This is a genomic window from Caballeronia udeis (assembly GCF_001544555.2).
Classification (GTDB): domain Bacteria; phylum Pseudomonadota; class Gammaproteobacteria; order Burkholderiales; family Burkholderiaceae; genus Caballeronia; species Caballeronia udeis.
In genome coordinates, this window is the sequence record NZ_FCOK02000040.1 from 1 (window position 1) to 57,255 (window position 57,255).

Here is a 57,255-nt window from a genome sequence, read left to right on the forward strand (position 1 = left end):
AAGCTCATAACGTTTTATTCTGGCCTGCTGCGAAGCCGGTCTTTAACGCCTTGCACACAAAAATACTGACAGTTCCCCACCCCCCGATTAAACACTCCCGCATGAGTAACATTCATCCCATGCGACGCGCCTTCAATCGTCACTCTCCGCGCCCCTTCAATCCACCCTTCCAACGCCCCCACCGCATCCCGAAACATGCGCGGACTCTTCTCCCCATCGATTAGGAGCGTAGGGCATCGCACCCTCGCCGCCGCATGCGCATCGTAGGCCGGCAGCGGATCGCGAAACTGCAGCGCCAGCGTATTTGCGTTATCCATCGCCATAGCCTTGAACTCTTTCGGACTCCTCGCCCAGAACCCCGGTCGACTCACCGAATCGACAAAAAGCCCCAACCCCTCATCAATCTCCCCGCGGCCAATCAACTCCGCCGCCTTCGCCCGCAGCGCATTAACCGGCGCAGGCAACACCGTCCGCGCCCTCCCATCATCACCCGGCCTAGCCACCGCCCCACCCGGATCAGCGAGCACCAACGACTTCACCAACTCCGGATATCTAACTGCCAGATGAAACGCAACACACCCGCCCCGCGAGTGCCCGACAACATTCACAGCCCCAACGCTCAACCGCTCGATAAACCGCCCCAACTCATCAACATGCGCGTCCCAGCTAAACTGCCGTGATCCACCGGCCATCGCGCCAAACCCCAGCACCCCCGAGGGCCAATAATGCGAAAGGCTCGGCGCAACACATCGATACTGCTTGGCGAGCGGCCCTAACTGCGGCTTCCAGTATCGAAAGTCACAAAGCGACCCATGCACGAACAGCATCACCTCGTGATGCTCGTGCCCGGTCTGTACAAAGGGAACCTGCAGACCATCGTCAAGCGTGGCGATATCCGGCGCTGGCAGGCCAAAAAGTTGCGAGGGATCCACTCCATCCAACAGCTTCATCCGTTGCAACTCCGATAACGAAAAACCGCAAAAGCCTGCAAAGAAAAACTCACTCCGGCGCCGTAGCCCGAACGGTGACCATATCGCCCATGCTCCGATCATCGTCGTCATCGAGCGAAGAGGAAGAGGAAGAAGACGAAGAACCCAACGCCCCAGAACTCAAAGAATCAAACGGAACAGCCTCTACCGGAAACCCCTTCTTCTCCCACGCGTCCAGCCCGCCCTTCAGCGGCCGCACATTCCGAAATCCCTTCGCCCTCAACTGCCGCGCAATATGCTTGGCCGTCGCTTCATTCGGACACACGCAATACACCACAACCTCATGCTCCCGAAACATCGGATCGATTTTCCTCGACGACTCCAAATCCAACGGAATCGCGCCTTTGATCCGATGCGCCTCTTTCCTCCTCACCTCTGGCGGCCGGGCATCGAAAATAACGGGCGGCGCATCTGAGCGCATCATTTCATCGAGTTGTTCGGGCGTGATCCGATACTTCGCGAGCCATCGACGGAACTGAATACGCCGCGCCCATCGGTACGCCAAAAACGCGCCCGCGGCCATCGCAAGCACATCGAGTGCGGTGAGCCCATACGTCCTCACGAACACCAGCAGATGCGCCACCTCGGCATTCAGAATCGCGCCGCCAAGCATCCACGCCGACGCCCACAACCCCGCGCCCACCAGATCCCAGAACAAGAAAACCCGCACATCAATCTGCGTCGTCCCCAGCAACGGCGACGACACCAGCCCAAGCCCAGGCACGAACTTCGAAAGCGCCAACAAAGGCACGCCAAACCGCTCAAACCAATGCCGAGCCGTACGCAAAGTAGTATCGAGAGAAAGCGAGAACCGCACGAGCGAATTGAGAAACCGCCGGCCATATACCCGCCCGGCAGTAAACCAAAGCGCATCGGCGATAACCACCGCGATAACCGCGGCCGCCAACATATGCCAGAACGAAGCCAGCCCGGCCGCGACTAACGTGCCGGCGAGCACCAGCATGGGTGCAGCGGGAATGGGGACGCCGAGTTGGGTGGCGAGCACGCTGACGAACACGGCCCACGCGCCCCACGACGACACAACAGAAATCGGGACGTGCGGCAATTCGGGCTCCTTCCGGATGATGCGGAGCGCCGCCTGCCGGAGGGATCACCTAAAAATCTCGGCTAAAACCAATCCAAAACAGCGCTCGGACCCGCAACTTTATCTCGAAAATGAAAATATCGCCGAGTGCGCTGAACGTCGTTTATCTCCAGCCTACTCCTCTCTACCCCTCAATTCTCGCCCGCGTCACGCCGAGCAAACCACCCATCGCGTCACGCGCCGCCGCCGAATTCCGCACGACGATCGCATCGAAAACGGCCGTATGTTCCGCCATCGATGCGTTGAAAACCTCCGCCCGCCGCGCATTCAACCGCAACTGCGCCTCAAGCGTGCGCTCGATCAGCGTCCCGAGCGGCACCAGCAATTCATTGCTGCACGCATTCAACACGCTCAGATGAAACCGCAGATCGGCACGAACCCATTCATCGACATTGCGCGCTTCCAGCATCGCCCGGTGCGCATCGCCGAGCCGCTCCAACGAATCGTCATCATGATTCGCAGCGGCCAACGCAGCGGCATAAGGCTCGATCATCTCGCGCATTTCCTGCAGCTTGATCGCGAACTGCAACGGCTTCGCGACGCGCGAATACCACTCGAGAACGTCGGCATCGAGAAGATTCCAGGCGTGCCGAGGCCGCACACGCGTACCAATCTTCGGCCGCGATTCAATCAGTCCCTTCGATGTCAGCGTGCGCAACGCCTCGCGCAGCACGGTCCGGCTGACGCCAAAACGCTCCATCAGTTCGGCTTCGCGCGGCAACGTAGATGCCGGCGGGAAATCGCCGCGCAGAATCTCGGTGCCAAGCTCGTACGCCACGCGTCCGTGCAGATCGTGCTGGATAACCTTCCCCTTTTCCCAGAGTTGACGTCAGGCAATCAAAACGACGCAATTATACGGACCCTTTCCCCACAAGGCTCTTCGGCAAATAGTACTATTAATATACACATCAAACGGATTTTTGATAGCATAGAAACCCTCGTTCCCCACTCACCGGAAAAATCAGGAGACGCCAGCATGAAAATCACCAAACTCGAAACTTTTATCGTTCCGCCGCGCTGGTGTTTCCTGAAGATCACGACCGATGAAGGCATCGTCGGCTGGGGCGAACCGGTGGTGGAAGGCCGCGCGCATACGGTCGCGGCGGCAGTCGATGAGCTGTCGGACTACCTGATCGGCAAGGACCCGCTGTTGATCGAAGACCACTGGCAAGTCATGTATCGCGCGGGTTTTTACCGCGGCGGCCCGATCGGCATGAGCGCGATTGCGGGCGTGGACCAGGCGCTGTGGGACATCAAGGGCAAACATCACGGCGTGCCTATCCACGCGCTGCTTGGCGGCCAGGTCCGCGACCGGATCAAGGTGTATTCGTGGATCGGCGGCGACCGCCCAAGCGACGTCGCGAACAACGCGCGCGCCGTCGTGGACCGCGGTTTCAAGGCGGTGAAGATGAACGGTTCGGAAGAACTTCAGATCATCGATACCTTCGACAAGGTCCAGGCCGTCATCAACAACGTGGCGGCGGTGCGTGAGGCGGTGGGCCCGAATATTGGCATCGGCGTGGACTTCCACGGCCGCGTGCACAAGCCCATGGCGAAGGTGCTCGCGAAGGAACTCGACCCGTTCAAGCTGCTGTTTATCGAAGAGCCGGTGTTGTCGGAGAACGTGGAAGCCTTACGCGACATCGTGAACCAGACGAGCACGCCGATCGCGCTCGGCGAGCGTTTGTACTCGCGCTGGGACTTCAAGCACATCCTGGCCGGCGGTTACGTGGACATCATCCAGCCGGACGCGTCGCACGCGGGCGGGATTACGGAATGCCGCAAGATTGCATCGATGGCCGAAGCCTACGACGTCGCCCTCGCCCTCCACTGTCCGCTTGGGCCTATCGCGCTCGCAACCTGCCTGCAAATCGATGCGGTCAGCTACAACGCCTTCATCCAGGAGCAAAGCCTCGGGATTCACTACAACAAGGGCAACGATCTGCTCGATTACATCAAGAACCCCGAAGTCTTCAAATACGAAGACGGCATGGTAATGATTCCGCAAGGGCCGGGCTTGGGCATCGAGGTGAACGAGGAGAAAGTGCGCGAGATGGCCAAGGTGGGGCATCGCTGGCGCAATCCGGTGTGGCGCCACGCCGATGGCAGCGTTGCAGAGTGGTGATAGAAGAATTGCGTTGCACCGCACTATGCAGATAGCGCGGGCATCGTAGAATAGCGTTATTGAGACGGGAATTCCGTCTCGATGGCGTTACGTGACATGCTGGCCGGATTTAATCGGCCAATGGGTTACAGCACTGGAAACAGCGGCCTTGTGACACACGAAACCTATGTGCAGCAAGGCTTTGCATGCGGTGACAACGCCTGGCCCGCGTCTTGCATTATCTCGCGTACGTGTGTTTGTTTCGACCCAGCGCCCGGGAAGAGCGCGACGACAAAGCTAGAGAGTCCAGCATGTATTACTACACCCTTCCAGATGAATTCGTCCGCACGCAGATGGCCGTCGGCGCATTGGTGCTGTTTGGCGTGCTGCGGGTGATCTGCGCCGCCGTGGGCGCCCAGCGCAGCTGGCGCATGTCGACCGTGACGCGCTGCTTTATCGGCGCGGCGGTGCTGTTCTGCTTGCCTCAACTCCTCGATGTAGTCATGTCGTCACCCATGTGGCACCGCGCATTCGTCGAGCTTCAAGGCAAGGCGATCGGCTGCGCGCTGGCGCTGTTCTGCGCACCCATCGTGAGCCACAGGCTGGGCTACGAGTAACTATCGGCATCAATTAGCCGAACTCATGCAGCCCGTCTAACCCATCGCAGAAAAACCCGGCACGCTGTGCGACAGCACGGCGGCCGCGACAAATACCGCAACAATCAGCAACGCCTCCATCCGCATGATCCCGGTGAACGTGTGCGCATCGACTGTCGATGCGGTGCGTTGCAACCGCGGCATGACGGACCATCGGTTCATCGCACCGAGCAGCAACGCGGTCCCAATAAGCACACCCTTCACAACCAGCGCGTGGCCCCAGCCGCTTGTTTCGAGCGCTTGCGCCGACCCGCCCAACCCACGCCACGCGTTATAAATCCCGGTGAGAATGACTAAAGACACGGCGACCACCGCTGCCGTGGAGACCTTGCCGGCAATACGAATCAAAAAAGCCCGCGCAAGCGATGTCCCCAGCGCCGGCAACACCCGCCACGCGCTTGCGATGACCAGCCCGCCCCAAACGGCCGTTGCCAGCAGATGAACGGTCTGCACGCCTTCGGCGAGCGAAAACGCGCCGGCATCGGCGGCATGTCCCACCGACGCCTTGCCCGCCGCCGCCACGAGTGCGCCGACCGCGAACAGTCCGACTCGCGGACCACCCTTCGGTTTAGCCAATGCCGTCGCCAGGATCAGCAACACGCTGCCGGCGAACGCAATCGCCCAGCCCGTGCCGGCGTGCGTGCCCGTGATCACGGCAACCACGGCATCGAAGGCCTGAAAGAGAGGCGCACCGCTCATCGACGCCGCCTGCAGCCAGACCAGCACAAGATCTGCCACCGCGAGCACGACCGCGCCGCCTGTGCTCAGCCCCCGCGCCCTTACCCAGCCGAGACGCGCAGGCGAAACGGGCGCAGCCGCGTTTTCCTTCGATAACCACACGCTCAGGAACGCCCCGCCGAGCGTGCAGGCAAACGCAATGTCGGCGAGCGCGGCAACGAGGACTTGAGGGAGCCACAGTGGATCGTCACTCATGACCACGCCTTGACGGAGAGATTCGGGCTGAAAGCAAACAAGGAATGCATTGAAGGTTCGATGAAGGTCGAAGAAGAAACAAAACACACCGCATGGGCCGGGAACGCGAGTCTAGCGGAATGAGCATACGGAATGCACCAACGCTCAAGGACACCCGAGCCCAACAAAACCGTCCCCAAACCCGACAAAATCCGTCGATACTTTGTCATTCGCCGCCGACAACCAACTTCAACGCACGTTCAAAAACCCCTGTCGATCGGTCGCGCGGCAAATTGTCGCGTACACGTTGAAGGTGCAGTGCAACAGGGCGATGCTCAAATAGTCATCATCAGGCAACGATGATAGAATGCCGCGTCGCATCAGAGGCTCGCAGAGCCAATGTGGCAATGGTTCACCACATATTCGCACCGGGCCGAACGAAGCTCGGCAGGTCCTCGAAATTCATGGAGTGTCGCGTGTCTTCAAGACGCATATTTCGTCCGTTGCTCGCCCCGCTAATGGCTCTTGCGCTGATCGGCACAGCCAGCATTGCCAGCGCAGCAGAAGCCCCGGCGCCCGCTACAGCCGCCGCCCAGCCAATGGCGCCGGACACCATGGCGGCGCGTGTACAGGGTTGCACGGCATGTCACGGCGTCCACGGCGAAGGCACGGACAACGACTATTTCCCGCGTCTTGCCGGCAAGCCGGCTGACTACATCTACAACCAGTTGCAGAACTTCCGCGAAGGCCGCCGGAAGTATCCGCCAATGAACTACCTCGTCACGTATCTCTCCGACGACTACCTTCATGAGATCGCCACGTATTTCTCGGAACAACGTCCGCCGTATCCGCAGCCGGCCAAGCCGACTGTGTCGCCGTCAACGTTGTCGAAGGGCCAGCAGATCGTGCTGAACGGCGACGCAGGGCGCGGTATTCCCGCCTGCGCGGCATGCCACGGCACGAACCTGACGGGTATGCAACCGGCTATTCCGGGTCTTGTGGGATTGCACTCCGACTACATCAGCGCGCAGCTTGGCGCCTGGCGTGCGGGCTCGCGTCACGCGAAAGCACCTGACTGCATGCAACAGATCGCCACCCGCCTGACCGACGACGACGTGACCGCTGTCGCCGCCTGGCTCTCCACGCAAACCGCACCGGCGAATCCGGTACCCGCGCCCGCAGGCTCGCGCAAGACGCCGCTCGCCTGCGGCAGCGAACCGCAATAAGGCGCGAGGAGCGAGAAGAATATGAAACGCAAGTCCCTGTTCGCACTTTCGGCTGTTGTCGTGATTACGGCCGCTGCAGCCGCCGCCGCACTCTGGTCGGGTGGCGAGACTTTCCATTCGAGCGGCGCCGTCGCCGCAGTGCCCGCCGACCAGACCGAGTTGATCAAACGCGGCGAATACCTGGCCCGCGCCGGCGACTGTATTGCCTGCCACACGGTTCGCGGCGGCAAGACGTTTGCCGGCGGCCTGCCCATGCTCACGCCGTTCGGCACGCTCTACACACCGAACATCACGCCGGACGATCAATACGGCATCGGCAAGTGGACGTCGGACGACTTCTACCGGTCAATCCACGTCGGCCGCTCGAAAGACGGCAGCCTGCTGTACCCGGCCATGCCGTTCACGGCTTATACCAAGGTCACGCGCGCCGACTCGGACGCCATGTTCGCGTACATGCGCTCGGTGCCGCCGGTCAATGTACCCAGCCGTCCGCACGAACTGCGCTTCCCGTTCAACCAGCGCAACATGCTGATTGGCTGGCGCGTGCTGTTCTTCAGCGAAGGCGAATTCAAGCCGGATCCCACCAAGTCGGTTGAATGGAACCGCGGCGCTTACCTGATCGAAGGACTTGGCCATTGCAGCATGTGCCATACATCGATCAACCCGCTGGGCGGCCCGGTGAGCTCCGCTGCATTCGGCGGCGGCCTGATCCCGCTGCAGAACTGGTACGCACCGTCGTTGACGTCGAATAAGGAAGCTGGCCTGGGCGACTGGGACATCAAGGACATCAACGACCTGCTGAAGACCGGCGTGTCGCAACGCGGCGCGGTGTTTGGCCCGATGGCCGAAGTGGTCCACAACAGCTTGCAGTACATGACGGACGCGGACATCAGCGCCATGTCGACGTTCCTGAGGTCGATCCCGCAAAAGGGCGAAGCGCCGGAAACCATGCAGTTCGAAACGTCGGCGCAATTCGGTTCGGAATTGCTGCAACAGGGCAAGAAGATCTACACGGAAAACTGCGCGAAGTGCCACGCGGAAAATGGTCTGGGCAAACCGCCAGCCTACCCGCCGCTTGCCACGAACCAGTCCATCCAGATGCAGTCGGCCGTGAACCCGATCCGCATGGTGCTCAATGGCGGTTACCCGCCGAGCACGGGCGGCAACCCGCGTCCGTATGGCATGCCGCCGTTCGCGCAAGCGCTGTCGGATACGGAAGTGGCTGCGGTTGTGACGTACATTCGTATGTCATGGGGCAACCACGGTACGCCGGTGTCGCCGCAACAAGTCAGCAACCTGCGCTCAGCCCCGCTTGACTGATCGAAGAAGCGTTTTCCGCAGGTAGAGTAAAATGCGCTCAAGGGCGCAAGCAGGGCGCAGGCCTCGAAACCGGGGCTGCGCCCTTCGTCTTTTTTGAGCACGAATAAGCTGGAACGTAGGTACGCAGACGGGATAAACCACGGGCGCGGTAAAATACCCGGTTGGTTGGCCGGATTGCACCGCGGATTGCACCGGTTTGGCTCCGGTCTCAGCATTCGTTTCCTTAATGTAGAAAATTAGGCAGAAAAGCGCGGCGTTGCAGGCAGGACCGCAACGACGTGACGAGGATGGTCGATGCACTTTGGTGAGCGGTTCAACAGCGTTACCCACCTCGTCGGCACGGTGCTGTCGGTGGCAGGGCTCGCTACGCTCGTCACAATGGCCTCCATGGAACGCGACCCGTACAAGATTGTCAGCTTTGCCGTGTACGGCGCCATGTTGCTCGTGCTGTACGCTATTTCCACGCTGTATCACTCGGTCCGCAACCCGCGGCTCAAGGCGGTATTGCAAAAATGTGATCATTCGGCCATTTACTTGCTGATCGCGGGAAGCTACACCCCGTTCACGCTCGTCACGCTGCGCGGCCCGTGGGGCTGGTCGTTATTCGGGGTAAGCTGGGGGCTTGCCGCTCTTGGCATTGTTCAGGAACTCACGCTCGGGCGTCGAACCCGCAGCGTATCGATGGTGATTTACGTGATGATGGGCTGGCTCGCGCTCGTAGCCATCCATCCTCTCGTTACAGCGTTACCGCCCGCCGGCACGGCGTGGCTGCTGGCCGGCGGTTTGATCTACAGCGCCGGCATTTACTTTTTCATCAACGACGAGCGCATCCGGCATGGACATGGCATCTGGCACCTGTTCGTGTTGGGCGGCAGCTTGTGTCAATTCGTCAGCATTGCACGCTACGTTGCTTGAGCACTTTGCTCGAATACGTTGCGTGAGCTTGCCCTGATCGGCACCTAATGCCTGACGCGAAGCGTTTTACGGCGTTTCAAATGCAACTTAACGCCAGTCAGCGTGTCTTGATAGCGCGTTGATCTTCGCGGCAACTTTCCCGGCGCTCGTAGCTCGTACTTCGAGCAAGCGCCCCGAACGTCATGCCGCCCGATTTCCTCGATCGTCGTACGCACGCACCAAGTTGTGCGGGCCGCCTTTTTTGGGGCTTCAGGCCTTTTGGGGCTACAAGCGATAGCGCCGGTCGTCATACCGAATCTGTGAACACTTATGTCTTTTGATTCCCTCGGCTTGTCCGAATCCCTGCTTCGCGCTGTCAACGAACTCGGCTACACCGTCCCTACCCCCATCCAGTTGCAGGCCATCCCGGCCGTGCTGAACGGCGGCGACCTGCTGGCAGGCGCGCAAACCGGCACGGGTAAGACCGCCGGCTTCACGCTGCCTATCCTACAACGCCTGTCCGAAGCCCCCGCGCCCGCAGCTGGCGTCAAGCGCCCGGTCCGCGCGCTGATCCTCACGCCTACGCGCGAACTCGCCGCCCAGGTGGAAGAAAGCGTGCGCGCCTACGGCAAGTATCTGAAACTGAAATCGACCGTGATGTTCGGCGGCGTCGGCATCAATCCGCAAATCGATGCATTGCGACGCGGCGTGGATATCGTCGTGGCAACGCCGGGCCGGTTGCTCGATCACATGCAGCAGAAGACCATCGACTTGTCGAAGCTCGAGATTCTGGTCCTCGACGAAGCCGACCGCATGCTCGACATGGGCTTCATTCACGACATCAAGCGCGTGCTGGCCAAGTTGCCGCCGAAGCGCCAGAACCTGCTGTTCTCGGCCACGTTCTCCGAAGAAATCAAGACGCTTGCGGACAGCCTGCTCGACCGCCCGGCGCTGATCGAAGTGGCACGCCGGAATTCGACCGTTGAAGCCATCGCGCAGAAGATCCACCCCGTCGATCGCGATAAGAAACGCGAGCTGCTCACGCACCTGATCCGCCAGAACAACTGGTTCCAGGTGCTGGTGTTCACGCGCACGAAGCATGGCGCGAACCGGCTCGCCGAGCAGTTGACGAAGGACGGCATCAGCGCGCTCGCCATTCACGGCAACAAGAGCCAGTCGGCACGTACACGTGCTTTGGCCGAGTTCAAGGACAACACGCTGCAAGTGCTGGTGGCCACGGATATTGCGGCGCGCGGTATCGATATCGACCAGTTGCCGCACGTCGTCAACTTCGACCTGCCGAATGTGCCAGAGGATTATGTTCACCGGATCGGCCGCACCGGTCGTGCCGGGGCAACGGGTGAAGCGCTGTCGCTGGTTTGCGTCGATGAACACCAGTTGCTCAAGGACATCGAACGCCTGATCAAGCGGCCGATCCCGCAAGAAGTTATCGCGGGCTTCGAGCCGGATCTGACTCAAAAACCTGAGCCGATTCTCCGTCGCGGTCAAGGCGGCGGCGGTGCTCGTCAAGGTCAAGGTGCTCCGCGTCAGGGAGCGCCGAAGCAGTCGAACGGTGGCGGCCGGCCGTCGGCCAAGCCGACGAATGGTAACGGCGGCGGTGGCGGTGGTAATGGTGGCAACGGTGGGGGCTACGGCTCGCGCTCGCAGAAACCGGTCGCAGCGAAAACCGGTGGCAATGGCTCTGCGCCGCGCAAACCCGAAGGCTCACGGCCGGCCGGCGCTGCGCTGCTGGGCGGCAAGCCGCGCAGTGAAGGCGGCGGCGGTGCAGGTCGACGCGATACACCGCGCACGGGACAACGTGGGCGATAAATAGCGTGATGGTGTGGGCGGGGTGTTCTCGCCTATGCCTTCTTCTGCGCGCTGCGAGTGGGGTTGTTTTTAGCCTCGCTATGTTGGAGCGAGGTCAGATGGAGGTCCTCGCGGCGCCATCGCCCGACACTACACTCGATACAAAAAAGCGGAGCCCCTCGGCTCCGCTTTTTGCATTTCAGGCGGCGGCGCTCGCCGCACGCTTCAGCACATCGATCTGTTCTCGCCAACGCGTCAGCACCGCGTCTCCCTGCCCTTGCGCAAACTCGAATCCAATCCCCTGCACGAGCCGCGCATAAGGCACTTTCTGCCACTCCCCGCTGTCTATGGTCGCAATAAAGCAGGTGACTGACGCCCCCTTCAGCGGGGCGATTCGCGCCTGAAGCTGCACCTGGAAGAAGGCTTCATCGAAGACGAAGGTCAATGTGGCGCACCCCGTCTTCGACACCAACCGCGCCGCCCGCGACTGCGGCCACAACGAAAAACACAAGGTACCCGGGTCCGGCGCGAACAACTCGCCAACGCTCAGCAGCGAGGTCCGCACGCGGCCTTCATCGGCTGCAAGCAACGACGCCGTGAAGCCCGTTTTCGTCTCGATCGATGTGCCGTCGAACAACGTCCGCAATTCCGGAGGCCATTCGTCGAACGTGCCGTGCTCGAGACCATGAGCACCGGACGCAGTGGAATCAGTCATGCGGATCTCCGTGAAAAGACGATGGCCCGCGAAAGCGGGCCATCGATTAAAGCTTGCCGAGCCGTTCAATGCAAACGGCAACCGGGCCTACCGGAAGAACACGTGCTGCGTAATCTTCGCGAGCGGATAGTGCACGCTGAGCTGGATTCGAGCCGGCAAATCGAGTGGCTTGAGCAGCATTTTCACGCACATATCCGCCGACAAATTGCGCCGGACCAGCGCATTCACCCGCGCCGCCAGCTCCCGATTGTGCGCAGTGTCATGTGCGCGTTCCGGGTAACGAATGGCAAATACATGGCGCAGCGCTATCTCCGAATCCTCGCTCTTGATTTCTATTACACGACGCAACAATGCACCGAGTACGGCGAAGCGGCCATTGCCTTCGATCTTGTTGTACTTCTTGAAAAAGCGGAAGAAGTGCTTGTAATGGCGGACTTCGTCTGTGCGGATGTTGTCCGTGAGTTGCTTGAGCACCGGCTCGTCCGAGCACTCGTTAATCGCCCGATACAACGTGGCCGTACCGGTTTCAACGACACAACGCGCGACCATTTCCAGTGCACGCGTTTTTTCGAAGTCCTCGACTGAACACGTCAGCGAATACTCGGCGAAGAAGTTCTTGAATGCCGTATCCCAGTTGAACTCGGGCCACACATGATGGATATACGTTTTCAACGCGCGGCCGTGCTGCATCTCTTCCGGTTCCCACTCGTTGTTGAGCCAGTCGGAAACCTCGGGGTCGTCGTTGAAATAGGTGCTCAGGTTGCTCGTATAAAGATCGGTCCCGCTCTCAATGAACGAAGCCGCGCAAAGCAACAGGAGAAGGTGTTCATTGGATGCCGCTTTACGCCGGTCGATCCGGGACAGGTCGATATCTTCGATCCGCCAGGGCATCACGTGGGTACTATCAGTGTGCATAAAAATCGCGCTCCCAAAGCTGTACTGAACGCGCCGTCAGCCAAACCGGCCGAAAATCAGGCGACGCCGTGGACGTAAAGCCGCGGCGTCCTCATGTGGTTAAAGACTTGGAGCCTGCATCTTAGCCGGGTTGCAACGAAGCTGCAGGCCCGGAGAGAGACCGTCAAAACCACATGTCAGTTCCGGATACCGCACAAATCAGCATAAATCGTACCGCCCCCGAACGCGTTGCGATAACGCACGCCAGGCTTGATTCCCGCCCGCTTACAGACATATTTCGGCAAGCCGCTGGAAGACGATTTAACCATCCGACTTTCGCCGACCCGTTTCTGTGCAGAGCCCGCATGCCGGTCAATGGCTTGCCGGCCGCTCGCCCGCATTCAGACTCGATGCAATCAATTTTGCCATCCTGACGAGTTGCCGCGCAGAACACGCAGCATGCAATTCGTACAGTTGGTGCGGACATCGGGACATGCGGATATGTACACGTATCGATCACACAGGATCACGCCGGATCATGCAGGAGCGCCTTTGGCCCGACCCGGTCGCCGAGATCGGGCGGCGTAATGCGTCGGAACGAACTCGCCGCTCTCCATGTGCTGCCTGAGCCGTAAACTGCCCCGGCAACGCGCGTCGCGAAGCGCTTGCGTCCGCGGGCGAGCGGCAATTGCGGGTGATCGAGCATTGCCGGCCCGCCAGGCCTTTCCCTTACAATACGGGCCACCTCACGACAATAAAGCGCACTCTTCGACGCCATGACACGAGATCCCCGCATCACCTTGAACGCACGACAGCAAGAGCTGCTCGACTGGGTGCAACGCGACGGCTTCGTGACGGTAGAGGATCTGGCCACACATTTCGACGTCACGCCGCAAACCATTCGCCGCGACGTCAACTGGCTCTCCGACATGAACCTGCTGCGCCGCTATCACGGCGGCGCGAGCCTCCCGACCAGCTCGGAGAATGTCTCGTACACCGCGCGCCAGCGCATGTTCCACGACGAAAAGCGCCGCATTGGCGCACTGGTCGCACAGCACATTCCCGACCAAGCGTCGCTCTTCATCAACCTGGGCACCACGACCGAGGAAGTCGCCCGGGCGCTGAACCGGCATCGCGGCTTGCACGTGATCACGAACAACCTGAACGTGGCCAGCATGATGAGCGGGTATCCCGAATGCGAGGTGCTGATCACCGGCGGTATTGTCCGGCCCTGGGACAAGGGCATTGTGGGCGAGCTGGCTATCGACTTCATTCGCCAGTTCAAGGTCGACTTCGCGATCATTGGTGCGTCGAGCATTGAGTCCGACGGGACACTGCGCGATTTCGACACCCGCGAAGTCCGCGTGGCCGAGGCGATCATCAAACACGCCCGCACGGTGTTCCTCGCCGCCGACCACTCGAAATTCGGTCGTCCGGCGCTCGTCCGGCTCGGTCACCTGAACCAGATCGACGCGCTTTTCACTAATGCCCCCACGCCGCCCGACATGGCCCAAACGCTTGCCGAGGCAAACACGCAGGTATTCGTGGCGGACTAGCGCTTCGCCGCGGCCTGCTGAAAAACCCGGCATGGCTTATGTGCGCTGCGGCACAAACCTCAGGTAATTTCTACGATTCGGCTTGTCCGCCGAACCGCTTTCGCGCCCTCGAAAAGTCAAACCCATTATTTTCCGCAAGCGTTTGGCACACGCCCGCCGCTTGCCTACAATCAAATCCCGGCAATGCAGCGCCGCGTTTCGGCGCCGCCAACCGCGCTTGGCATCATGCGTCTGCCGGACAAGAAGTTCCAGACTCGCACAACGTTCCTGAGTACCAAGGCTGGTCGCCGACCAGTCAAAGTGCCATTCGATCGTCATGGAGAACACGATGCTCAGTCCGCATGAATTTGCCACGCTGCTCCTGTTGCAAGAAGCGCCCAACCAGATGGAAATGGTGCGCGACGAACTCGACGCCCTGCTCGAGCGCCAGCTTGTGCAGTTGGAAAATCTCGCATCCGGACGCCAGTTGTGGAGCCTCACGGCTTCCGGCGACTCCACGATCAAAGCCATCAAACGGTATTCGTAAATTCCGCAAGCGCGCGGCTCAAATTGGTCAAAGCCAGCGCTTTGACCAATTTGAGCCGTCAATCGCCAAGCGAATGAATCAGGCAGCATGAGCCTGCCGGCGAGCTGGCCGACGAGCGAGCCAATTCAAACGCCAATTAGCCAGCGCGCAACGTCGGGTCGACGGTTGCGCGCCAGCTAAGCGCCTGAGCCCGCTGGTCCGCGAAAAACGAAGCCCACGCGCTTTGCGCCTGCGCGGTACGGCTGGCACTGAACGCCGCATACTGACTCGCTATACCCGCCTGAAACGCGCAGAACTGCTCCTTTGGCAGTTTGCCGCGCTTTTGCGCCACGTAAGCATCGAGAAACGCCGAATACACACCCTGCGCGTCCGTGCCGTAGTCAACGGCATTCCCACCGCACATGGACTGGAGCGCAGCCAGCGAAGGCGCTCCGCGGGACCCCGACACATCCGGTGCGGTTATGCATCCGCCCAGCATCAGCGCGCCAAGCGCACCAGCCACCAAAATCTTTCGCATTGCGTCTACTCCGTCATCTCCAGTAGCTACAGTATCGGACGGCGACGCGCGACGCGCCAGTCGGCCGAACGGCCGATGAGCCGAAAAACGACTGCAACCTGCGCTTTTCCGGCAAAACGGCGCGATAACGGAGCGTTAGCCGTTCAGACGACTTTACATTTTCGTTTTTGTTCGTTAAATTTCGAATTCGAACATTCTTATGTTCCGACGGAGTTTTCTGTTGGCGGCCATGGGGCGGACAAGCGATGCAAGGCAATCTTTATGATGTGCTGGTGGTGGGCGGCGGGGTCAACGGCACAGGTATAGCGCGGGACGCGGCGGGCCGTGGCCTCAGCGTCATCCTGTGCGAGAAGGACGACCTGGCTTCGCACACGTCGTCGTCGAGTACGAAACTCATTCACGGTGGCCTTCGTTATCTCGAATACGGTGAATACCGGCTCGTGCGCAAGGCGCTCCAGGAGCGCGAAGTCTTGCTGCGCGCGGCGCCGCACATCATGTGGCCGCTGCGTTTCGTGATGCCGCACATGCCCAACCTGCGCCCCGCCTGGATGATCCGCGCCGGCCTGTTTCTCTACGATCACCTCGCGCGACGCGAATTGCTGCCCGGCTCCCGGGGGATCAACATGCGCCGGCACCCAGCCGGTGCGCCACTGATCGACTCAATCAAGCGCGGTTTTGTCTATTCCGACGGCTGGGTGGACGACGCACGGCTGGTCGCACTCAACGCAGTCGACGCGCAGGAACACGGCGCGGTAGTCAAGACACGCACGCGCCTGGTGAGCGCGCATCGCAGCGAAGGCTTGTGGTTCGCCACGCTTGCCGACAACCACGGCGTGACCTTCGAGGTGCGTGCGCGCTCCATAGCCAACGCTGCCGGTCCGTGGGTCAGCGACCTGCTCAAGGATTCGCTCAACAGCAATACTCATACGCGCCACACGGTCCGGCTGGTCAAGGGAAGCCACATAGTCACGCGGCGTCTCTTCGAGCACGACCACGCGTACATTTTCCAGAATCCGGACAAGCGCATCATCTTTGCGATTCCGTATGAACACGACTACACGCTGATCGGGACCACGGACCTCGAGTATCACGGCGACGCGTCCAAAGTCGCCATCAGCCCGGAAGAGACCGCGTACCTCTGCGACTCCATCAATCGCTACTTCAAGAAGCACATCAGTCCGGCAGACGTCTGCTGGACCTATGCCGGCGTGCGTGGCCTGCTCGAAGACGAAAACGCGGAGAACGCGTCGGCCGTCACGCGCGATTACCTGCTCGAACTCGACACACCCGCGAACGAAGCCCCGTTGTTGTCGGTGTTCGGCGGCAAGATCACCACGTTTCGCAAGCTGGCCGAAGAAGCTGTCGACAAACTCGGCGAAGCGCTGCAGTCACCGGCCCGGAGCAAAACCTGGACGGAAGGCGCGCCGCTGCCGGGTGGGGACATCGCGAATGCCGACTTCTCGCTGTTCCTCGCCTCGTTCAAGCAGCGCAACCGCTGGCTGCCCGGCGAGCTGGCACATCGGTACGCACGGGCTTACGGCACGCGCGCACAGAAGCTCCTGGGCGATGCAAGCTCCCTCGCCGATCTGGGCGAAGCCCTGGCGCCCGACCTGTATGAAGCGGAACTCCGCTATATGCGCGACAACGAATGGGCAACCTGTGCGGACGACGTGCTCTGGCGCCGCTCGAAACTCGGCCTGCATCTGGAGCCGGGGTCGCTTGACGACGTGGTTCGCCGGATTGACGGGTGGTTCGCGTCGAGCCAGCCGGAAGCGGAGCCGCAGGCGGAGTCATCCGCGTCAGCCACAACATCCACGCCCGCTCGCACGGTCGTTTGACGAGGTATTGCCGCGAATAGCTACTCTGCGGCACCTGATAACGGTGTGACGATATCTTCGTTTGACGCACGTTGAGCCGATGCTAGTCTTGCCTTCAATCGTTCCCGCGCCGTTTCGCTGAGCGGGTTTAATCGACAGAACGACTGGAGGCTCATCATGGTTGCACCGGCTTATTCATCGCTGGAACTCGTGCGCGAGCCGTTCGATGCGCACGCGCCGGCCGAACTCGCCGAGGCAACACAGGCGGCGTCGGCCAACGCTCATCAGGTCGACATCCAGGAAGCGAACGACGCGCTCGAATATCTCGTCGGCGTGAACCTGGCGCGGCTGCGTGCCGAACGGCAACTCTCGCTCGATGCCCTCGCTCGCGCGTCCGGCGTATCGCGGGCCATGCTGGCGCAGATCGAATCCGGGCGCAGCGTTCCGTCCATCAAGGTGCTGCACAAGATTGCAAGCGCGCTGAAGGTATCGGTGGCGGCGTTCCTTCGGCGCCACGCGACCAATGGCATCGAATACTTGCCGGCCGAGCGGGCAACGCGCCTCGTGACATCGAACGGACGCTTTTCGGCCCGGCCGCTGTTTCCGCTGAACGCGCCCGCATCGGCGGAATTCCACGAACTTCGCATTGCACCGCTGCACGCCGAATCCGGCAGCCCGCGGCCGCCCGGCACCACGATCAATCTGGTCGTGAGCGACGGCACGCTGGAAATCCGCGTGCATGACCGGGCGCAGTTGCTGGCCACCGGCGACGCCATTGTGTTCGACGCCGATCAGCCCCACACGCTGCGCAATCCCGGCAACACGGAAGCGCGCGCGTACCAGGTGACGGTGAACGCGGAAACGCCGCCGCGCTGGCATGTTCCGGCGGATTCACGTCGTATCGACGAAGCCGGCTAGGCGCGCTTGCGTACAAGCTAAAGACCGGCAGTACTGCAACATCGGCTGGTCTGTTGTATCCTGAAATAAGTCGCGCTTTTAAGTGTTTAGCGACAAGTCAGTACGTCTTCAGGGCGGGGTGCAATTCCCCACCGGCGGTATACGGGGCGGCGAAAGCCTCTCGTGAGCCCGCGAGCGCCCGTGAACGCAGCTCGCTTTGCAAGTGCGAGCCACGCAACGGGGTCAGCAGATCTGGTGAGATGCCAGAGCCGACGGTCATAGTCCGGATGGAAGAAGATGTGCAGACGGTCATGTCCGTTTCGCGTGTTTGCCGCGGCGTATTTGCGTCCGCGTTGAACCGGCGCTGTCGAGTTGACGGCGCTGAAAACGCGTGTCGTTCTGTCTGTTTGCAATGCCCTGAAACGTTTTTCGCCCAATTTCTTTTGCGAGAGCGTTTCACCCATGTCCGACTCAGTGTCCAGTTTCACCTCCCCGGCCACCGCCTTTGCCGATCTCGCGCAACTTCGCGCAGGCGACGCGCCCGTTGCTATCCCTCACCGAATTGCCGCTGCCCTGCAAGCGTTGCGCGAAGGCCGCGCGGTCGCGCTGCTCGACGACGACGATCGCGAGAACGAAGCCGATCTGATTTACGCCGCTGAAAAGCTCGACGTTGAAGGCATGGCGTTGATGATCCGCGAGTGCAGCGGCATCGTATGCCTGTGCCTGCCGGACGAGACCGTCCGCGACCTCCACCTGCCGCCCATGGTTGCCGACAACGGCAGCAAATACGGCACGGCATTCACGGTGTCGATCGAAGCGCGCGAGGGCGTGACGACCGGTGTATCAGCCGTTGACCGGTTGACCACGATCCGCGCCGCCATTGCCGATAACGCCAAAGCCGGCGACATCGTGAGTCCCGGCCATGTGTTCCCGCTGCGTGCACAACCGGGCGGCGTGCTGACCCGGCGCGGCCACACAGAGGGAACGGTCGACCTGACGATCCTTGCCGGGCTGAAGCCGGCCGGCGTGCTGTGCGAGTTGATGAACCCCGACGGCACGATGGCGCGCGGTGCGCAGATCGATGCGTTCGTGAAGGAGCGCAACATTCCGGTGCTCACGATCGCCGAACTCGCCGATTTCCGCATGGCGCTCGCCGCCTCGCGGGAGTTGGCGGAAGAAACGGTTTAACGGCGGGAGGCTCCGTTCGTTCACCGGAGCATCAAAGCAATGAAAAACGCGGCCCTGAACCGAAGGGCCGCGTTTTTCGTTTGTGCATCGTGGAAAAGCAGGGGAAAGCTGGCGAGCGATTCAGACACCGCCCGCACAAAATCACGTGGATTCCGTCCTCAAGATCGCCGCGAACTTCCTGTAAAGCCAGACCGAGCAGGTCGCCCCCGTCGCGGTATAAAGCAGCGTTCCCACGCTTTGCACGACCATCAAACCCATCGTCAAACTGCCGGCGGACGCTGCCGTCGCCAGCATTTCCGCGACCACCGTCAACACCGTCGCAATGCCGATGACCGGCAGGATCGCAAGCACCGCGGCTGTCGTGATAAACCAGAAGTGCCCGCGCGTGTCCTCCCAGGCTGCCCGCCATTGAATCTGGCCGCCGGCGGCAGTGTGCGGGAACAGCAAGGAGAGCCGCGCCGACACATAACTCATGCCGCACACGGCCAGCACCGCGAGCGTGGCGGCAGCGGCCGTTGATGTGCCACTGGACATTCCCGCCAGCCGCAACCCGATCCAGGCGATCAGAACCGCGAGCGTCGCGCCCACGTACCCGGCAATCAGCGCGATACAGAGCAGGAAATAGCGGCGGACACCGGCGTCCCAGAGACGCATTGGCGGGGCTGCGGAAGCCGGCTGTGCGGAAACCGCGCCGGGTTCAGCGTGCAACCTGATCGCAAAGCGGACCACGAACACGGCCAGCACAGCGAGAACCAGAGTCTGCACAAACGTGACGCCAAGAGAAATCAGCCCCTGAGCGGCCGCGTTGGCGTGACCCGTGCTGCTGCTGGTCATCGCACTCAGCGATCCGCCAGCGGCGGCCATGTCGGAGAATTGGGCCTTGTATCCGGCGGTTCCCGTTGCGAGCACGGCCGCGAACGCCACTAGAAATACGATCGGCATGTGCCGCACGGCGGAGGCGGCGTCGCGCCATGCGCCCTTCAGGCATTGGCGCAGCGTGATGTCTTCCATAAAACCTCAGTCGAAAAGCGTGATGAAGCGATAAGCCGCGGACGCGGCTCGCACGACACGCTAGTCGGTTGAGGACGCCGGGTCAACATCCGGCACGGCCTGGGCGTGAGTATTCCTCCATGCAGCACGCCCCACGGCCTCAAACTGCGTCCACAGCCCCCGCGCCTGCGCCCTGCCCGCTGCGATCGAGCCGCGCCGCATACCACGTCACGCCGAGCGCCACCACGGCCACTACGGCGGCGACCCATGGCAACGAATCCAGCGGATGCCCTTGGGTCAGCACCACGCCGCCGAGCCACGCGCCGCCGGCATTGCCCAGATTGAACGCACCGATATTCAGCGTCGACGCCAGATTCGGCGCATGTCTGGCCTTCTCGACCACGCGTGTCTGCAGCGGCGGCACGGTTGCGAACGCGGCAATGCCCCAGATGAAGATGGTGATGGCCGCCAGCATCTGGTTATGGCTGGTCTTCGCGAACACCGCCATGATGATGGCGAGCGCGACGAGAATGCCCATCAGCGAAGGCATCAACGCCCGGTCGGCCAGCTTGCCGCCGACCGTGTTGCCGATGGTCAAACCGACACCGAACAGCACGAGCACCAGCGTGACACCGTGCGGTGAAAATCCGCTGACCTGTTCGAGGATCGGCGCAATGTAGGTGAAGACGACGAACACGCCGCCGAAACCGAGCACGGTCATGGCCAGCGCGAGCCAGACTTGCGGCTCTTTTAGCACGAGCAGTTCGTGGCCCAGGTTCGACGGTCCCGAATCATGCTTGTTCGGCACGAGCGCGGCCACGCCGATCAGCGAGACCACGCCGAGGCCTGCCACGATCCAGAACGTCGCGCGCCAGCCGAATTCCTGCCCGATAAACGTCCCGAACGGCACACCGAGCACGTTCGCGAGCGTGAGCCCGGTGAACATCAGCGCTATCGCGCTCGCGCGCTTTTCCGCCGGAACCAGCGACGCAGCGACCACCGCGCCAATACCGAAGAACGAGCCGTGCGCGAACGACGTCACCACGCGGGCGACCATGAGCATCGAATAACCGGGTGCAACCGCGCACAGCACATTGCCGACGATAAACACACCCATCAGCAATTGCAGCGCGAGTTTGCGCGGCATTTTTGCGGTCAGCACGGCGAGCAGCGGCGCGCCCACAGCGACGCCCAGCGCGTACCCGGTAACGAGAAAACCTGCCGATGGAATGGATACAGCCAGGTCGCGGGCCACATCGGGCAGCAGCCCCATGATGACGAACTCGGTCGTCCCGATGGCGAACGCGCTGATCGCGAGCGCCAGAAGTGGAATAGGCATGAAAATCCCCTTAGTTTGAGATTGCGGAGAATGTGGAGATTGCGGAGAACGAGGCAGTCGACGTCACGAATTCGATGACCACGCCCGGCGCAAGCTGCACAAACACTTGCTGCTCACGGGTGAGCGGAACGTCGGCTGAGGAAAACGGGATTGCGTGTTCGTGCAGGCGCGCGAGCAACGCGTGCCATTCGGCCTCGCCTTGCACGCGCAGCGCGAGATGATCAATACGCGTGGCCGCCCGGCCACCTGGCGGCGAAGCGAGCACCGAACCGTTCCCGATCAGATGCACGGCGGGCGCTCCATCCACATAAAGCCAGTACCCGCCTACGCCGAACGGCGGTCGCGGGCCGACTTTCATGCCGGCTATATCGACGAGAAAATGGCGGATCGGCTCGCAATCCGGCGCGACGATCGTGACGTGATCCAGTTTCATCGGGGAACGCGTGTCACGGCGCGTCCGGAAAATTCGGGCTGCATGATCGGCCTCATACGCTGCAATGCATCAAATTTTGCGCGTCGAGAAGCATTTTGATAATTGGCGTAGCATTTGAAGCATTATCAAAAACAGATTGAGAATCACGATGGATCGACTCGGCGACATGCGCCTGTTCACGGAAGCGGCAGCGCTCGGCAGTTTGTCCGCGGCGGGGCGCAAACTGGGCTTGTCGCCCGCGGCGGCCAGCGCCCGGCTGCTCAAGCTGGAGAAATCCCTCACCGCGCGGCTGTTCGAGCGCACCACCCGGCAACTCAGGCTCACCAACGAGGGCCGGCTTTATCTGCAGCATTGCCGGATCGCGCTGCAGGCTATCGACGACGGCGAAGCCGCGCTCCACGCCGGCCAGAATCTCGTGCGCGGCAAGGTGCGGATCTCGGCCACATCGGATTTCGGGCGCAACCTGCTGTGCCATTGGCTCGATGAATTCAGCCGCCTGCACCGGGACGTGAGTTTTTCGCTGACGCTGTCGGATTCGGTGTCGAATCTGCTGCTGGAAGATATTGATCTGGCGATTCGCTTCAACCAGCCGTCGGAAGGCAATCTCATTGCGCGGCGGCTGGCGCCGAACCGGCGTGTGCTGTGCGCATCGCCGGACTATCTGGCCCGGCACGGCGAGCCGACAACGCCCGCCGATCTCGCCACGCACACGTTCGCGGTGCTGGCGACCTCCACGGCCACGTTCAACGAGTTCCAGTTCGTCCGTGGCGACGAGCGTTTCACCCACACCGTGCCGCTCGACGACGCCTGGGAAACCAACGACGGCGCGCTGTCCCGCGCCTGGGCGCTGTCCGGCCAGGGCATTGCGCATAAATCGATCTGGGATATAGCCGCCGATGTCCGCTCCGGCGCGCTGAAAATTTTGCTGGCAGACTGGTGTTCCAACGAGGCGGCGGTGCACGCGGTGTATCACTGCAACCGGTATATGGCGCCGCGGGTGCGCGTGCTGCTGGATTTCCTGATCGAACGCTTCGGCCGCGCGACCGCCGAATTACTCGGCGACCTGGCCTATCCGCCCGGCCACCAGGGGCACGAAATCGAGCGGACGCTATAATAACGAGTTGAACTGTCGAACCTCGCGTCGTGCGATTTCCGGCCATTTCAGGCGAAATGGGTCTAAAAGGGGTCTAAAAACGAGCGCAAAAGCCGACGAAATGAAACACGCAAATCCCTCGCTGTCCCCTTTAACGCATTAAAAACCGCGCCCCCAGACTAATCACTGCGACCGGCGAAATTCATGACCAAGAAAGTGTATGTAAAGACCTTTGGCTGCCAGATGAACGAGTACGACTCCGACAAAATGGTCGACGTGCTCGGAGCAGCCCATGGCCTCACCCAGACGGATACGCCGGAAGATGCCGACGTCATTCTCTTCAACACGTGTTCGGTGCGCGAAAAAGCGCAGGAAAAGGTTTTCTCCGACCTCGGCCGCGTGCGCGAGCTGAAGGAAGCCAACCCGAACCTGATCATTGGCGTGGGCGGTTGCGTGGCGAGCCAGGAAGGCGCGGCGATTGTGTCCCGCGCTCCTTACGTGGACCTGGTGTTCGGCCCGCAAACGCTGCATCGTCTGCCGGAAATGATTGCGAAACGGCGTTCCAGCGGCCGTTCGCAAGTCGATATCTCGTTTCCGGAAATCGAAAAATTCGATCATCTGCCGCCGGCGCGCGTGGACGGCCCGAGCGCGTTCGTATCGATCATGGAAGGCTGCAGCAAGTACTGCAGCTATTGCGTGGTGCCCTACACGCGCGGTGAGGAAGTATCGCGGCCGCTGGACGACGTGCTGACCGAAATCGCGGGCCTCGCCGACCAGGGCGTGCGCGAAGTCACCATGCTCGGCCAGAACGTGAATGCGTACCGTGGACCGGTGACACAGCATTCCACTGACATTGCCGATTTCGCCACGCTGATCGAATACGTGGCGGAAATTCCGGGCATTGAACGGATTCGCTACACCACGTCGCATCCGAAGGAATTCACGCAGCGCCTGATTGATACGTACGCGAAAGTGCCCAAGCTCGTGAGCCACTTGCACTTGCCGGTGCAGCACGGTTCCGACCGCATCCTGATGGCGATGAAACGCGGTTATACCGTGCTCGAATACAAGTCGGTGATCCGCAGGCTGCGGGCGATCCGTCCGGATTTGTCGCTGTCCACGGACATGATCGTCGGGTTCCCGGGCGAGACGGAAGACGACTTCCAGAAGATGATGAAGCTCATCGACGAAATGAGCTACGACACCAGTTTCTCGTTCATCTACAGCCCGCGTCCCGGCACGCCCGCTGCAAACCTGCACGACGACACCCCGCGCGAAGTGAAGCTCAAGCGTTTGCAACATTTGCAGGCGACCATTGAGACGAACGTGGCGAAGATCAGCAACGCCATGCTGGGTTCGGTGCAGAGGATCCTGGTGGAAGGCCCGTCGCGCAAGGACCCGAGCGAACTCGCCGGACGCACCGAGAATAATCGCGTGGTGAATTTCCCCGCGCCAGTCTCGTCGCACAAACGGTTGATCGGCCAGATGGTCGATGTGGAAATCAACGTGGCGTATCCGCATTCGTTGCGCGGCGAGCTGGTTTTGACGCCCGCGACGACTCACTAAACCCGCAGCTTCGACAGGAACCCGACTCTCGCCTTGAAGACCGCTCAGCAGCATATGGAATTCACCGCACCGCGCGACGACAACGCGCGGCTCGCCAACCTGTGTGGCCCGCTCGACGAAAACCTGCGGCAAATCGAGCAGGCGCTCGACGTGACGCTGACGCGTCGCGGACACAAGATCACCATCCGCGGGCGCGGCGCGAAGGTTGCGCTGGCGGCGCTCGAGAATTTCTACAATCGCGCGAAGGACACGTTGTCGGTGGACGACATCCAGTTGGCGCTGGTCGAAGCGCGTAATGCGGCACGGCGCGACAAACCTTCGAACAATCTGAACTCCGATCCCGTCGATCCGCGTTTTCGTGGAGACCCTGATCATCCGTTCGATGAACCCAGCGCGACCATAGACCTGGGCGAAGAAGAAGATCCGGGTCCGAAGCTGTACACGCGCCGCGCCGATCTACGCGGCCGCACCCCAATGCAGCGCGAATACCTGAAGCAGATCATTGCGCACGACGTGACGTTTGGCATTGGCCCGGCGGGTACGGGCAAGACCTATCTGGCGGTGGCGTGCGCGGTGGATTCGCTCGAACGCGACCAGGTGAAGCGCATTGTGCTGACGCGTCCTGCAGTGGAAGCCGGCGAACGCCTGGGTTTCCTGCCGGGCGATCTCGCGCAGAAAGTGGATCCGTATTTGCGCCCGTTGTACGACGCGCTCTACGACCTGCTCGGTTTCGATAAAACCGCGAAAATGTTCGAGCGCCAGATGATCGAAATTGCGCCGCTCGCGTACATGCGCGGCCGGACGCTGAATCACGCGTTCATCATTTTGGACGAAGCGCAGAACACCACGCCCGAGCAGATGAAGATGTTCCTGACGCGGATTGGTTTCGGGTCGAAGGCCGTTGTCACCGGCGACACCACGCAGGTCGATTTACCGCGTGGGCACCGTAGCGGGTTGATTGAGGCGCAACACATACTGGCCGATGTGCGCGGTATCGCTATGACAAAGTTCACGAGCGTGGACGTGGTGCGGCATCCGCTGGTCGCGCGCATTGTGGAAGCGTACGACGCGCAGTCGGCGCGTGATGCCGTCGCTGCCACGGCTTCGGCCGGAAAATAATCGCGCACCTATTCGCCCGAATCCGCATGCCCAAACTTGCCCTGACGCTTCAGTTTCCCGCCGCCAAAACGTTTCCTGAACACAAGGCGCTGTTGCCGCGTGCAACTGTCGCCGGCTGGATCAAGGCGTCGTTGTTCGCGGACGCGGAACTGACCGTGCGTTTCGTCGATACCGAGGAAGGCCGGACGCTGAACCGGTCTTATCGGCAGAAGGATTACGCGACCAATGTGCTCACGTTCGCGTACGCCGAGTCGGAAGACGATCCGGTCACGGGCGACCTGGTGCTGTGCTGTCCGGTAGTGGAACGCGAAGCGCGCGAGCAGGACAAGCCGCTCGCCGCTCATTACGCACATCTGATCGTGCACGGTACGCTGCATGCTCAGGGCTACGATCATGAAGATTCGGCGGAAGCGGAGGAAATGGAATCGATCGAAACCGGCATCATGCAAAAGCTGGGTTTCACCGATCCTTACCTGCCGTTGCCGCCCAACTAAGCCGTGACTCCCGACCCTTCCCCGCTCCCCGGACTGCCCGCCCAGATTCCCGACGACTACCCGCCGGTGTTCGGGGAATCGCGTCTTCTCACTGACGAAGAACTCGCGGCATCGCGTGAAAAAGCGCTGGCGCACTGGGATCGCAAGAGCGATCTCTGGCTGTTCGGCTATGGCTCGCTGATCTGGAACCCGGGCCTGCCCGCCGTGGAAACGGTGCGCAGCAAGGTGCACGGTTATCATCGCGGACTGTATTTGTGGTCGCGCGTGAATCGCGGCACGCCCGAGCAGCCCGGCCTGGTGCTGGCGCTGGATCGCGGTGGTTCGTGCTCCGGCATGGCGTTCCGGCTTGCCGCCGAAGGCGCGGAGTCGCACCTTGAAGTGCTGTGGCGCCGCGAAATGGCGATGAATTCCTACCGCGTGGCCTGGTTGCCGTGCACGCTGGTGGACGGCCGCCGCGTGGAGGCGCTGGCCTTCGTGATGCGACGCGAGGCGTCCACCTACACCGGCAAGCTTGCCGACCCGATGGTGCGCCACGTGCTCGGCTGCGCCACCGGCCGATACGGCACCACGCTCGACTACGTCAGCCGCACCGTGGCGGCGCTGCGCGAATGCGGCATGCCGGACCGGCAGCTCGAAGCGCTTTTGCAGCGGTGCTGCCGGGATGCAAATTCGTCGCAGGAATGAGTGCGGCGGCACGCATTAAAAGCACGCATAAAACTGCGCTGAACGCTGGGTAGCTGACTCAAATGAGATACCCGACCGCGACCAATCGGCCAACGTCACCGGCTCGACATACTCGGCCGATATTTATCAGTTAGGATGTTTCTACGAGATTTGAACGTCTTCGTGCCGGCCCGAATTGGCGCGAATTTTCCTTGGTGTATTCTTAACTTTCCGTAATTTCGCGTTCGGAACCATCCGGACGCCCCACTATGAACGACGCCTATCCCAGTCGACGACAAACCGACAAACCGCAGGAAAAGCGCACGCTGCTTGAGCGCCTGACCGATTTCATCTCGCACGAACCTGAATCGCGCGACGAATTGCTGGAAGTCCTTCAGGACGCCCACGAACGCAATCTGCTCGACGCAGATTCGCTCTCCATGATTGAAGGTGTGTTCCAGGTCTCGGAACTCTGCGCGCGCGACATCATGATTCCGCGTGCCCAGATGGACGCCATCAACATTGCCGAAACGCCCGAGCAGTTCATTCCGTTCATGCTCGAAAAAGCGCACTCGCGTTATCCGGTATTCGAAAGCAACCGGGACAACGTGATCGGCGTGCTGCTTGCAAAAGACTTGCTGCGTTACTACCACGAAGAAGAATTCGATGTCCGCGGCATGCTTCGCCCCGCTGTGTTCATCCCCGAATCGAAACGCCTGAACGTATTGCTGCACGATTTCCGCGTGAACCGGAATCACATTGCCATCGTCGTTGACGAATACGGCGGCGTGGCCGGACTGATCACGATTGAAGACGTGCTGGAACAGATCGTTGGCGACATTGAAGACGAGTACGACTTCGACGAAGAAGCCGGCAACATCATTGCGACGCCGGATGGCGCGCATCGTGTGCGTGCGCTGACCGGTATCGAGCAGTTCAACGAACAGTTCGGCACGCACTACTCCGACGACGAAGTCGACACCATCGGCGGGCTGGTCACGCACCGGTTCGGGCGTGTGCCGCATCGTGGAGAGAAGGTGCGGATTGACGACTTCGTGTTCGAAATCCTGCGCGGCGACGCCCGTCAGATCCACGTGCTGCGCGTACGGCGCGCACCGAATATGAACGTGCTCGACGGGAATTCGCGCAACTACCGCGACAACGATCACGACGATGAACGCGATTGAACGCGTCTGATCCGGTTTGATCTCAATAATAGAGAACGCTTAGTTACGCCCCTGATCCGGCCCTGACCTGCTTAAGCCTGTAACACAGCGTGTTCACACTACGCGTCAGTTGCAGCAGCGGCGTGCCAGGCGGTTATGCAGGCGTTTTGCGCCTTTTTCGTGAAATGACGCGCGCCGGTCACGCTTTGTCTTTCGCTTACGTTATGCCGACCCCGTAATCCATGGCCGACTCTTCGACTCCTGTTACCTCACGGCGCGGCTCACAGCCCGTGCCCTCTGAAAAACGCGCCGGCACGGCCCGGTCCCTGCCGTTCTGGCATTACCTGGTCGCGGCAGTCCTCGGCGCCGCCAACACGCTTTCGTTCGCACCCACGCCGCACGGCGGCTGGCTGGAACTGGTGATCTTCGCGCTGTTCTTCGCGTGGCTCACGCGCACCAGTGGCTGGAAAGGCGCGGCCTTGACGGGCTGGGCGTTTGGATTCGGCAACTTCGTGACGGGCGTGTGGTGGCTGTACGTCAGCATGCATGACTACGGCGGCATGGCAGCCCCGCTGGCGGCTGCGGCGGTCGCGTTGTTCTCCATGTATCTCGCAATCTATCCGGCGCTGGCTGGCGTGGTCTGGTCGCTATGCGCGGGCCGTGCGCGGTATGACGACAATGAGGACGACAACGGCTTCTCCGCTGCCGTGCCCGCCGATGAACCCCGCTTCGTGCCGACGTGGCATGGCGCGTTTGCGTTCGCGAGTGCATGGGCGCTGGGCGAATGGTTGCGCGGTCTCGTGTTCACGGGTTTCCCGTGGCTTGCCAGTGGATATGCGCAAGTCGATGGCCCGCTGGGGGGCTTCGGATCTGTCGCAGGCGTGTACGGCGTGGGCTGGGTGCTGGGACTCGTGGCGGCGTTGCTCGTGCAGGGGTTCTACAGCTTCAGGCACGGCGCAGCGAGCGGGACTTCAATGGGCGCGCGTCTTGCACCGGCCATTGTGGCGGTGCTCCTGGTTGCGTCCGGCATGTTGCTCTCGCTGGTCGAATGGACGACTCCTGCGAACGCGCCGCTCACCGTCAGGCTGCTGCAGGGCAACGTGAAACAGGAGATGAAGTTCGAGCAGGAAGGCGTCGATCAATCGCTGGCGCTGTATAAAAAGCTGATCACCGAAAAACCTGCGGATCTCATCGTCACGCCGGAAACGGCATTGCCCATTCTTGCCGTCCAGGTGCCGCCTGACCTGGCGCTCGCGCTGCGCAATTTCTCCGATACAACCAACTCATCCATCCTGTTCGGCGCTATCGGCGTGACTGCTTCGGAAGGCCGCGTGACCGGCTACACGAACAGCCTGTTCGGCATCACGCCGAACCAGCGGGACGTGTACCGCTACGACAAACATCATCTCGTGCCATTCGGCGAATTCGTTCCAACCGGCTTCCACTGGTTCGTGGCGCTGATGGGCATTCCGCTCGGCGACCTTGGACGCGGGCCGCCGGTGCAGAAATCGTTCTTCGTTCACAACCAGCCGATAGCCGTCGATATCTGCTACGAAGATATTTTCGGTGAAGAGATTGCGCGGACGATTCGCGAACAGGAAGCACCCGCGGGCATCCTGGTGAACTCGACGAATCTTGCGTGGTTCGGCAACACCATCGCACTGGATCAGCATTTGCAAATGGCCCGCATGCGTTCGATCGAAACCGGTCGTCCAATGCTGCGCTCGACCAACACGGGCACAACGGCGGTGATCGCGGCGAATGGCGCTGTAGTGGCACGGTTGCCCGTGTACACAGTCGGTTCTCTCGATGCCACCGTCCAGGGCACGTCCGGCCGCACGCCCTACGTCACGAGCGGCAACATGACGGTGATCCTGGTGTCGCTGTTGCTGCTGGCGTTCGGATTTGCGTTCGCGCCGGGCAGGAATGGCCGCAACAAACCTGACGACAATGGTTCCAAAAAGTCCTGAGCCGGCCCGTTTTGCAATCCGCAAAGCCGTGCGAGCCGACGCGGACGCCGCGTGGGACATTCGCCGCGCCGCCGTGATGAGCGAATGCCCGAGCGCGTATCCGTTGGACCAACTGGAACAGTGGACCGGCGGTACGGCCTCGAGAGCATTCGCTGATGCCGTAGAAGAGCGTTTCCTGGTGGCAACCGTCGATGAGCACGTGGCGGGCACCGGCATGATCGACCTCACGACAGGCAAAATCGATGCAATTTTTGTCCATCCGGCGTATATGAAACGCGGCATTGGTGCAGCAATGATGCGTCACCTGGAAACACTCGCGCGCTCGCAGGGACTCCGGGAACTCAAGCTCGACTCCACGCTGAACGCCGCTTCGTTTTATCGCTCCCTCGGTTTCGAAGGCGATGAAATCGCCCCGTACCGCTCGCCACGCGGCCTGACCATGGATTGCGTGCCAATGACGAAACGGCTCAGCGGATAACACCCGTTTTTACCGGTCGAATGGCCGATGAGTCCGCCGTTCATCCCCGGAAAGTCGCACAAGACCCTCATTCCCGCTAAAATTCAACGTTTTAGCCCTCCGGCCGGCGCATTTTTCCGGTCCACTTCGAGAACACGCCGGCCCACCGGCCCCAAGCTTCGAAGGCACGCTTCAAAGGCATTCATGCTCACTTTTCAGCAAATCATCCTGACGCTGCAATCCTATTGGGATAACAAGGGTTGCGCGCTTCTCCAACCGATCGACATGGAAGTCGGCGCGGGCACATCGCACGTGCACACATTCCTGCGCGCTATCGGTCCGGAGCCGTGGCGGGCGGCGTATGTCCAGCCGTCGCGGCGTCCCAAGGACGGCCGTTACGGCGACAACCCGAACCGCCTGCAGCACTACTACCAGTACCAGGTGGTGCTGAAACCCGCGCCTGAAAACATCCTGGACCTGTACCTCGGCTCGCTCGAGGCGCTTGGCTTTGACCTGAAGCAGAACGACGTCCGTTTCGTGGAAGACGACTGGGAAAACCCGACGCTCGGCGCGTGGGGGCTCGGTTGGGAAGTCTGGCTGAACGGCATGGAAGTGACGCAGTTCACCTACTTCCAGCAGGTCGGCGGTATTGACTGCAAGCCGGTGCTCGGTGAGATCACCTACGGGCTCGAACGGCTCGCCATGTATCTGCAGAAAGTCGAGAACGTCTACGACCTCGTGTGGACCGAATGGGAAGAGGACACGCCGAACGGCCGCGAACTGCGGCGCCTGACGTATGGCGACGTCTATCACCAGAACGAAGTCGAGCAATCCACGTACAACTTCGAGCACGCGAACGTCGACCTGCTGTTCACGTTCTTCAAGAGCTACGAAGCCGAAGCACAGAAAATGATCGAAGCGAAGCTCTCGCTGCCCGCGTACGAGCTCGTGCTGAAAGCCGGCCACACGTTCAATTTGCTGGACGCACGCGGCGCGATTTCCGTGACGGAGCGCGCGGCGTATATCGGCCGGATTCGCGATTTGTCGCGTGCGGTGGCAAAGGGGTATTACGAGTCGCGTGAAGCGCTCGGTTTCCCGATGCTGGGCAATCCCGTACATGCCGCGGCCGGACTTGTCTCGGACGCACAAGATGCCGCGAAGCCCGCATGGGCGCCGGCGCTGAAGGTCGAGCGCAATATCGATCAGGCCTGACCAGAGCACGACATAACAATGACCGAAACCAATCTTGCATCGCTGCTCGTCGAGCTGCGGACCGAAGAACTTCCGCCGAAAGCGCTCGCGCGCCTGGGCACCTCGTTTGCCGAAGGCATCGTGCAGCGGCTTGCCGCGCGCGACCTGATTGAAGGCGAAGCGATCTTTGAAAAATACGCCACGCCGCGACGTCTCGCCGTGCTCATCAAGAACGTGCGCGCAGTCGCGCCGGAACGGCAAGTGCGCGAGAAAGTGCTGCCGGTTTCCGTCGCACTGGACAAGGACGGCCAGCCCACCGCGCCGCTCGCAAAGAAACTTGCGGCGCTCGGTTTCCCCGACTTCCCCATTGGCGACCTCGAGCGCGCGCAGGACGGCAAGGCCGAAGCGTTTTTCCTGCGCTACGCCGCGCCCGGCGCAACGCTTGCGGACGGCCTGCAGACCGCTCTGCAAGAGACACTCGGCAAGTTGCCTATTCCGAAGCTGATGACGTATCAGCGGCCCGACGGCACCAGCGTGCAGTTCGTGCGGCCGGTGCATGGGCTGATTGCGTTGCATGGCCGTCATATCGTGCCGGTGAGCGCACTGGGCGTCGACTCCGGTGACACCACGCTGGGTCATCGCTTCATGTCGGAAGGGACCGTGGCAATTGGCAATGCTGACGATTACGCCAGCACGCTGCGATCGAAGGGCAAGGTCGTGGCGAATTTCGACGATCGCCGCGAATCCATCCGCACGCAGTTGCAGGCATTCGCCCGCGAAGATCGCGTGGTGATGCCCGAGTCGTTGCTCGATGAAGTGAACGCGCTGGTCGAGTGGCCGGTCGTGTATCAGTGCCGTTTTGACGAGTCGTTCCTGCAGGTGCCGCAGGAATGCCTGATCCTCACCATGCAGACGAACCAGAAGTATTTCGCGCTGACTGACGAGCACGGCAAGCTACGTTCGCGTTTCCTGATTGTGTCGAACATCGACACCGAAACGCCCGGCGATATTGTGGAAGGTAATGAACGCGTGGTCCGGCCCCGTCTGGCCGACGCCAAGTTCTTCTTCGAGCAGGACAAGAAGAAACGCCTCGCCGACCGCGTGCCGCTGCTCGCGAACGTGGTGTATCACAACAAGCTCGGTTCGCAGTTGCAACGCGTGCAGCGGCTTGAAGCACTGGCCGGCGAAATTGCGCCCATGATCGGCGTGGACGTGGCCGTCACGAAGCGCGCCGCCCTGCTCGCGAAGGCCGACCTGATCACGGACATGGTGGGTGAATTCCCCGAACTGCAGGGGACCATGGGCACGTATTACGCACACCACGACGGTGAGCCGGAAGAAGTCGCGCTCGCGTGTTCGGAACACTATCAGCCGCGTTTCTCCGGCGATGAAACCCCGTCAACCGGCGTGAGCAGCGCCGTCGCTTTGGCCGACAAGCTGGAAACGATCGTCGGTATCTGGGGCATTGGCCTGCAGCCAACCGGCGAAAAAGATCCGTTCGCGCTGCGCCGTCACGCGCTCGGCGTGTTGCGCATCCTGCTGGAAAAGCGCCTTGCCATCGACTTGTTCGACCTGCTGCGTACCGCGTACAAGCAATTCGCCGGCATGCCGCAAGTCGTGGATTCAACCGACGCCATCTACGCGTTTTTCATGGACCGGCTGCGCGGCGTGCTGCGTGAGCGCGGCTTCAACGCCATTGAAATCGACGCGGTGCTGAGCCTGAACCCCACGCGCCTGGACGATATTGTCGCGCGCCTGGACGCCGTGCGGGAATTCGCTGCGCTGCCCGAAGCAGCGTCGCTTGCCGCGGCGAACAAACGCATCTCGAATATCCTGAAGAAGTCGGCTGAAGGCGTGCCGGCCAGCGTGCAGGCTGCGTTGCTTCAAGAAGCGGCCGAGAAAGCGCTCTACGCTCAACTCGAGCAAGTCGCACCGCGCGTGCAACAGCAACTGGCCGAGCGCAATTACACGGAAGCGCTTTCCGCGCTGTCCGCCTTGCGTGATGCCGTGGATACCTTCTTCAATGACGTGATGGTGAACGCGGAAGATCCCGCGCTGCGAAACAACCGTCTGGCTCTTCTCGGCGCACTGCATCAGCAGATGAATTGCGTCGCGGACATTTCGAAGCTTGCCGCCTGATGCGCCACACCATGCCGACCAACGCAAACAAGAAACTGGTGATTCTCGATCGTGACGGCGTGATCAACGTCGACTCCGACGCGTTCATCAAGTCGCCCGACGAATGGGTTGCCATCCCGGGCAGCCTGGAAGCGATCGCGCGTTTGAACCAGGCCGGCTATCGGGTGGCGATTGCATCGAATCAATCGGGTATAGGCCGTGGTCTGTTCGACATGGCCGCGCTCAACGCCATGCACGAAAAGATGAACCGGACAGCGGCGGCAGTGGGTGGCCGCATAGACGCCGTGTTTTTCTGTCCGCACACGCAGGAAGACGAGTGCGAGTGCCGCAAGCCGAAACCCGGCATGCTGCAGCAGATCGTGGAGCGCTTCGAGATCGATCCTGCCGAGACGCCCATGGTCGGCGACTCGCTGCGCGATCTGCAGGCAGGCGCGGCGCTCGGCTTCGAGTTGCATCTGGTGCTGACCGGCAAGGGGCAAAAAACGCTGGCAGCGGGCAATCTTCCGCCGAATACGAAGGTACACGACGACCTGCGCCACTTCGCGCTCGACTTCCTTGCCGCACATCACGACTGACCTGATACCTGACACCTGATACCTGATACGTGACGCAGGGGGTTTTCGTCACATCACATAAGACTTGTCCAAGCCCATGCGCTTCATTCGTTCGCTGTTGCTGATGGTTTTTTTCGCGGTATATACGGTGCCGTACGCGTGTGCATGCTTCATCGCGTTTCCGTTCATGAGCGCCGAAAAGCGCTACTGGATGGCGGCGTACTGGTGCAAGTCGTGCGTCGTGGTGATGCGTTGCCTGAACGGCATTCGCTACCGGATCGAAGGCATGGAGAACCTCCCCGACGGTCCAGCCGTGTTGTTGTCCAAGCACCAGTCCGCATGGGAAACGCTGGCGTTCCCCGCGTTGATGCCGCGTCCGCTCTGCTATGTGTTCAAGCGTGAGTTGCTGTTCGTGCCGTTCTTCGGCTGGGCCATGGGCCTGTTGAAGATGGTGCATATCGACCGGCGTCAGGGCAAGGACGCCTTTGCTTCAGTGGCGCGGCAAGGGCGCGAACGCATGGCCGAGGGCGCGTGGGTCATCATGTTCCCGGAAGGCACGCGTACGCGCGTGGGCCAGCAGGGCAAGTACAAGTCGGGCGGTGCGCGGTTCGCGTGTGCGGCAGGTGCGCCGGTTGTCCCTATTGCCCACAATGCCGGGCACGTCTGGCCGCGGAAATCGTTTCTCAAATATGCGGGTATAGTCACAATGTCGATCGGTCTTCCGATCGACACGACAGGCCTCACGCCGGAAGAAGTCAACCTGCGTGTGGAGCGCTGGATCGAAACGGAAATGCGTCGTATTGATCCAGACTCCTACGGTCCCGCCGATCGTGTCGCTGCTGAGACTGAATCAGAATCCAAGTCTCACGGTGCGGCTACCGGCCTGTAGACCCGGGTGCCGTTATCGTTTCGCCCGTTTCGACCGTTTCTATCGTTAGTTTCATTACTTTCGTTCTTCCCGTCATTCCCGCGCCGCGTGCGCCAAGCTGAGCCGATGCAGAAGACTCCCTCGCGACAGCGTCCCGCTGCCGCGCTCGACAACCCGCAACTCGACCTGCCGCTCAATCTTCCCAGTGAGCCAAGGCCGTCGAGTGCGGCACCATCGCCTGCCATGTCGGGCACTTTTGCCACGCCTGCCCCGGCCATGCCCGCAACATTGCGTGGCGATATCGCGCCGGCTGATACGACCGAGACCGCGAGTACGCCCGCGCCGCCCTTACGTGCGCCCACTGCGCCCGACGGCGCGCGCAACCGGCACCTCATGCTCGGTTCGCAAATGCTCGATTACCGCTTGAAGCGCTCGTCGCGCCGCACGATCGGCTTCACTATCGACGGCACCGGTCTTGCCATTACTGCGCCGCGCTGGGTAACTATCGGCGCAATAGAAAGCGCGATTGCCGAGAAGGAAAAGTGGATTTTCAAGAAGCTCACCGAATGGCAAACGCGGGTGGAACAACGCGTGGTGCCCCGCATTGAATGGAAGGATGGCGCGCAGCTTCCGTATCTCGGGCAGACCGTCACCGTGATGATGACCTCGGCACCGGGTACGACGGGCAAGAGCGCGACTCAACCGGCCTTCGATACCGACAGTGGCGTGCTATGGCTCGGCGTTCCCGCACTGGCAGATGCTCAGCTCATTCGCGAGCGTGTGCAACGCTGGCTGCATGTTCAGGCGCTGGAGGTTTTCGGCGAACGGCTGCCGGTGTATGCGGCCAAACTGGGTGTGGAGTTCAGGGCTTATGCGTTGTCTTCTGCTGCCACGCGCTGGGGCAGTTGTTCCAGCGACGGCAAGATTCGCCTGAACTGGAGGCTGATTCATTTCCCGGTGCATGTCATTGACTATGTGGTCGCGCACGAACTCGCGCATCTTCGCGAGATGAATCACAGTCCGCGGTTCTGGGCCACGGTCGAGTCAATCTTCCCGGACTTCCGCGAAGCGCGGCATACGCTCAAGCATCATCCGCCCGAGTTGCTGCCGCTGCTTTGACGCCTCCCCAGCGCCGACCGGCACGGAGCAGCGCGCTGCGAGCATTCGCGGTGAGCAGTACAATTTTGGACGTGGCCGTTTTTGTCGCGCGCGCTGTTCACTGAGACGCAGTAAAAGACGCGGCGAAGCGGACCATCCGCTCCATTGACATTCCCCACAGGAACCCCATCATGCGACTTCTTCACACCATGCTGCGAGTCGGCGACTTGCAGCGATCCATCGATTTCTACACGCGCATCCTCGGTATGAAAGTGCTCCGTCAGAGCGAAAACACCGAGTACAAATACACGCTGGCGTTCGTCGGTTACGGCGATGAAAGCGAAAACAGCGTGCTCGAACTGACCTACAACTGGGGCGTCGACAAGTACGACCTGGGCTCGGCTTACGGCCACATTGCGCTGGAAGTGGACGACGCGGCAGCGGCTTGCAATCGTATTCGCGAAGCAGGCGGCAAGGTTTCGCGCGAAGCCGGTCCGGTGAAAGGCGGAACGACGGTGATCGCTTTTGTTGAAGATCCGGACGGGTACAAGGTCGAGTTGATCGAGAAGCATTCCTGAGACGGTTTGCTGGTTTCCAGTCAAGAGCTCCCGCAGTGTTTGAGGCTCCTTCGGGAGCCTCATTCTTTTTGACCTCCTACCACCCTGCATTGCGCCTTGTCGCCTCGCTGATCAGAACCAATTAATCAGATATCCTTAGTTAATTGGAGCCGCGATAACACCTGCCACCACGTCCATTCGCCGCAAGCCCGCATGACAGCCTGACGCCATCAGTGGCAGAATGCGCCAGAGACGTGATTCAGCAACCAGTTAAAACACAATAATCAATGAGCACCACTGCCCTGCCTGTGCGCCGCGCGCCCGACGCCACCGCCATCCTGTTGATGATCGCGCTATGCGCAGTGTGGGGTTTCCAGCAAGTCGCCATCAAGGGTGCAAACGCTTCTTTCCCGCCGCTGCTTCAAGCGGGCATCCGCTCAAGCATAGCGACAATTCTCGTCTGGCTATGGACACGTTCACGCGGCATCGCGCTGTTTCGCCGCGACAATACCCTCGCGTCCGGCCTGCTCGCCGGTGTGCTGTTCGGCGGCGAGTTCGTGTGCATTTTCCTGGGGCTGACGTTGACGAGCGCCACGCGCATGGTCGTCTTTCTCTACACTGCGCCGTGTTTCATGGCGCTTGGCCTGCACTGGTTCGTCGCGGGAGAAAAACTGAAGCGGATACAGTGGGCGGGAATAGCGCTCGCGTTCGGCGGCATCACACTCGCTTTCGCCGATGGTTTCCTGCACCCGGCCACGGGCAGCACGTCGACATGGCAAGGAACGGCAGGCGATGCCCTCGGCGTACTCGGCGGCGTCTTCTGGGCAGCAACAACGGTCGTCATCCGCGCATCACCGCTCGCTCGTGCCAGCGCGAGCAAGACGCTCCTCTATCAGCTCGCGGTATCGACCATTGTTTTGCTCGGGCTCGCCTTCGCGCTCGGGCAAACGCATGTGAGCACGATCACGTTGACCGCCGTCGCCAGCCTCGCCTATCAGGCAATCGTGGTGGCGTTCCTGAGCTATCTCACGTGGTTCTGGTTGCTCACGCGCTACATGGCGTCCCGGCTCTCCGTGTTCTCGTTTCTCACGCCCATCTTTGGTGTTGGGTTCGGCGTTGCACTGCTGGGCGAAACGCTGACTAACCGATTCATGATTGCATCGGCGCTGGTTGTGGCCGGCATTGCGCTGGTCAATGCACCCGCCGGACGGCGGCGCACCTGATCACACCGGCTACCGCACACGCCCGGCCGTTTGCGCGGCGCGACTGGCGTCGTTCATGATCTGCCCGGCCAGCGCGAGCGCCACGTCAACCGCCGCGGATTGCGTGCGATCCGCAAGACAAACAAGCGCGAACTGCAGTCCCAGCTTACGCGGGTGAACAATCGACACGCGCACGAGGCGATGGCCATCGGGATCTCGTTGCAGCAATGAAGCCGTGCAGAACATCACGGCATCCGAGCGCGCGACCACATCCTTCAGCACGGCGACATCGTTACATTCCAACTGCACGGGAACGGCCTCGTGCGCGCGAAATTTCAGCAGCCTGCGCAACGCGTCTTCCATAAACCCGGACAGCGGCACGGACACCAGCGGAAATTCACGCACCGCCGCGAGCGGCACCGGCGCACGCGCGAGCAACGGATGGCCGGGGCGCACGAACCAGCCACCGTCGTGACTCAGCAGGCGATGCGTAGTGATGTCTGGCGCAGCCGGCGTTTCACGACGATCGATCACGACGAAATCCACGCCCTCCGAGCGCAGGCTTTGCATCAGCACACTGGATTCGGCTATTTGCACGGATACCTTGGTGGCGGGAAACTGCCGCGCGCATTCGACCAGCAGATCCGGAAACAGGATGGCGGCGGCATAAGGCCCCATGCCAATTCTCATCTCGCCCAGCGCGTCCGTGCGAATCAACTCGACATCGCGAAAAAGACAGCGCGCTTCGAACAGCACACGCCGGGCACGCTCGACCAGCATCCGGCCGGCGGCAGTCGTTGCAACGCCGCGTGCCGCGCGGTCGAAGAGCTTGATATCGAACTCGTCTTCCAGTGCCTGGATGCTGCGGCTCAGCGCCGGCTGGCTCAGGTGAACCCGCTCGGCCGCACGCGCGAAACTGCCCTCCTCGGCGAGAGCGACCAGATGCGCGAGGCGCTGCGAATTGATCTCATGCATGATTTAAGACGGAACCCTAAATAATTGATCGCCGGTTGCGAAGGCGGGTGGTTATATCATCTCCGGCTATCACCGGGGCGTACGCAACGGCGCCCGTGGTTCACAAAGGCGGCATCCCGCGCCGGATGCCGCCGATCCTGCCTCAGAACTTGTGCCGGATCCCGGCCATCACGCCGAGCTGCGTGCTTTTCTGCGCGAGACTGACCGCGTTGACCCCTTGCAACTGCGAGCCGATCAAACCGGCCCTGTAGAGCGAATAGTCAGTTTCCAGATAAACGTCAGTGCGCTTGGACAGGTCGTAATCGGCAACCAGTTGAAACTGCCACGCCGCGCCGTCCTGCGGCTGGGTCTTGCCGGCCTGCAGCGTGCGCCAGACGTTCCCGGCGAGATGCCAGAAGCCGACTTGCTGCGTAACATCGCCAAGTATCATCGTGCGCCGCTTGAAGTCCGAGTATTTCAGCGCTGCGAGTCCTTGCGCGGTGAACGGTCCATTGGCGAAAGTGGAGTACCCCTTGTCGTTCTGATTGACGAGATAACCCAGCGCGAAACGCGTCTTGTCCCACGTGTACGAACCGCCGAAGGTCCATGCTTTACCGTTGCTGCCGTTGATGGAATCCTTGGTCTCCTTGTACGCTCCGCCGAGCGTGAACGGGCCGTTCGCGGGTGCGTAGGCCGCGGCTACGCCGTATTGAGAGCCGTACGCCATACGGCCGGCGTTGCCGCTGAACGAATAGGCTGTCGAGACGCGGAAGTCCTTGTACCTGCCGTGATACTGGACCTGGTTGCTGCTCCAGATGCCGCCGGTCATGGTGACTTCGGGCTGGAAGTTGAAGTCGGACGGAATCCACGGATTGCTGGAGTAGCCGCCCATCACGACCCCTTCGATCATCACGTTGTACTGACGGCCCAATACGAGATGCCCATAAGTGGATGATTGCAGCCCGATCTGCGCTTCATTGAAGAAGGGCATGGACGGGTCGCTCTGGCCGTTGTTCAGGAGGAAACGGTTTTCGAGCTTGAAGGTGGTCGACCAGCCGCCGCCCAGGTCTTCCACGCCCTTGATACCCCAACGGCTCTCGCTCAAGCCGCCCGGGCCCATCAGGAAGCGGCCGTTGCCGGCGGTGTCCGCCTTCGACAGATAACGCACGCTCGTGTCGGCAATGCCGTAGAGCGTGACGCTGGATTGTGCTTCGCTGGTTTCGCAGGCAAACGCGGCGGGCAGCAATGCGCAACTGACCTTCCACCATTTTCCCGGCTTGCCATGGGTTCTCCGTTGTCCCGACTTGTTCATACGTCTCCTCGTGATGTCGTCATGCGACGATCAGGCTTGGCCTGTATCGCCACGAATCAAAGAAGCCGTTGTGTGTCTCCGATACACCCGCGCCATGCCGCTGAAGCGGCTGCCCTTCATAAGGGTCTGCTGCGCTTTTGAGCCGCTAATTTGAGACTAAGGAGGGGATTAACTCCAGTGCATTCCTTGCATCGTGAAGATGCAGAAGCCGCATGGGAGCAAGGAGAAAAGAGATCGCGCGGTTCGCGTCAACGAACCCGGAATTTAGAGATAGAAAAGAGGAGATGAGCAGCAACAGGCGCGATAGCAAGCCGATAGAACCGCCCTGGCGCGACCAGCGCGGCACGCCTATGCGGTCGGCCATGCATGCGCCCGAACCCGCCTGCGGCCTCAAAAACGGCTACTGCGCCGCCTTCACCACCTGCGCCAGTTTCACGAATTCGGCCACGGGCACTTCTTCCGCACGCCGCGAAAGATCAAATCCCAGCGCATCGAAATCCACGCGATCACGGTATACGCCCAACGTATTACGCATCATCTTGCGGCGTTGCGAAAACGCCGCCAGCACGACTTCGCCGAGCACCTTGTCATCGACATCAGGCAGCTCATGCGGCGCATACGGAATCATCCGCACGATGGCGGAATTCACCTTCGGCGGAGGGTTGAACGATTCGGGCGGGACATCGATGAGTTTCTCGATGGAATACCGGTACTGCAGCATCACCGTCAGCCGGCCAAAATCCTTGTTGCCCGGCTCGGCGATCATCCGGTCCACCACTTCATCCTGCAGCATGAAATGCTGGTCGATGACTTTCGGCGCGAACGTGGTCAGATGAAACAGCAGCGGACTGGAAATGTTGTACGGCAAATTCCCGACAATCCGCAGGGACGGTTTTTCACCTTCCAGCGCGAGCGAACCAAAGTCGAACGCGAGCGCGTCGCCGGCATGCAGCGCCAGCAGGTTGCCAAACCGCTTCTCAAGCCGGCCAATCAAATCGCGATCCAGCTCGACTGCGTGCAGCGGCGACTCCGGCGTGGAGAGCCGTTCGATCAGCGGCGCGGTGAGCGCCGCGAGGCCCGGTCCGATCTCGACCATGCGTTCGCCACGCTTCGGCGCGATGGTGTCCACGATCGAATCGATCACGCCTTGATCGACGAGGAAGTTCTGCCCGAAGCGCTTGCGCGCGAAGTGGCCCTGGTGCTTGATGGACATCGGAGAAGCCGATTAAAACCGCAATGAAAAGGGAACAGACAAGGAATGAGGCAAAAGCAATCAGGCTGCGCGACGGTGGCGCGCCATGGCGACGGCTGTATCGATGGCAACCATCAGGCTGCCCGGATCCGCGCGGCCCGTGCCGGCCAGATCGAGCGCGGTGCCATGGTCGACCGAGGTGCGGATGATCGGCAGCCCCAGCGTAATGTTGATGCCTTCGCCGAACGTCGCGAATTTCAGGACCGGCAAACCCTGGTCGTGGAACATTGCGAGCACGCAATCGGCGTCTTTGAGATAACGCGGCTGGAACAAGGTATCCGCCGGATAGGGACCGGGAGCATCAATGCCCAGCGCGCGCGCTTGCAGAAGCGCGGGCGTGATGACATCGATTTCCTCGCGGCCCAGGTAACCGTTTTCGCCCGCGTGCGGGTTGAGCCCGGTGACCAGGATGCGCGGCTTCGGCAGACCGAACAGCGCTTTCAGGTCGGAATCGATAATGCTCAGCGTCTCGACAATCCCATCCACCGTCAACGCTGCCGACACGTCCTTCAGCGGCAGATGCGTAGTGGCGAGCGCGACGCGCAGCGGCCGGTCGCCCATGCCCGCGAGCATCATGACAACGCGCGGTGTATGCGTACGTTCGGCGAGATATTCGGTGTGGCCGGTGAAGGGAACGCCGGCGTCGTTGATAGTGCTTTTTTGCAGCGGTGCGGTGACGATAGCGTCGAAACGGCCGCTCATCGCCCCGTCTATGGCTGTATCGAGCAGGCCCAGCACGTAACGGCCATTGGCGGCGTTCAGCTTGCCCGCGGTCACCGGAACACCCAGCGCGTGATGCTCGATATCGATCGCAGCGCCAGTAGAAAGCCACGAGGACGAACCAGCCCGCTCAGCCATCAGCTCGCGGTCACCCAGCACGGTAAACCGCACCGACGGCCACCGCTCAGCCGCATCAGCCAGCGCCGCCACCGTCAACTCGGGTCCCACCCCCGCCGGTTCCCCGGTGGTGATGGCGATCGACAATGGGGACTGGCTCGCTGCGTTCATCTCGCGAAACCTTACTGGTTCAGCGCTTGCTGAGCCGCAACACCCTTGTACTGCACGTAAGCGGTGTCGCGCAGTTCACGCAGCCAGTCGGAATACGCTTGCTCGGCCTTGCGCTGGCCAATCGCCTGACGCGCCGTGTCCAGTTGCTGCTGTACGGAACCTTCCGCGTCGCGGCGTGCCAGCACCTGGATCAGGTGATAACCGTACTCGCTGCGAACCGGATCGCTGACCTGGCCGTCTTTCAGGTTGTTCATGGCGCGCTCGAATTCCGGCACGGTTTCACCCGGGCTGATCCAGCCGAGATCCCCGCCCTGCGACGCTGAACCGTCCTGCGAATAGGTCCGCGCGAAGTTGGCGAAGTCACCGCCCTTCTCAACGTCACTCTTGATATCGAGCAGCTTCTGACGGGCGGCCGCCTCGGACACGCCGTCGGCTACGCGCAGCAAAATGTGCCGGACGTGGGTTTGCACGAGCTTGGGTGCATCAGCAGCCTGGCCCTGGCCTGTGCGGCGCTCCACCAGCTTGATGATCTCAAAACCGCCGTCGGTGCGAATCAGTTGCGGATTCACCTCGTTCGGGCGGAGCGAAGCAACCGCGCTCACAATGGAAGCCGGCAACGAAGCCTGCGTGCGGAAACCGAGGTCCCCGCCCTTGGGCGCGTCAGTATCCTGCGAATTGTTTTTCGCCAGCTTGGTGAAATCCGTTCCGCTTTGCGCATCTTTCAGCACGGCCTCGGCCTTCGCCTGGATAGCGGCAATATCGGCCTGTGACGCGTTGTCCGGCACCTTGAACATGATGTGCTGGAGATGCAGGTCGTTCGACTGGCGGGCGTTCGGTCCACGCTGGCTGGCAACGTAGTTGGCCACTTCGCCGTCCGACACCGTGATCTTGCTGTCCACCTCTTTCTCACGCAGTTTCGACAGCGTCAGCTCGGTGCGGGCATCGCGCTGGAAGGTCGACCAGGGCACCCCTTGCGCCTCAATGCGCGCGCGGTACACATCAAGCGTCATCTGGTTTTGCTGCGCGAGGCGCTCGAGCGTGCGTTGCACGGTGGCGTCGTCAACAGTGATGTTGTCTTCCTTCGCCTTCTGCAACTGAATCCGCTCGATCACCATCTGGTCGAGCACCTGGCGTTGCAATTGATCCGCGGGCGGAACCGGCGCGTTCTGCTGTTGCAGGCGGCGCACGATCAGACCCGTGCGGTCGGCGAGTTCGCGTTCCGTGATCACATCGTTGTTCACCACCGCGACGACAGAGTCCGCAATCTGCGCGCCGCCCGCCGTTGTCGCGGGCGACAGCGCCTGAGCGTGCGCGGCCGGGCCGGCCAGTAAAGCTGCGGCGAAAACACCTGCCGCGAACATTGCGCACTTCAACTTGTTCATGTTTGACACAGATACTCCATCGATTGCGGCCGGTGACCGACCCTATTGCCTGTTGCCCTGTTACCTGCGGCGTGCTTCACATATTCCGGCACATATTCCGGCACACACCCGCACGCTCATTCGTAATTCGTGTAACGCGCGAGCGGTGGGGCCGGCGGCGGTGGCGGCGTGTAACCGTTGACGCCGGCGCGGAACGCCGAGGTCAGGCCATTATCGACGTTCGCCAGGCCTTTGAACGTCATTTGGGCGAGAACGCGCGTCCCGGCAGTGTTACTTCCGGTGCTGGTGATACCGTTTGCGTAACGCTGCACGCCGATGCCGAGCGTCCAGCAGTCGGCATCGTACTGGAAGCCCAGCAGCCCGTCGACGAGACGATGGCCCGCCAGATCGTAGTTCACCCGGGCGACGCTATAAATGTGTCGCGACAGTGGCCATTGTGCCGAAACCAGAATCTGGTTGATCGGCGAGGTGGACAGCGTGGTCTCGTTCGCCCGCGTGTACCGATAGCCAATATTGATGACTTCGCGCGCCGCCGGGCTGAACCCGAAACCGACGCTCGAACGCACCAGCTGGTTGTTATCCGCATTATATTGGAACGCCGTTTCCTGTGAAAAACCAGCGCCCAGCTTGAAGGACGCGCCCAGGATCAGGTCCGAGTGCTTTGCCTGGTCGAGCGCCTGGCCTTGCGTGATCGTGACGCGCTGCGGCTGGAAATAATACTGCTGCGCGATCACAAAACGCGCGCGCTCGTCGCCCGTCGCCGGGTTGATGAAGCGCGTGGTCAGGCCTGCCGTCACGCGGTTGGCGTCGGCAATACGGTCATTACCCGCATACGTGTTCGGCGTGTAGATTTCAGCGAGGCTGAAGTCCGACTGGCCGGTGTCGAAAATGGGGGCGAAGTCCTGATTGCGGAACGGCGTGTACACGTAATACAGGCGCGGCTCCAGGGTCTGGATGTAATCCTGCCCGAAGATGCGCACCGAGCGGTCGAACACGAGGCCGGTGTCGAAGCTGACCGTGGGGATGGATTCCGTCAGGCTCTTCGGCTGGCCTGCGGGCACGGCGTTGGCCCCACTGCCGAGCTGGCTCAGGTCATACGACGCGAAGTGATACTGGATCTTCGGCGTGACGAAATAACCCGGCCCGGTGACGCTGTAGCTCAGGTACGGGTTAAAAACAACGCGCTGGCCTTCCGTGGAGTCCGCAATGGTGGTCGTAAAGCGCGTGTAGTCCGCTTCCGCGCCGTAGTCGAACCCGCCGACGTTGTACTTGTTGTACAGCACGTTCAACTGCGGCTCGCGAGCGTACGGCGAGGTTGCCGGCGGCAATACCTGCCAGCGCTGCTCGTGCGCGAGAATGGACCACGGTCCGTTGTTGTATGTGACCCCTACTTCCTGCTGATACAGCACCTGCGTACCGTTGATGATCTGGTTCGAGGCGTTGCCCAGGTCTTCCGGATACTGATTGTCCGAGACCTTGTTGTAGTTGATGTAGGCGCCGAACCCGCCACCGAAGTTCTGCTGGTGCTGGATGTAGATCGCATAGCGGTTCGTATGCGTCTGCATGTCCTGCGGCAGGAATTCGCCGGTGATCGTGCCCGAATAAGTCGGCGACAAATACCGGAACGTCGACTGGATCTGAATGCCGCGCCGCGTCATCAGGCGCGGCGTGACCACCAGGTCGCGATTCGGCGCGATATTGAAGTAGTACGGCAGCGAAACTTCAAAACCGGTGGTTGAATTCAGCGACACCGTGGGCGGCAAGATGCCGCTGCGCCGTTCGCTGGTCAGCGGGAACGACAGCCACGGGCTCGCGAACACCGGAAAGCCCTGGAAAAACAGCACGCCGTTGTGCGCGACGCCTTCGCTTGCGCCGGTATCGAAGTCGAACGACGTACCCTTGATGTACCAGGCGGGGTCGGTCTCGCATGAACACGCCGTGTACGTGCCCGACGTAACGTGCGTCTGTTCGTCATTGAGCAGGTCCGCGCGTGCCCCGCTGCCCGACCCGTTCGAGAGATTGAAGCGGTACTTCGGGTTCGTCATGTAACCCTCGCTCGCCTCAACCCGCAAGTGCGCCTCCGGGCCAATGAATGCATTGCCGTTGCTGAAGATCCTGACACTGCCGTAAGCATCGGCCATGTCGGTGTCCTGGTCGTAATGCAGCGCATCCGACTTGATCACCGAGACATTGCGGCGCAATTCGGCCGAACCCTTCGCAGCCATGTCCCGGTCGGCCGTGCCCGTGGTGTGGTCGCCGAGGACGAATGTGGCCGGCTGGTCGCCCTGGCGCAGCGGCCGCTCTTCGAGTTGCGGCGCGAGCCGCAGGCTCCAGGGGTCGCCTAGCGGCTGCGAGTCGGCTGCCGCGCCCGCTAGCTGCGCATGTGCGAGCGCGGGCATGAGACCCGGCACTGCTATCAGGGCCGCGAACAGCCGCCGCCTGCGTGGCCGCGCTTCGCGCAATGGAACTGGTTTGGAAAACTGTCGTGGCGGCATGTTTGAGTGCTGTTCAATCGCGTCACGCTCCGCGCTCGACGAGAGCGCCCGGGCACAGCCACCGGAACTCGCGCCACCGGAGTTGACGGTTCGCTGCGAACGAAAATGAATCGATCGATGGATGATACGGGCGGCTGTCGTACCCTTCAGTAGCCAACGATACCGTTGTGGCCTGCCAAAGGCTTCGCGCCGGGCGCAAACGGAATGCTTAAAAAAGTCGTGGGGTATTATATGGCAAGACGTTTCACCCCTCGAGTTTATGACGCCCTCATCCAACGATTTCCCGGATTTTCGCCTTACCCAGCTTCACGAATGGCTGCAAACCCTGGCCACGCGGTATCGGCTGGACCTTTCCACGCTTGAAGCCGCTTCGGCCGATGCCAGTTTCCGGCGCTATTTCCGGTTGACCGCCGACTGCGACGCCGGCAAGACGCTGATCGCCGTCGACGCCCCCCCGCCCGAGAAGTGCCGCGAGTTCGTGCAGGTCGCCGGGTTGCTGCGCGCGGCCGGCGTGCACGTGCCGCAGATCCTGGAAACGGATTTCGATACCGGTTTCATGCTGGTAACCGATCTGGGCACGACCACGTATCTCTCCGTCCTCGATGAAAAGAACGCCCGGCCGCTGATGCGCTCGGCCATTGATACATTGATCAGGTTCCAGGTGACCTCGCGTGAAGGCGTGCTGCCTTCGTTCGACGAAGCGTTCCTCCGCCGCGAAATGGAGCTGATGCCGGAGTGGTTCGTGGCGAAGCATCTGGGCCACACGCTGGACGCGGCTGAACGCAAGGTGCTCGACGATACCTTCAACGCGCTCGTTGAAAGCGCGTTGGCCCAACCGCAGGTCTTCATGCTGCGCGATTTCATGCCGCGCAACCTGATGGTCAGCGAGCCGAATCCCGGCGTGCTTGATTTCCAGGACGCGGTGTACGGGCCGCTGACGTATGACATCGCTTCGTTGCTGCGCGATGCGTTCGTTAGCTGGGAAGAGGAATTCGAACTCGATTGCTTCGTTTATTACTGGGAAGGCGCGCGCAAGGCCGGATTGCCGGTGAACGAGGATTTCGGCGAGTTTTACCGGCAAATCGAGTGGATGGGATTGCAGCGGCATATCAAGGTGCTCGGGCTGTTCGCGCGGATTTATCACCGCGATGGGAAGCCGGTGTATCTCGCTGATTTGCCTAGGTTCATTGGCTATGCGCGGAAGGTTTCCGAGCGGTATCGGCCATTGCGGCCGTTTGCGCGGCTGCTGGATACGCTGGAAGGGCGCGCGGTTGACGTGGGTTACACGTTTTGAGCGCCTTGAACGTAGCGATGATCTTCGCCGCCGGGCGCGGCGAGCGCATGCGTCCGCGGACGGATTCGTGCCCGAAGCCCTTGCTTGCAGTTGGCGGGAAACCGCTGATCGTGTGGCAAATTGAACGGCTTGCTGCCGCGGGCTTCAAGACGATTGTCATTAATCACGCATGGCTTGGACGGATGTTTCACTCCAAGCTCGGCGATGGCTCGCGCTGGGGCGTTGAAATCCGCTACTCGCACGAGATGCACGCGCTTGAGACGGCCGGTGGAATTGCCAAGGCTTTGCCGCTGCTCGAGAAAGACGGTGAAGCTACGGTTTTCGCAGCAGTCAGTGGCGACGTGTTCTGCGAGTTCGACTACGCACGGCTGCACGAACGCGCCGCGAAGATGGCGCTGCAAGACGAACCCGCGATGCATCTGGTCATGGTGCCGAATCCGCCGTTTCATACTCTGGGTGATTTCGCGCTCACGGCTGAAGGCACGCTTTCCCTCGATGGCTCGACGCGCTACACCTTCGGCAATATCGGCTTATATGACACGCGCATGTTTCGCGATCTCGCTCCGGAAACGCGACGCGCATTGACGCCGTACTATCGCGAGACCATTGCGGCCGGGCGCGCTACAGGCGAGTTATATGAAGGGCGATGGGAGAACGTTGGTACGCCGAAGCAGCTGGAGGAGTTGGATCGAGTTATTCGGGGCAGATGAGCGCGCATTAACCCGATGCGAAATCCGCATCTGGAACAATCAGTCCCGTAATTTGGCTGCTCGCGGCTGTTCGGCCCGATCCGGGAGCGTCAGCCCCCCGGTCGGCCAAAGCGGCGAAGCGCTGATGGACACGGCTGCCGAAACCCGCGGTGTCGTTCGCACTGGCCGACCCAACAGGCGGAAGCACTCCATCAATTAGAGCTAGAGTCCTACCCAAGGTGTGAGCGCGATGGACTTTTCGACTAATGCGCATGGGCGTCCGCCTTAACTCCGCTCTTATTGCGCCGCGCGGGAGCCTTTGTTGCCGGCTTGTCCGCCGCCGGCTTTTTGGCCGTTGCTGCATGCTTCCCGCCTGCCGCCGTCTTGACGCTCTTGGTGCCAGCACTGCGTTTGACAGGCGCGTCCAATACGCGGATCTCAATACGCATGTTCGCCGCCGCCGCCATATTTACCAATGCATCAAGCGCGAACAAATTGATCTTGCCGCGCATAAGGTCGGACACGCGCGGCTGGGTGACGCCGAAACACGTTGCGGCCTGTGCCTGGCTCATTTCAGCACGAACGATATGATCCTTGATCGCCATCATCAATACGGACCGAAGCTTCATGTTTTCGGCTTGTTCCGGCGTGTCCTCAATGGCGTCCCACACGCTCAGGAATGTTTGGTTACTCATCGCTTCACCTCCTTCAATTCGCGGTAGCGCTTGGTGGCTAAATCGAGATCTGCCTTGCTGGTCCTCTGAGTCTTTTTCTGGAAGCAATGAAGCACATAAACCGCATCGGCTAACTTTGCTAAATAAATAATCCGGAACGCGCCACTTGCGTCCCGAATCCGAATCTCCCGCACCCCTTGGCCGACCGTGTTCATTGGCTTCCAGTCGTCGGGGTCCCGTCCGCGCTGGACCTGATCGAGCTGATGTCCGGCGTCACGCCGCGCCAACAGTGGAAACTCGCGTAAATCCTCCAGGGAGCCACCACAGAACTTGATCCGTTTTGCATCGACCATGACATAAATTATACAAATTTTTGTATCAACAGGCAATCGTCGCAGATCGCACTGGTAAGCGCAACCTGTGAAGCACCTCGTCCTTTCAAATCGCGCTCGATTACCCGATCCGGGCGCCCGCCAGCCACCCGCTCGTCAAATGGTAAAATCCGCTTCTCCTTTCGTCTCACTGCGCGGTTGCCCCCACCATGTCCGATACCCGTCCCGATACCCTCTTCGCGCTCACCGCGCTTTCCCCGCTCGACGGCCGCTACGCCGCCAAAACGGAAGCATTGCGCGAATGGCTGTCCGAATACGCGTTCATGAAGCATCGCGTGAAGGTGGAAATTCACTGGCTGATCGCGCTGTCGCAAGCCGGATTCGATGAAGTCCCGCCCTTCTCCGAGGCTTCCGAAGACTTCCTGCTCCAGCTCGCCGAGCGCTTTACCGCCCACGACGCCGCGCGCATCAAGGACATCGAAAAGGTTACGAATCACGACGTCAAGGCCGTTGAATACTGGCTCAAGGAGTCGGTGAAGGGTCAGCCGGAACTCGAGCGCGCGAGTGAGTTCATCCACTTCGCGTGCACGTCGGAAGACATCAACAACACCTCGCACGGCATGATGATCGCCGGGGCCCGCGAGCACGTAATCCTGCCCGCGCTGCGCGCCGTTCACGATCGGCTCGTCAAGCTCGCCCACGCGCACGCGGCGCAACCCATGCTCTCGCGCACGCACGGGCAGCCGGCCAGCCCGACCACGCTCGGCAAGGAAATGGCGAACGTTGCGGCGCGGTTGCAGGGCGCCATTGAACGGATTGCGGAAGTGCCGGTTCTCGGCAAGATGAACGGCGCCGTGGGTAACTTCAATGCGCATCTCTCGGCGTATCCGGAGTTCGACTGGGAAGAATTCGCTGAAGGTGTGGTCGAAGACCGGTTGAAGCTGACGTTCAATCCGTACACCATTCAGATTGAACCGCACGACTACATGGCCGAGATGTTCGACGCCATATCACGCGCCAACACCATTCTTCTCGATCTGGATCGCGATATCTGGGGTTATATCTGCGTCGGCTATTTCAAGCAGCGGACGAAGGCGGGTGAAATCGGTTCATCGACGATGCCGCATAAGGTCAATCCTATCGACTTCGAGAACTCGGAAGGCAATCTTGGCATGGCGAACGCAATGCTGCGCCATCTCGCCGATAAGCTCCCCGTTTCCCGCTGGCAACGCGACCTCACGGATTCCACCGTACTGCGAAATATTGGCGTGGCGTTCGGGTATTCACTGCTGTCCTATGACTCGCTGATTCGCGGACTGGACAAGCTCGAAGTAAATGCGGCGCGGTTGAATGAAGACCTGGACAACTGCTGGGAAGTGCTGGCCGAACCGGTGCAAACCGTCATGCGCCGCTACGGCGTGGAAAATCCCTACGAGCAATTGAAGGAACTCACACGCGGCAAGGGCATCACGCGCGAAGGCTTGCAGACGTTTATCAGCGGCCTCGCCATTCCCGACGACGCCAAGAAACTCCTGCTTGCGATGACACCGGGGTCCTATGTTGGGAAGGCTATCGAACTGGCGCAGCGGATCAAATAACACGCCGGTTTAAACCGCCTGTGCAAAAGCCGCTCGAGTCGATGATCGAGCGGCTTTTCTATTTCATGGATGAATCCGCATCGCGCCGGACGCGGTGTCGGTTTGCTCGGCAATCGCGCCGCGCGCCGAACGCGCGGTAAAAGGGTTGTGAGGGAAATACGGTGTTGCAGCTTCGGCCGCGCCGCGGTTCAGCCAGGATGCACCGACAGGGGAAACATTCGCGTCGTTGGGCGCTTCTGCCATTTCCGGCGCCTGCACGGTGATGGCGAAATAACCCGTGGTAGTGCTTGCACCATAGTCACCAACCTGAATTGCAGATAAGTCGTGGATACCGTCAAAAAGCGGCGTGGTGAGCTGCAACGACCAGCCGCCGTGTCCGTTGGCTGACGCCACCCCGAGCAACGCCGTTCCGTCGTAAACATCGACGGTTGCAAACGGGTCCGATATTCCCGTAATCAGCGGCTTTTCGCTCTCGATAAAACCGCCCTCCGGCATGCCGCCCACCTCTGTAATTACCGCCTTCGCGCTAACAACCACGTCAGAAGCCATTTTTACGAATCCTTTTCCAAATCAAGAATCAACGAGGCGTTTCATTGAGTTGTGTGCAACTTCATTAATACGGATATCGAATCAAATAACCGAAACAAACACGTGGATGTGAATGCCGGCCAACGATTCCGCAATCACCAAGTTAGCGAAGTACGTCCCGCCGATCCACCGGAATATTGAAATAGGGTATTGCGGGTTTGGAAGAAATTCTGCAGCGGATATTGGTGTGGCACAAAGCAGAAAGCCGCGCCAGTTTCCCGGAACGGCTTTCTGTCCAACTTCACATAACCGGCTTTCTCCAAAGGGCGAAAACCGGCTTCACGCCATTAATGCACGGCGATCTGCACGCCCTGCTGAACCAGCAACTCCGTATGTGCGCCGGAGTGTTCGTACACGTTGTACGTGACACCGCCCACTTGCGTGGTGCCGTGCTGCTCCCACTCGCCTTCGGCCAGACCCGCGATATGCGAGTTCGACAGGTCCACCACGTCGCCTTCCTTGCCCTGCACCATCATCTGCTGCTTGCCGTCCTGCTGGAACAGGTCGGTTTCGCCCAAGTTCAGCACGTCGGTCAGTGAGAGCTTCAACGTGTTCGAATGGCTTGAGGTGCCCGCCGGGTTTGTCTCGATCACGTAGATGTCGTGCGCGCCCGGCGTCAGGTCCGGCGAGGGCCTGAACGTCCAGTCGCCGTTACCATCCACCGTGGTCGAGCCGATCATCGTCGGGCCGTCGTACACCGTGATGATGTCGCCCGGCGTGCCCTTGCCGCTGATGTCCGGATGCGGATCGTTCGTGGGCACGTTGGGCGCAATGATCGCGCCACTGCCGTCCGTGATGACGGGTGCAGACGGTGTGGCCGGCGTGCTCGTGTCGACCTTGAAGCTGATATCCGCGGAGTGCGGGCTCGTACCACCCGCATTCGTTTCCGTCGCGTACAGGTCGTGCGCTCCGTTGGCCAGCGCCGCGTTCGGCTGCACACTCCACGTGCCGTCTCCCTTCACCACGGTCGAGCCGATCAACGTCGCGCCGTCGTACAGCTTGATCACGTCGCCTGCCGTGCCCTTGCCGTTGAGCGTGGGGCGCGGGTCGTCCGTTGTCATGCCGTTCGTGATCGGACCCGTGATCGCTCCTACAGCGTCGATCAACCCTGTGATCTCCGGCGCCACGGGCGCCACAGGAACATTCGTGTCCACCGTGAACGCGAACGAATTGGAATGGGCGCTCTGCGTTCCTGCTGCGTTCACAGTCACCGCGTACAGGTTGTGCGTGCCGTCTGCCAACGCCACGCCCGGCGTGAGGCTCCACAAACCGTTCCGGTCAACCGTAGCTTGTCCCACAACGGTCGCACCGTCGTAGACGACGATCTTGTCGCCCACCATGTCGCCAGTACCCTTGATCACCGGACGCGGGTCGTCGGTCGTGCCATTGAACGGAATGGGACCCGTGATCGGGCCTACGTTGTCGGTCAGCGATTCAATGGTCGGCGAGGCCGGCACGCTCGTGTCGATCTCGATGTTGGTCGAGGGCGAATGCGCGCTCGGTGTGCCCGCGGCATTCGTTTCCGTCACGTTGATGTTGTGCGTGCCGTCGGACAGGTCCGGCGACGGCGTGAACGACCAGTTCCCGTTGCCGTCCACCTTGGTCGAGCCGATCACCGTGTTGCCGTCGTACACCGTGATGATGTCGCCGGCTACGCCCTTGCCGTCGATGTGCGGATGCGCGTCGTTCGTCGGCACGCCCGGCACAATTGCCGCGCCGCTGTCGTCAGTGACGGTCGGCGCAGAAGGTGTGGCCGGCACGCTCGTGTCGATAGTGACGCTCTTGTGATCCGACTGCGGGCTTGGCACGCCGGCCGGGCTCGTGTCAACCACATAAAGGTCGTGCGTGCCGTTGGACAGGTCCGTCGTCGGCTTGACCTTCCACTGGCCGTCCGGCCCGATGGTGGCTGAACCAACCGGTGTGTTGCCGTCGTACAGGGCGATCGTATCGCCCGCCACGCCCGTGCCGTTGATCCACGGGTGCGCGTCGTTTGTCGGGTCTGTCAGTGCATGGCCCTGGTCGTCTGTCATGCCGTTGATCACCGGCTTGGGGGGCACAACCGGTGCGCTCGCCGGAATGATCACCGACATCGGAGTGGACGCGGAGCCGAAGTTGCCGTCGCTGCCCACGTCGATGGCTGTGAACGAGTGGTTGCCGCCCTTGAGGCTCGCCGGCACGGTGAAGGTCCACGTGCCGTTCGCCGCTACGGTGGCGGTGCCGATCATGCGCACGCCGTCGTACACGTTGACGTAGGTGCCGGCGGCGGCCGTGCCGTTGATCACCGGTTGCGCACTGTTCGCTGTACCGCCGCCGATTGCGCCGCCTACTGATGTAACGACTGCTTTAGAAGCAAATATAGTCGCCATTTCTTTATACCTTGTGTTACTGAGAGATCGACGAGACCTGGAACCCGCGCAATAACGAAGAATTCATACGGCCCCGGCCAAGTACCGCGAAGAAGTTGCTGGCGCGTGATGCGCAGACTTCCCGCGAGAACGGCGATTCTGATTGCGGAACCCGTTACGACATACGGGAAAAATCCTAATTACATGGATATCCCGCCATACCCCGCCGCAATTCACGAAACGGCGTTCCAGCGCCCGGAGGCGACTAAGACCGCGCCCCAAAAACGTCTTACTCCGAGCGCACGCAGGTTTCGGATGCGCGTTCGCTTGATACCGTCCAGGTAGTGGGACAAAGAACTCAAACTAACCCAGCAGGGAAGCGTTCGAACACTGTATTTATAAGGATTCCTTTTCATGATTCGAGACGAGCATGACCGGACACGGCAAAATATTTGACAATACGTTTGCGACAGCGCTTCACGTTATAGAAAAGCAAAAGACCGGTCCAGCTTGACGCTGAAACGGTCTTTTTCTTTAATGCGATAGCAGATTAACGTGTGAATCCGTGACTATTCAGACATTCGCACGTTTCGCTATTTACCTTGATCGGAACTCTCTCAAATGGCTTATTAAAGTCAGCGATCCTTCACCTCATTCAACACCTTGTCCACAATCTGCTCCGGCGTGAGCGCAATATCCACCTCTATAGCTTCATCCGGACCGGGCGGCTCCAGCGTATCAAGCTGACTCTGCAGCAGCGCCGGATCGAAGAAATGGCCCGTGCGTGTCTTGATCCGCTCCCTCAACAACTCCGGCGTTCCCTTCAGATAAACAAACGTCACGTCCTTGTCGCCTTTGCGAAGAATATCTCGATACACGTGCTTCAACGCCGAGCACGCATACACGTGGGTGGTGCCGTCGGCCTGCTTTTCTTCTATCGATACCCGAATGGCCGCAAGCCAAGGCCAGCGGTCTTCGTCCGTCAGCGGAATGCCCTTGTGCATCTTGTCCTTGTTCGCCTGGCTATGAAAACTGTCGGCATCGGCGAAATCGCACTTCAGCCGTTCAGCCAGCATTTCGCCGATTGTCGTCTTGCCACAACCGGATACGCCCATCGCGATCAATATCATTGAAATCTCCTTACACGACCGTCGCGAGCGCGAAAGTCAAACCCAAACCCATGATTGAAATGATCGTCTCGCACAGCGACCACGTCTTGAATGTCTGGCCAACCGTCATGCCGAAATACTCCTTCACCAGCCAGAAACCGCCGTCGTTCACGTGCGAGAAGATCAACGACCCGCAACCCGTCGCGAGCACCAGCAATTCCGGGCTCACGCTGCCGCCGGCTGCCGCCGCTATTGGCGCGACAATGCCGCAGGCGGTGGTCATTGCCACCGTCGCGGAACCCGTCGCGAGGCGAATCAGCGCCGCGACGAACCAGCCGAGCAGCAGCGGCGACAAATGCGCGGCCGATGCCGACGTCACAAGCTGCTGGGAAATCCCGCTCTCGCGCAACACGTTGCCGAACCCGCCGCCCGCGCCCACGATCAACGTAATACCCGCAATAGGCGCCAGGCACTCGCCGCAAAACTTCTGGATCTGCTCACGATTGAAACCACGCGACGCACCGAAACTCCAGAAGCTGAACAGCACCGCGATCAACAACGCAACGTCCGAGTTGCCGACGAAATGCAGCAGGTCGTTAGCAAGCGTTTTCGGCGTGGAGACCAGGTCGGCCCAACTGCCGATCAGCATCAGGATCACCGGCAGCAAGATGGTGAACAACGTGATGCCGAAACCCGGCAGTTCGCGCGGTGCGTCGCCTTCCTTGTGTGAATCGACGAATTGAGCCGCGAGCGGATTATGCTCGGGAAGCTTGATGGTCTTGTGGATCAGCAGCGCGAACAGCGGACCGGCGACAATCGCTGTGGGGATGCCGACAATCAGCCCATACACAATCGTCCGGCCAATATCCGCGTGATACGCCTGCACGGCGAGCATGGCGGCCGGGTGCGGCGGAATCAGGCCGTGTACTACAGAGAGCCCGGCGACCATTGGCAAGCCGATCAGCAACAGCGATTTACCCGTGCGCTTCGCGACGTTGAACGCAATCGGAATCAGCAGCACGAAGCCCACTTCGAAAAACACCGGCAAGCCAACAATGATTGCCACGAACAGCATGGCCCAGTGAATGTTCTTCTCGCCGAACCAGCTGATCAGCGTATTCGCAATGCGTTCGGCGCCGCCCGATTCGGCCATCATCTTGCCGAGCATGGTGCCCAGACCCACCACGATCGCTATGTGCCCAAGCGTGTTGCCATTGCCGGTTTCGAAGGCCTTGACGATCTTGTCCATCGGCATGCCGGCGGCCAGCCCGAGCAGCAACGAAACAATGATCAGGACGAGAAACGGGTACACCTTGTATCGCGTAATGAGCAAGATCAGCAGACCAATCGCGATAACCCCGTACACCAGCAACATGCTGCCGTGGACTGGCTCCATGAAGTGCCTCCCTCAACTGTTGACGTTATTTTTTCGTCCGCTGCGGCCGTTGTCGCCAGCTTGGTGTTTTACCGTGGCTTGTCCGGCCGGGCGGATGATCGAGTGTTGAAACGGGATTTTACTTGCAGCGTCCGAAACGCGCGCAGTAAGCGTTCCCGATAGCGCAAAGAAAAAGCCTCCGCGGTGAGACCCGGGGAGGCTTTTCAATGAAGAGATACAACGGCAGGGTTTCTACGCCCTTGCCGGCGCCAGCGTACTCGCAGCGCGTGCAAGGCGCGTGACTTCTTCCCAGTTTTGCGCGCTGAGCGCGGCTTTCGGCGTGAGCCACGAACCGCCTACGCAGACTACATTCGGCAGCGCGAGGAAAGTGGGCGCAATTTCTGCGGTAATGCCGCCCGTCGGACAGAACTTCAAGGTCGGGAACGGACCATTGAGCGCTTGCAGCATGGCCACCCCGCCCGCCTGTTGCGCCGGGAACAGTTTCACGATTTCGTAACCGAGTTCCATCGCGTTGATGATGTCGGTCGGCGTCATCACGCCGGGCAGGAGCGGCAGGCCGGCATCGAGCGACGCCAGGTGAATCTCCTTCGTCAATCCCGGCGACACACCGAATTGCGCGCCCGCTTTTTTCGCCTGCGCGCAGTGCTCGGGTTTGGTGATCGTGCCAACGCCCACCACAATGTCGTCCGCCAGATGACTCGCCCGTTCAATGGCCGCGAGCCCCGCCGCCGTGCGCAGCGTGATTTCCAGCACCTTCACACCGCCCGCGTGCAGCGCGCGCGACACGTTTTCGCCCTGCTCCA

52 protein-coding genes, 1 pseudogene and 1 riboswitch (1 of these 54 only partly in view) are annotated in these 57,255 nt (G+C 61.0%); of the genes and pseudogenes, 29 read left to right on the forward strand and 24 right to left on the reverse strand.

The window, feature by feature from the left end; genetic code table 11:
- Positions 1 to 14 precede the first annotated feature (14 nt).
- The 3 genes from AWB69_RS25260 to AWB69_RS25270 all read right to left on the reverse strand — a co-directional run bounded on the left by AWB69_RS25260 (position 15) and on the right by AWB69_RS25270 (position 2,896).
- Positions 15 to 950, reverse strand: a complete 936-nt coding sequence (locus AWB69_RS25260) for an alpha/beta fold hydrolase (protein ID WP_082913581.1) — start codon at positions 948 to 950, stop codon at positions 15 to 17.
- Positions 951 to 999: 49 nt separating this feature from the next.
- Positions 1,000 to 2,055, reverse strand: a complete 1,056-nt coding sequence (locus AWB69_RS25265) for a DedA family protein/thiosulfate sulfurtransferase GlpE (protein WP_062089563.1) — start codon at positions 2,053 to 2,055, stop codon at positions 1,000 to 1,002.
- 163 nt (positions 2,056 to 2,218) lie between these two features.
- Entirely contained in the window at positions 2,219 to 2,896 is a 678-nt protein-coding gene (locus AWB69_RS25270) for a FadR/GntR family transcriptional regulator (RefSeq protein ID WP_062089564.1), read from the reverse strand.
- A gap of 174 nt (positions 2,897 to 3,070) precedes the next feature.
- Here AWB69_RS25270 and dgoD point away from each other — a divergent pair, with 174 nt between their 5' ends.
- Both dgoD and AWB69_RS25280 read left to right on the forward strand, forming a co-directional pair.
- Positions 3,071 to 4,219, forward strand: coding sequence for a galactonate dehydratase (dgoD, locus tag AWB69_RS25275; protein WP_031359553.1), 1,149 nt, complete (start codon positions 3,071 to 3,073; stop codon positions 4,217 to 4,219).
- A 290-nt stretch (positions 4,220 to 4,509) separates the two neighbouring features.
- Entirely contained in the window at positions 4,510 to 4,815 is a 306-nt protein-coding gene (locus tag AWB69_RS25280) for a hypothetical protein (RefSeq protein ID WP_062089565.1), read from the forward strand.
- 36 nt (positions 4,816 to 4,851) lie between these two features.
- On the opposite strand, the gene AWB69_RS25285 is transcribed toward AWB69_RS25280, so the two are convergent.
- Positions 4,852 to 5,787, reverse strand: a complete 936-nt coding sequence (locus tag AWB69_RS25285; RefSeq protein WP_062089566.1) for a CopD family protein — start codon at positions 5,785 to 5,787, stop codon at positions 4,852 to 4,854.
- Positions 5,788 to 6,230: 443 nt separating this feature from the next.
- Here AWB69_RS25285 and AWB69_RS25290 point away from each other — a divergent pair, with 443 nt between their 5' ends.
- The 4 genes from AWB69_RS25290 to AWB69_RS25305 all read left to right on the forward strand — a co-directional run bounded on the left by AWB69_RS25290 (position 6,231) and on the right by AWB69_RS25305 (position 11,036).
- On the forward strand, positions 6,231 to 6,992 hold the full coding sequence (locus AWB69_RS25290; protein ID WP_062089567.1) for a c-type cytochrome: 762 nt from the start codon (positions 6,231 to 6,233) through the stop codon (positions 6,990 to 6,992).
- 21 nt (positions 6,993 to 7,013) lie between these two features.
- Entirely contained in the window at positions 7,014 to 8,312 is a 1,299-nt protein-coding gene (locus AWB69_RS25295) for a c-type cytochrome (RefSeq protein ID WP_062089568.1), read from the forward strand.
- A gap of 294 nt (positions 8,313 to 8,606) precedes the next feature.
- Positions 8,607 to 9,227, forward strand: a complete 621-nt coding sequence (gene trhA, locus AWB69_RS25300; RefSeq protein ID WP_062089569.1) for a PAQR family membrane homeostasis protein TrhA — start codon at positions 8,607 to 8,609, stop codon at positions 9,225 to 9,227.
- A 309-nt stretch (positions 9,228 to 9,536) separates the two neighbouring features.
- On the forward strand, positions 9,537 to 11,036 hold the full coding sequence (locus AWB69_RS25305; protein WP_062089570.1) for a DEAD/DEAH box helicase: 1,500 nt from the start codon (positions 9,537 to 9,539) through the stop codon (positions 11,034 to 11,036).
- Positions 11,037 to 11,214: 178 nt separating this feature from the next.
- Here the strand turns inward: AWB69_RS25305 and AWB69_RS25310 are convergent, their stop codons facing one another.
- From AWB69_RS25310 to AWB69_RS25325, 3 genes are all read right to left on the reverse strand, one after another.
- The gene (locus AWB69_RS25310) at positions 11,215 to 11,730 is read right to left on the reverse strand and encodes a hypothetical protein (protein WP_062089571.1); all 516 of its coding nucleotides are present in this window, start codon (positions 11,728 to 11,730) and stop codon (positions 11,215 to 11,217) included.
- A gap of 87 nt (positions 11,731 to 11,817) precedes the next feature.
- Positions 11,818 to 12,645 (reverse strand): ferritin-like domain-containing protein, encoded by an 828-nt coding sequence (locus AWB69_RS25315; RefSeq protein WP_062089572.1) that lies wholly within the window; start codon positions 12,643 to 12,645, stop codon positions 11,818 to 11,820.
- Between the two features lie 505 nt (positions 12,646 to 13,150).
- A complete protein-coding gene (locus AWB69_RS25325; protein ID WP_062089574.1) occupies positions 13,151 to 13,330 on the reverse strand; it encodes a hypothetical protein in 180 nt (59 codons plus the stop codon).
- Between the two features lie 70 nt (positions 13,331 to 13,400).
- Here AWB69_RS25325 and AWB69_RS25330 point away from each other — a divergent pair, with 70 nt between their 5' ends.
- Together AWB69_RS25330 and AWB69_RS25340 are read left to right on the forward strand one after the other, a co-directional pair.
- Positions 13,401 to 14,180: a DeoR/GlpR family DNA-binding transcription regulator gene (locus AWB69_RS25330; protein ID WP_062089575.1), complete on the forward strand. Its 780-nt coding sequence runs from the start codon at positions 13,401 to 13,403 to the stop codon at positions 14,178 to 14,180.
- A gap of 328 nt (positions 14,181 to 14,508) precedes the next feature.
- A complete protein-coding gene (locus AWB69_RS25340; protein WP_062089577.1) occupies positions 14,509 to 14,706 on the forward strand; it encodes a hypothetical protein in 198 nt (65 codons plus the stop codon).
- Positions 14,707 to 14,842: 136 nt separating this feature from the next.
- Here AWB69_RS25340 and AWB69_RS25345 read toward each other — a convergent pair whose 3' ends face one another.
- Complete coding sequence (locus tag AWB69_RS25345) at positions 14,843 to 15,223, reverse strand: hypothetical protein (protein WP_062089578.1); 381 nt, start codon at positions 15,221 to 15,223, stop codon at positions 14,843 to 14,845.
- A gap of 245 nt (positions 15,224 to 15,468) precedes the next feature.
- On the opposite strand from AWB69_RS25345, the gene glpD reads away from it, so the two are divergent.
- The 3 genes from glpD (at position 15,469) to ribB (ending at position 19,125) form a co-directional block, all read left to right on the forward strand.
- Positions 15,469 to 17,061 carry a glycerol-3-phosphate dehydrogenase gene (glpD, locus tag AWB69_RS25350; RefSeq protein WP_062089579.1) on the forward strand — a complete coding sequence of 531 codons (1,593 nt, stop codon included), beginning with the start codon at positions 15,469 to 15,471 and terminating at the stop codon, positions 17,059 to 17,061.
- Between the two features lie 156 nt (positions 17,062 to 17,217).
- The gene (locus tag AWB69_RS25355) at positions 17,218 to 17,958 is read left to right on the forward strand and encodes a helix-turn-helix domain-containing protein (RefSeq protein WP_082913582.1); all 741 of its coding nucleotides are present in this window, start codon (positions 17,218 to 17,220) and stop codon (positions 17,956 to 17,958) included.
- Positions 17,959 to 18,058: 100 nt separating this feature from the next.
- Positions 18,059 to 18,240: riboswitch (FMN riboswitch) on the forward strand.
- Positions 18,241 to 18,399: 159 nt separating this feature from the next.
- Complete coding sequence (ribB, locus tag AWB69_RS25360; RefSeq protein WP_062089631.1) at positions 18,400 to 19,125, forward strand: 3,4-dihydroxy-2-butanone-4-phosphate synthase; 726 nt, start codon at positions 18,400 to 18,402, stop codon at positions 19,123 to 19,125.
- A gap of 141 nt (positions 19,126 to 19,266) precedes the next feature.
- Here the strand turns inward: ribB and AWB69_RS25365 are convergent, their stop codons facing one another.
- The 3 genes from AWB69_RS25365 to AWB69_RS25375 form a co-directional block, all read right to left on the reverse strand.
- Positions 19,267 to 20,136 carry a hypothetical protein gene (locus AWB69_RS25365; protein ID WP_062089580.1) on the reverse strand — a complete coding sequence of 290 codons (870 nt, stop codon included), beginning with the start codon at positions 20,134 to 20,136 and terminating at the stop codon, positions 19,267 to 19,269.
- 139 nt (positions 20,137 to 20,275) lie between these two features.
- Positions 20,276 to 21,454 (reverse strand): MFS transporter, encoded by a 1,179-nt coding sequence (locus tag AWB69_RS25370; protein WP_062089581.1) that lies wholly within the window; start codon positions 21,452 to 21,454, stop codon positions 20,276 to 20,278.
- Between the two features lie 10 nt (positions 21,455 to 21,464).
- On the reverse strand, positions 21,465 to 21,887 hold the full coding sequence (locus AWB69_RS25375) for a VOC family protein (protein WP_062089582.1): 423 nt from the start codon (positions 21,885 to 21,887) through the stop codon (positions 21,465 to 21,467).
- Between the two features lie 148 nt (positions 21,888 to 22,035).
- Here AWB69_RS25375 and AWB69_RS25380 point away from each other — a divergent pair, with 148 nt between their 5' ends.
- From AWB69_RS25380 to AWB69_RS25450, 15 genes are all read left to right on the forward strand, one after another.
- Positions 22,036 to 23,001 (forward strand): LysR family transcriptional regulator, encoded by a 966-nt coding sequence (locus AWB69_RS25380; protein WP_062089583.1) that lies wholly within the window; start codon positions 22,036 to 22,038, stop codon positions 22,999 to 23,001.
- Positions 23,002 to 23,184: 183 nt separating this feature from the next.
- Positions 23,185 to 24,546, forward strand: coding sequence for a tRNA (N6-isopentenyl adenosine(37)-C2)-methylthiotransferase MiaB (miaB, locus tag AWB69_RS25385; RefSeq protein ID WP_062089584.1), 1,362 nt, complete (start codon positions 23,185 to 23,187; stop codon positions 24,544 to 24,546).
- A gap of 33 nt (positions 24,547 to 24,579) precedes the next feature.
- Positions 24,580 to 25,665 (forward strand): PhoH family protein, encoded by a 1,086-nt coding sequence (locus AWB69_RS25390; protein WP_062089585.1) that lies wholly within the window; start codon positions 24,580 to 24,582, stop codon positions 25,663 to 25,665.
- A gap of 26 nt (positions 25,666 to 25,691) precedes the next feature.
- A complete protein-coding gene (ybeY, locus tag AWB69_RS25395) occupies positions 25,692 to 26,159 on the forward strand; it encodes an rRNA maturation RNase YbeY (protein ID WP_062089586.1) in 468 nt (155 codons plus the stop codon).
- Positions 26,160 to 26,162: 3 nt separating this feature from the next.
- Entirely contained in the window at positions 26,163 to 26,843 is a 681-nt protein-coding gene (locus tag AWB69_RS25400) for a gamma-glutamylcyclotransferase (RefSeq protein ID WP_062890659.1), read from the forward strand.
- 248 nt (positions 26,844 to 27,091) lie between these two features.
- Positions 27,092 to 28,009 carry an HlyC/CorC family transporter gene (locus AWB69_RS25405; protein ID WP_062089587.1) on the forward strand — a complete coding sequence of 306 codons (918 nt, stop codon included), beginning with the start codon at positions 27,092 to 27,094 and terminating at the stop codon, positions 28,007 to 28,009.
- Positions 28,010 to 28,230: 221 nt separating this feature from the next.
- Positions 28,231 to 29,958, forward strand: coding sequence for an apolipoprotein N-acyltransferase (lnt, locus tag AWB69_RS25410; protein WP_062089588.1), 1,728 nt, complete (start codon positions 28,231 to 28,233; stop codon positions 29,956 to 29,958).
- Between the two features lie 28 nt (positions 29,959 to 29,986).
- Positions 29,987 to 30,436: a GNAT family N-acetyltransferase gene (locus tag AWB69_RS25415; RefSeq protein ID WP_197500318.1), complete on the forward strand. Its 450-nt coding sequence runs from the start codon at positions 29,987 to 29,989 to the stop codon at positions 30,434 to 30,436.
- 183 nt (positions 30,437 to 30,619) lie between these two features.
- Positions 30,620 to 31,627: a glycine--tRNA ligase subunit alpha gene (gene glyQ, locus AWB69_RS25420; RefSeq protein WP_075643985.1), complete on the forward strand. Its 1,008-nt coding sequence runs from the start codon at positions 30,620 to 30,622 to the stop codon at positions 31,625 to 31,627.
- 18 nt (positions 31,628 to 31,645) lie between these two features.
- A complete protein-coding gene (gene glyS / locus AWB69_RS25425; RefSeq protein ID WP_062089590.1) occupies positions 31,646 to 33,745 on the forward strand; it encodes a glycine--tRNA ligase subunit beta in 2,100 nt (699 codons plus the stop codon).
- A gap of 11 nt (positions 33,746 to 33,756) precedes the next feature.
- Positions 33,757 to 34,320, forward strand: a complete 564-nt coding sequence (gene gmhB, locus AWB69_RS25430) for a D-glycero-beta-D-manno-heptose 1,7-bisphosphate 7-phosphatase (RefSeq protein WP_062089633.1) — start codon at positions 33,757 to 33,759, stop codon at positions 34,318 to 34,320.
- Positions 34,321 to 34,396: 76 nt separating this feature from the next.
- Positions 34,397 to 35,188, forward strand: coding sequence for a lysophospholipid acyltransferase family protein (locus tag AWB69_RS25435; RefSeq protein ID WP_062089591.1), 792 nt, complete (start codon positions 34,397 to 34,399; stop codon positions 35,186 to 35,188).
- A gap of 105 nt (positions 35,189 to 35,293) precedes the next feature.
- The gene (locus AWB69_RS25440; RefSeq protein WP_062089592.1) at positions 35,294 to 36,286 is read left to right on the forward strand and encodes a M48 family metallopeptidase; all 993 of its coding nucleotides are present in this window, start codon (positions 35,294 to 35,296) and stop codon (positions 36,284 to 36,286) included.
- 170 nt (positions 36,287 to 36,456) lie between these two features.
- On the forward strand, positions 36,457 to 36,843 hold the full coding sequence (gene gloA, locus AWB69_RS25445) for a lactoylglutathione lyase (protein ID WP_056351352.1): 387 nt from the start codon (positions 36,457 to 36,459) through the stop codon (positions 36,841 to 36,843).
- 266 nt (positions 36,844 to 37,109) lie between these two features.
- A complete protein-coding gene (locus AWB69_RS25450) occupies positions 37,110 to 38,045 on the forward strand; it encodes a DMT family transporter (protein ID WP_062089593.1) in 936 nt (311 codons plus the stop codon).
- Between the two features lie 9 nt (positions 38,046 to 38,054).
- Here the strand turns inward: AWB69_RS25450 and AWB69_RS25455 are convergent, their stop codons facing one another.
- The 6 genes from AWB69_RS25455 to AWB69_RS25480 all read right to left on the reverse strand — a co-directional run bounded on the left by AWB69_RS25455 (position 38,055) and on the right by AWB69_RS25480 (position 46,427).
- A complete protein-coding gene (locus AWB69_RS25455) occupies positions 38,055 to 38,999 on the reverse strand; it encodes a LysR family transcriptional regulator (protein WP_062089594.1) in 945 nt (314 codons plus the stop codon).
- Positions 39,000 to 39,141: 142 nt separating this feature from the next.
- Positions 39,142 to 40,290: a porin gene (locus AWB69_RS25460; protein WP_082913583.1), complete on the reverse strand. Its 1,149-nt coding sequence runs from the start codon at positions 40,288 to 40,290 to the stop codon at positions 39,142 to 39,144.
- Between the two features lie 400 nt (positions 40,291 to 40,690).
- Positions 40,691 to 41,503 (reverse strand): 16S rRNA (adenine(1518)-N(6)/adenine(1519)-N(6))-dimethyltransferase RsmA, encoded by an 813-nt coding sequence (rsmA, locus tag AWB69_RS25465; protein ID WP_062089595.1) that lies wholly within the window; start codon positions 41,501 to 41,503, stop codon positions 40,691 to 40,693.
- Between the two features lie 60 nt (positions 41,504 to 41,563).
- Entirely contained in the window at positions 41,564 to 42,550 is a 987-nt protein-coding gene (pdxA, locus tag AWB69_RS25470) for a 4-hydroxythreonine-4-phosphate dehydrogenase PdxA (protein WP_062089596.1), read from the reverse strand.
- Between the two features lie 11 nt (positions 42,551 to 42,561).
- Positions 42,562 to 43,932: a peptidylprolyl isomerase gene (locus AWB69_RS25475; RefSeq protein WP_082913584.1), complete on the reverse strand. Its 1,371-nt coding sequence runs from the start codon at positions 43,930 to 43,932 to the stop codon at positions 42,562 to 42,564.
- 116 nt (positions 43,933 to 44,048) lie between these two features.
- Complete coding sequence (locus AWB69_RS25480; RefSeq protein ID WP_062089598.1) at positions 44,049 to 46,427, reverse strand: LPS-assembly protein LptD; 2,379 nt, start codon at positions 46,425 to 46,427, stop codon at positions 44,049 to 44,051.
- 259 nt (positions 46,428 to 46,686) lie between these two features.
- Between AWB69_RS25480 and AWB69_RS25485 the strand changes: the two genes are divergently transcribed.
- Entirely contained in the window at positions 46,687 to 47,721 is a 1,035-nt protein-coding gene (locus tag AWB69_RS25485) for an aminoglycoside phosphotransferase family protein (RefSeq protein ID WP_062089599.1), read from the forward strand.
- Positions 47,722 to 47,738: 17 nt separating this feature from the next.
- The gene (murU, locus tag AWB69_RS25490) at positions 47,739 to 48,431 is read left to right on the forward strand and encodes an N-acetylmuramate alpha-1-phosphate uridylyltransferase MurU (protein ID WP_062089600.1); all 693 of its coding nucleotides are present in this window, start codon (positions 47,739 to 47,741) and stop codon (positions 48,429 to 48,431) included.
- 398 nt (positions 48,432 to 48,829) lie between these two features.
- Here the strand turns inward: murU and AWB69_RS49595 are convergent.
- Both AWB69_RS49595 and AWB69_RS25500 read right to left on the reverse strand, forming a co-directional pair.
- Positions 48,830 to 49,105, reverse strand: a pseudogene (locus tag AWB69_RS49595) (helix-turn-helix domain-containing protein); the annotation flags it as partial.
- Positions 49,102 to 49,437, reverse strand: coding sequence for a type II toxin-antitoxin system RelE/ParE family toxin (locus tag AWB69_RS25500; protein ID WP_062089601.1), 336 nt, complete (start codon positions 49,435 to 49,437; stop codon positions 49,102 to 49,104). The gene AWB69_RS25500 and the pseudogene AWB69_RS49595, both read right to left, overlap by 4 nt.
- A gap of 188 nt (positions 49,438 to 49,625) precedes the next feature.
- Here AWB69_RS25500 and purB point away from each other — a divergent pair, with 188 nt between their 5' ends.
- The gene (gene purB, locus AWB69_RS25505) at positions 49,626 to 51,014 is read left to right on the forward strand and encodes an adenylosuccinate lyase (protein WP_062089602.1); all 1,389 of its coding nucleotides are present in this window, start codon (positions 49,626 to 49,628) and stop codon (positions 51,012 to 51,014) included.
- Between the two features lie 63 nt (positions 51,015 to 51,077).
- On the opposite strand, the gene AWB69_RS25510 is transcribed toward purB, so the two are convergent.
- From AWB69_RS25510 to eda, 5 genes are all read right to left on the reverse strand, one after another.
- A complete protein-coding gene (locus AWB69_RS25510) occupies positions 51,078 to 51,563 on the reverse strand; it encodes an Ig-like domain-containing protein (RefSeq protein ID WP_062089603.1) in 486 nt (161 codons plus the stop codon).
- 326 nt (positions 51,564 to 51,889) lie between these two features.
- Complete coding sequence (locus AWB69_RS25515) at positions 51,890 to 53,968, reverse strand: Ig-like domain-containing protein (RefSeq protein ID WP_062089604.1); 2,079 nt, start codon at positions 53,966 to 53,968, stop codon at positions 51,890 to 51,892.
- Positions 53,969 to 54,582: 614 nt separating this feature from the next.
- Positions 54,583 to 55,077: a gluconokinase gene (locus AWB69_RS25520; protein ID WP_062089605.1), complete on the reverse strand. Its 495-nt coding sequence runs from the start codon at positions 55,075 to 55,077 to the stop codon at positions 54,583 to 54,585.
- Between the two features lie 10 nt (positions 55,078 to 55,087).
- The gene (locus AWB69_RS25525; RefSeq protein ID WP_062089606.1) at positions 55,088 to 56,452 is read right to left on the reverse strand and encodes a GntP family permease; all 1,365 of its coding nucleotides are present in this window, start codon (positions 56,450 to 56,452) and stop codon (positions 55,088 to 55,090) included.
- Positions 56,453 to 56,683: 231 nt separating this feature from the next.
- On the reverse strand, positions 56,684 to 57,255 hold the 3' portion of the coding sequence (eda, locus tag AWB69_RS25530; protein WP_062089607.1) for a bifunctional 4-hydroxy-2-oxoglutarate aldolase/2-dehydro-3-deoxy-phosphogluconate aldolase. The gene runs 64 nt beyond the window's last position; 572 of the gene's 636 nt are visible here — the last part of the coding sequence; its start codon lies beyond the right edge, outside the window; its stop codon occupies positions 56,684 to 56,686.

Excerpts from the sequence above, each read along its gene's own strand:
- AWB69_RS25260 (WP_082913581.1), bottom strand. The coding sequence starts at position 950 with ATGAAGCTGTTGGATGGAGTGGATCCCTCGCAACTTTTTGGCCTGCCA.
- dgoD (WP_031359553.1), top strand. The coding sequence starts at position 3,071 with ATGAAAATCACCAAACTCGAAACTTTTATCGTTCCGCCGCGCTGGTGT.
- AWB69_RS25280 (WP_062089565.1), top strand. The coding sequence starts at position 4,510 with ATGTATTACTACACCCTTCCAGATGAATTCGTCCGCACGCAGATGGCC.
- AWB69_RS25285 (WP_062089566.1), bottom strand. The coding sequence starts at position 5,787 with ATGAGTGACGATCCACTGTGGCTCCCTCAAGTCCTCGTTGCCGCGCTC.
- AWB69_RS25290 (WP_062089567.1), top strand. The coding sequence starts at position 6,231 with ATGGAGTGTCGCGTGTCTTCAAGACGCATATTTCGTCCGTTGCTCGCC.
- AWB69_RS25295 (WP_062089568.1), top strand. The coding sequence starts at position 7,014 with ATGAAACGCAAGTCCCTGTTCGCACTTTCGGCTGTTGTCGTGATTACG.
- trhA (WP_062089569.1), top strand. The coding sequence starts at position 8,607 with ATGCACTTTGGTGAGCGGTTCAACAGCGTTACCCACCTCGTCGGCACG.
- AWB69_RS25305 (WP_062089570.1), top strand. The coding sequence starts at position 9,537 with ATGTCTTTTGATTCCCTCGGCTTGTCCGAATCCCTGCTTCGCGCTGTC.
- AWB69_RS25310 (WP_062089571.1), bottom strand. The coding sequence starts at position 11,730 with ATGACTGATTCCACTGCGTCCGGTGCTCATGGTCTCGAGCACGGCACG.
- AWB69_RS25315 (WP_062089572.1), bottom strand. The coding sequence starts at position 12,645 with ATGCACACTGATAGTACCCACGTGATGCCCTGGCGGATCGAAGATATC.
- AWB69_RS25325 (WP_062089574.1), bottom strand. The coding sequence starts at position 13,330 with ATGCTCGATCACCCGCAATTGCCGCTCGCCCGCGGACGCAAGCGCTTC.
- AWB69_RS25330 (WP_062089575.1), top strand. The coding sequence starts at position 13,401 with ATGACACGAGATCCCCGCATCACCTTGAACGCACGACAGCAAGAGCTG.
- AWB69_RS25340 (WP_062089577.1), top strand. The coding sequence starts at position 14,509 with ATGCTCAGTCCGCATGAATTTGCCACGCTGCTCCTGTTGCAAGAAGCG.
- AWB69_RS25345 (WP_062089578.1), bottom strand. The coding sequence starts at position 15,223 with ATGCGAAAGATTTTGGTGGCTGGTGCGCTTGGCGCGCTGATGCTGGGC.
- glpD (WP_062089579.1), top strand. The coding sequence starts at position 15,469 with ATGCAAGGCAATCTTTATGATGTGCTGGTGGTGGGCGGCGGGGTCAAC.
- AWB69_RS25355 (WP_082913582.1), top strand. The coding sequence starts at position 17,218 with ATGGTTGCACCGGCTTATTCATCGCTGGAACTCGTGCGCGAGCCGTTC.
- ribB (WP_062089631.1), top strand. The coding sequence starts at position 18,400 with ATGTCCGACTCAGTGTCCAGTTTCACCTCCCCGGCCACCGCCTTTGCC.
- AWB69_RS25365 (WP_062089580.1), bottom strand. The coding sequence starts at position 20,136 with ATGGAAGACATCACGCTGCGCCAATGCCTGAAGGGCGCATGGCGCGAC.
- AWB69_RS25370 (WP_062089581.1), bottom strand. The coding sequence starts at position 21,454 with ATGCCTATTCCACTTCTGGCGCTCGCGATCAGCGCGTTCGCCATCGGG.
- AWB69_RS25375 (WP_062089582.1), bottom strand. The coding sequence starts at position 21,887 with ATGAAACTGGATCACGTCACGATCGTCGCGCCGGATTGCGAGCCGATC.
- AWB69_RS25380 (WP_062089583.1), top strand. The coding sequence starts at position 22,036 with ATGGATCGACTCGGCGACATGCGCCTGTTCACGGAAGCGGCAGCGCTC.
- miaB (WP_062089584.1), top strand. The coding sequence starts at position 23,185 with ATGACCAAGAAAGTGTATGTAAAGACCTTTGGCTGCCAGATGAACGAG.
- ybeY (WP_062089586.1), top strand. The coding sequence starts at position 25,692 with ATGCCCAAACTTGCCCTGACGCTTCAGTTTCCCGCCGCCAAAACGTTT.
- AWB69_RS25405 (WP_062089587.1), top strand. The coding sequence starts at position 27,092 with ATGAACGACGCCTATCCCAGTCGACGACAAACCGACAAACCGCAGGAA.
- lnt (WP_062089588.1), top strand. The coding sequence starts at position 28,231 with ATGGCCGACTCTTCGACTCCTGTTACCTCACGGCGCGGCTCACAGCCC.
- glyQ (WP_075643985.1), top strand. The coding sequence starts at position 30,620 with ATGCTCACTTTTCAGCAAATCATCCTGACGCTGCAATCCTATTGGGAT.
- glyS (WP_062089590.1), top strand. The coding sequence starts at position 31,646 with ATGACCGAAACCAATCTTGCATCGCTGCTCGTCGAGCTGCGGACCGAA.
- gmhB (WP_062089633.1), top strand. The coding sequence starts at position 33,757 with ATGCCGACCAACGCAAACAAGAAACTGGTGATTCTCGATCGTGACGGC.
- AWB69_RS25435 (WP_062089591.1), top strand. The coding sequence starts at position 34,397 with ATGCGCTTCATTCGTTCGCTGTTGCTGATGGTTTTTTTCGCGGTATAT.
- AWB69_RS25440 (WP_062089592.1), top strand. The coding sequence starts at position 35,294 with ATGCAGAAGACTCCCTCGCGACAGCGTCCCGCTGCCGCGCTCGACAAC.
- gloA (WP_056351352.1), top strand. The coding sequence starts at position 36,457 with ATGCGACTTCTTCACACCATGCTGCGAGTCGGCGACTTGCAGCGATCC.
- AWB69_RS25450 (WP_062089593.1), top strand. The coding sequence starts at position 37,110 with ATGAGCACCACTGCCCTGCCTGTGCGCCGCGCGCCCGACGCCACCGCC.
- AWB69_RS25455 (WP_062089594.1), bottom strand. The coding sequence starts at position 38,999 with ATGCATGAGATCAATTCGCAGCGCCTCGCGCATCTGGTCGCTCTCGCC.
- AWB69_RS25460 (WP_082913583.1), bottom strand. The coding sequence starts at position 40,290 with ATGAACAAGTCGGGACAACGGAGAACCCATGGCAAGCCGGGAAAATGG.
- rsmA (WP_062089595.1), bottom strand. The coding sequence starts at position 41,503 with ATGTCCATCAAGCACCAGGGCCACTTCGCGCGCAAGCGCTTCGGGCAG.
- pdxA (WP_062089596.1), bottom strand. The coding sequence starts at position 42,550 with ATGAACGCAGCGAGCCAGTCCCCATTGTCGATCGCCATCACCACCGGG.
- AWB69_RS25475 (WP_082913584.1), bottom strand. The coding sequence starts at position 43,932 with ATGAACAAGTTGAAGTGCGCAATGTTCGCGGCAGGTGTTTTCGCCGCA.
- AWB69_RS25480 (WP_062089598.1), bottom strand. The coding sequence starts at position 46,427 with ATGCCGCCACGACAGTTTTCCAAACCAGTTCCATTGCGCGAAGCGCGG.
- AWB69_RS25485 (WP_062089599.1), top strand. The coding sequence starts at position 46,687 with ATGACGCCCTCATCCAACGATTTCCCGGATTTTCGCCTTACCCAGCTT.
- murU (WP_062089600.1), top strand. The coding sequence starts at position 47,739 with ATGATCTTCGCCGCCGGGCGCGGCGAGCGCATGCGTCCGCGGACGGAT.
- AWB69_RS25500 (WP_062089601.1), bottom strand. The coding sequence starts at position 49,437 with ATGGTCGATGCAAAACGGATCAAGTTCTGTGGTGGCTCCCTGGAGGAT.
- purB (WP_062089602.1), top strand. The coding sequence starts at position 49,626 with ATGTCCGATACCCGTCCCGATACCCTCTTCGCGCTCACCGCGCTTTCC.
- AWB69_RS25510 (WP_062089603.1), bottom strand. The coding sequence starts at position 51,563 with ATGGCTTCTGACGTGGTTGTTAGCGCGAAGGCGGTAATTACAGAGGTG.
- AWB69_RS25515 (WP_062089604.1), bottom strand. The coding sequence starts at position 53,968 with ATGGCGACTATATTTGCTTCTAAAGCAGTCGTTACATCAGTAGGCGGC.
- AWB69_RS25520 (WP_062089605.1), bottom strand. The coding sequence starts at position 55,077 with ATGATATTGATCGCGATGGGCGTATCCGGTTGTGGCAAGACGACAATC.
- AWB69_RS25525 (WP_062089606.1), bottom strand. The coding sequence starts at position 56,452 with ATGGAGCCAGTCCACGGCAGCATGTTGCTGGTGTACGGGGTTATCGCG.